This window comes from Alphaproteobacteria bacterium (assembly GCA_015231795.1).
In the GTDB taxonomy this organism is placed as follows: domain Bacteria; phylum Pseudomonadota; class Alphaproteobacteria; order Rhodospirillales; family WMHbin7; genus WMHbin7.
Window position 1 is genome coordinate 1 of sequence record JADGAX010000001.1, and the last position, 57671, is coordinate 57671.

Annotated in this window: 49 protein-coding genes and 1 tRNA gene (1 of these 50 running past the window's edge); 30 read left to right on the forward strand and 20 right to left on the reverse strand. The window is 60.0% G+C overall.

Annotated features, from left to right (window positions below; all coding sequences use genetic code 11):
- Nucleotides 1–49: 49 nt before the first annotated feature.
- Nucleotides 50–126: transfer RNA gene (locus HQL44_00005), tRNA-Arg, on the reverse strand.
- A gap of 137 nt (nucleotides 127–263) precedes the next feature.
- On the opposite strand from HQL44_00005, the gene HQL44_00010 reads away from it, so the two are divergent.
- Both HQL44_00010 and HQL44_00015 read left to right on the forward strand, forming a co-directional pair.
- The gene (locus HQL44_00010) at nucleotides 264–2654 is read left to right on the forward strand and encodes a DUF748 domain-containing protein (protein MBF0266950.1); all 2391 of its coding nucleotides are present in this window, start codon (nucleotides 264–266) and stop codon (nucleotides 2652–2654) included.
- 198 nt (nucleotides 2655–2852) lie between these two features.
- Nucleotides 2853–4727, forward strand: coding sequence for a diguanylate cyclase (locus HQL44_00015; GenBank protein ID MBF0266951.1), 1875 nt, complete (start codon nucleotides 2853–2855; stop codon nucleotides 4725–4727).
- A gap of 86 nt (nucleotides 4728–4813) precedes the next feature.
- Here HQL44_00015 and HQL44_00020 read toward each other — a convergent pair whose 3' ends face one another.
- From HQL44_00020 to cobB, 12 genes are all read right to left on the reverse strand, one after another.
- Nucleotides 4814–5437: an acyloxyacyl hydrolase gene (locus HQL44_00020; GenBank protein ID MBF0266952.1), complete on the reverse strand. Its 624-nt coding sequence runs from the start codon at nucleotides 5435–5437 to the stop codon at nucleotides 4814–4816.
- Nucleotides 5438–5545: 108 nt separating this feature from the next.
- Nucleotides 5546–6478: a prolyl aminopeptidase gene (gene pip, locus HQL44_00025; GenBank protein ID MBF0266953.1), complete on the reverse strand. Its 933-nt coding sequence runs from the start codon at nucleotides 6476–6478 to the stop codon at nucleotides 5546–5548.
- Nucleotides 6475–8244, reverse strand: a complete 1770-nt coding sequence (mutL, locus tag HQL44_00030; protein MBF0266954.1) for a DNA mismatch repair endonuclease MutL — start codon at nucleotides 8242–8244, stop codon at nucleotides 6475–6477. The genes pip and mutL overlap by 4 nt, the downstream gene beginning before the upstream one ends.
- Nucleotides 8245–8361: 117 nt before the next feature.
- The gene (pgi, locus tag HQL44_00035) at nucleotides 8362–9993 is read right to left on the reverse strand and encodes a glucose-6-phosphate isomerase (GenBank protein ID MBF0266955.1); all 1632 of its coding nucleotides are present in this window, start codon (nucleotides 9991–9993) and stop codon (nucleotides 8362–8364) included.
- 31 nt (nucleotides 9994–10024) lie between these two features.
- Nucleotides 10025–11335, reverse strand: a complete 1311-nt coding sequence (locus tag HQL44_00040) for an insulinase family protein (GenBank protein ID MBF0266956.1) — start codon at nucleotides 11333–11335, stop codon at nucleotides 10025–10027.
- Entirely contained in the window at nucleotides 11335–12663 is a 1329-nt protein-coding gene (locus tag HQL44_00045) for an insulinase family protein (protein MBF0266957.1), read from the reverse strand. Before HQL44_00045 ends, HQL44_00040 begins: the two co-directional genes overlap by 1 nt.
- A gap of 49 nt (nucleotides 12664–12712) precedes the next feature.
- Nucleotides 12713–13294, reverse strand: coding sequence for a DUF3035 domain-containing protein (locus HQL44_00050; protein ID MBF0266958.1), 582 nt, complete (start codon nucleotides 13292–13294; stop codon nucleotides 12713–12715).
- Complete coding sequence (lspA, locus tag HQL44_00055; protein ID MBF0266959.1) at nucleotides 13294–13788, reverse strand: signal peptidase II; 495 nt, start codon at nucleotides 13786–13788, stop codon at nucleotides 13294–13296. Before lspA ends, HQL44_00050 begins: the two co-directional genes overlap by 1 nt.
- Nucleotides 13785–16565 carry an isoleucine--tRNA ligase gene (locus tag HQL44_00060; GenBank protein ID MBF0266960.1) on the reverse strand — a complete coding sequence of 927 codons (2781 nt, stop codon included), beginning with the start codon at nucleotides 16563–16565 and terminating at the stop codon, nucleotides 13785–13787. The genes lspA and HQL44_00060 overlap by 4 nt, the downstream gene beginning before the upstream one ends.
- Nucleotides 16562–17554: a bifunctional riboflavin kinase/FAD synthetase gene (locus HQL44_00065; GenBank protein MBF0266961.1), complete on the reverse strand. Its 993-nt coding sequence runs from the start codon at nucleotides 17552–17554 to the stop codon at nucleotides 16562–16564. Before HQL44_00065 ends, HQL44_00060 begins: the two co-directional genes overlap by 4 nt.
- Before the next feature lie 94 nt (nucleotides 17555–17648).
- The gene (locus HQL44_00070) at nucleotides 17649–18092 is read right to left on the reverse strand and encodes a MaoC family dehydratase (GenBank protein MBF0266962.1); all 444 of its coding nucleotides are present in this window, start codon (nucleotides 18090–18092) and stop codon (nucleotides 17649–17651) included.
- On the reverse strand, nucleotides 18089–18814 hold the full coding sequence (gene cobB, locus HQL44_00075) for an NAD-dependent protein deacylase (protein MBF0266963.1): 726 nt from the start codon (nucleotides 18812–18814) through the stop codon (nucleotides 18089–18091). The genes HQL44_00070 and cobB overlap by 4 nt, the downstream gene beginning before the upstream one ends.
- Before the next feature lie 49 nt (nucleotides 18815–18863).
- Here cobB and HQL44_00080 point away from each other — a divergent pair, with 49 nt between their 5' ends.
- The 6 genes from HQL44_00080 to HQL44_00105 all read left to right on the forward strand — a co-directional run bounded on the left by HQL44_00080 (nucleotide 18864) and on the right by HQL44_00105 (nucleotide 27872).
- Nucleotides 18864–19352 (forward strand): low molecular weight phosphotyrosine protein phosphatase, encoded by a 489-nt coding sequence (locus HQL44_00080; GenBank protein MBF0266964.1) that lies wholly within the window; start codon nucleotides 18864–18866, stop codon nucleotides 19350–19352.
- Nucleotides 19327–20169, forward strand: coding sequence for a fructosamine kinase family protein (locus HQL44_00085; GenBank protein MBF0266965.1), 843 nt, complete (start codon nucleotides 19327–19329; stop codon nucleotides 20167–20169). The genes HQL44_00080 and HQL44_00085 overlap by 26 nt, the downstream gene beginning before the upstream one ends.
- 65 nt (nucleotides 20170–20234) lie before the next feature.
- Nucleotides 20235–23507, forward strand: coding sequence for a PAS domain S-box protein (locus HQL44_00090; protein MBF0266966.1), 3273 nt, complete (start codon nucleotides 20235–20237; stop codon nucleotides 23505–23507).
- Nucleotides 23508–23615: 108 nt separating this feature from the next.
- Complete coding sequence (locus HQL44_00095; GenBank protein MBF0266967.1) at nucleotides 23616–25715, forward strand: HAMP domain-containing protein; 2100 nt, start codon at nucleotides 23616–23618, stop codon at nucleotides 25713–25715.
- 350 nt (nucleotides 25716–26065) lie between these two features.
- Complete coding sequence (locus HQL44_00100; GenBank protein ID MBF0266968.1) at nucleotides 26066–26590, forward strand: PAS domain-containing protein; 525 nt, start codon at nucleotides 26066–26068, stop codon at nucleotides 26588–26590.
- Nucleotides 26565–27872 (forward strand): hypothetical protein, encoded by a 1308-nt coding sequence (locus tag HQL44_00105; protein ID MBF0266969.1) that lies wholly within the window; start codon nucleotides 26565–26567, stop codon nucleotides 27870–27872. Before HQL44_00100 ends, HQL44_00105 begins: the two co-directional genes overlap by 26 nt.
- A gap of 71 nt (nucleotides 27873–27943) precedes the next feature.
- Here HQL44_00105 and HQL44_00110 read toward each other — a convergent pair whose 3' ends face one another.
- The 4 genes from HQL44_00110 to HQL44_00125 form a co-directional block, all read right to left on the reverse strand.
- On the reverse strand, nucleotides 27944–29131 hold the full coding sequence (locus HQL44_00110; GenBank protein MBF0266970.1) for a fused response regulator/phosphatase: 1188 nt from the start codon (nucleotides 29129–29131) through the stop codon (nucleotides 27944–27946).
- Nucleotides 29128–29805, reverse strand: a complete 678-nt coding sequence (locus tag HQL44_00115; GenBank protein ID MBF0266971.1) for an ATP-binding protein — start codon at nucleotides 29803–29805, stop codon at nucleotides 29128–29130. The genes HQL44_00110 and HQL44_00115 overlap by 4 nt, the downstream gene beginning before the upstream one ends.
- Before the next feature lie 41 nt (nucleotides 29806–29846).
- On the reverse strand, nucleotides 29847–30152 hold the full coding sequence (locus tag HQL44_00120) for an STAS domain-containing protein (protein ID MBF0266972.1): 306 nt from the start codon (nucleotides 30150–30152) through the stop codon (nucleotides 29847–29849).
- 215 nt (nucleotides 30153–30367) lie between these two features.
- Complete coding sequence (locus HQL44_00125) at nucleotides 30368–31150, reverse strand: enoyl-CoA hydratase (protein ID MBF0266973.1); 783 nt, start codon at nucleotides 31148–31150, stop codon at nucleotides 30368–30370.
- Between the two features lie 118 nt (nucleotides 31151–31268).
- Here HQL44_00125 and HQL44_00130 point away from each other — a divergent pair, with 118 nt between their 5' ends.
- The 5 genes from HQL44_00130 (at nucleotide 31269) to HQL44_00150 (ending at nucleotide 35998) form a co-directional block, all read left to right on the forward strand.
- On the forward strand, nucleotides 31269–31691 hold the full coding sequence (locus HQL44_00130) for a PaaI family thioesterase (protein MBF0266974.1): 423 nt from the start codon (nucleotides 31269–31271) through the stop codon (nucleotides 31689–31691).
- A 71-nt stretch (nucleotides 31692–31762) separates the two neighbouring features.
- On the forward strand, nucleotides 31763–32185 hold the full coding sequence (locus HQL44_00135) for a hemerythrin family protein (protein MBF0266975.1): 423 nt from the start codon (nucleotides 31763–31765) through the stop codon (nucleotides 32183–32185).
- A 408-nt stretch (nucleotides 32186–32593) separates the two neighbouring features.
- The gene (locus tag HQL44_00140; protein ID MBF0266976.1) at nucleotides 32594–33256 is read left to right on the forward strand and encodes a molecular chaperone TorD family protein; all 663 of its coding nucleotides are present in this window, start codon (nucleotides 32594–32596) and stop codon (nucleotides 33254–33256) included.
- A gap of 32 nt (nucleotides 33257–33288) precedes the next feature.
- Nucleotides 33289–34605 carry a PAS domain-containing protein gene (locus HQL44_00145; protein ID MBF0266977.1) on the forward strand — a complete coding sequence of 439 codons (1317 nt, stop codon included), beginning with the start codon at nucleotides 33289–33291 and terminating at the stop codon, nucleotides 34603–34605.
- Between the two features lie 25 nt (nucleotides 34606–34630).
- Nucleotides 34631–35998, forward strand: a complete 1368-nt coding sequence (locus HQL44_00150) for a sigma-54-dependent Fis family transcriptional regulator (GenBank protein ID MBF0266978.1) — start codon at nucleotides 34631–34633, stop codon at nucleotides 35996–35998.
- A gap of 86 nt (nucleotides 35999–36084) precedes the next feature.
- Here the strand turns inward: HQL44_00150 and HQL44_00155 are convergent, their stop codons facing one another.
- On the reverse strand, nucleotides 36085–36924 hold the full coding sequence (locus HQL44_00155; protein MBF0266979.1) for a sigma-70 family RNA polymerase sigma factor: 840 nt from the start codon (nucleotides 36922–36924) through the stop codon (nucleotides 36085–36087).
- Between the two features lie 115 nt (nucleotides 36925–37039).
- Here HQL44_00155 and HQL44_00160 point away from each other — a divergent pair, with 115 nt between their 5' ends.
- From HQL44_00160 to HQL44_00170, 3 genes are all read left to right on the forward strand, one after another.
- A complete protein-coding gene (locus tag HQL44_00160) occupies nucleotides 37040–37954 on the forward strand; it encodes a LysR family transcriptional regulator (GenBank protein MBF0266980.1) in 915 nt (304 codons plus the stop codon).
- 489 nt (nucleotides 37955–38443) lie between these two features.
- Nucleotides 38444–38926 (forward strand): DUF192 domain-containing protein, encoded by a 483-nt coding sequence (locus HQL44_00165; protein ID MBF0266981.1) that lies wholly within the window; start codon nucleotides 38444–38446, stop codon nucleotides 38924–38926.
- A 72-nt stretch (nucleotides 38927–38998) separates the two neighbouring features.
- Nucleotides 38999–41548, forward strand: coding sequence for an MMPL family transporter (locus tag HQL44_00170; GenBank protein MBF0266982.1), 2550 nt, complete (start codon nucleotides 38999–39001; stop codon nucleotides 41546–41548).
- 8 nt (nucleotides 41549–41556) lie between these two features.
- On the opposite strand, the gene HQL44_00175 is transcribed toward HQL44_00170, so the two are convergent.
- Nucleotides 41557–42189 carry an ABC transporter substrate-binding protein gene (locus HQL44_00175; protein ID MBF0266983.1) on the reverse strand — a complete coding sequence of 211 codons (633 nt, stop codon included), beginning with the start codon at nucleotides 42187–42189 and terminating at the stop codon, nucleotides 41557–41559.
- 133 nt (nucleotides 42190–42322) lie between these two features.
- On the opposite strand from HQL44_00175, the gene erpA reads away from it, so the two are divergent.
- The 14 genes from erpA to HQL44_00245 all read left to right on the forward strand — a co-directional run bounded on the left by erpA (nucleotide 42323) and on the right by HQL44_00245 (nucleotide 57057).
- Nucleotides 42323–42667, forward strand: coding sequence for an iron-sulfur cluster insertion protein ErpA (erpA, locus tag HQL44_00180; protein ID MBF0266984.1), 345 nt, complete (start codon nucleotides 42323–42325; stop codon nucleotides 42665–42667).
- A gap of 36 nt (nucleotides 42668–42703) precedes the next feature.
- Nucleotides 42704–43486, forward strand: coding sequence for an exodeoxyribonuclease III (gene xth, locus HQL44_00185; GenBank protein ID MBF0266985.1), 783 nt, complete (start codon nucleotides 42704–42706; stop codon nucleotides 43484–43486).
- Entirely contained in the window at nucleotides 43483–45228 is a 1746-nt protein-coding gene (locus HQL44_00190; protein MBF0266986.1) for a PhnD/SsuA/transferrin family substrate-binding protein, read from the forward strand. The genes xth and HQL44_00190 overlap by 4 nt, the downstream gene beginning before the upstream one ends.
- A gap of 109 nt (nucleotides 45229–45337) precedes the next feature.
- Nucleotides 45338–47293 (forward strand): cytochrome C, encoded by a 1956-nt coding sequence (locus tag HQL44_00195; GenBank protein MBF0266987.1) that lies wholly within the window; start codon nucleotides 45338–45340, stop codon nucleotides 47291–47293.
- Nucleotides 47294–47304: 11 nt separating this feature from the next.
- The gene (locus tag HQL44_00200; protein MBF0266988.1) at nucleotides 47305–47874 is read left to right on the forward strand and encodes a c-type cytochrome; all 570 of its coding nucleotides are present in this window, start codon (nucleotides 47305–47307) and stop codon (nucleotides 47872–47874) included.
- Between the two features lie 9 nt (nucleotides 47875–47883).
- Nucleotides 47884–49230 carry an FAD-dependent oxidoreductase gene (locus HQL44_00205; GenBank protein MBF0266989.1) on the forward strand — a complete coding sequence of 449 codons (1347 nt, stop codon included), beginning with the start codon at nucleotides 47884–47886 and terminating at the stop codon, nucleotides 49228–49230.
- A 125-nt stretch (nucleotides 49231–49355) separates the two neighbouring features.
- Nucleotides 49356–51059, forward strand: a complete 1704-nt coding sequence (locus tag HQL44_00210; GenBank protein ID MBF0266990.1) for a methyl-accepting chemotaxis protein — start codon at nucleotides 49356–49358, stop codon at nucleotides 51057–51059.
- A gap of 45 nt (nucleotides 51060–51104) precedes the next feature.
- Nucleotides 51105–51857, forward strand: a complete 753-nt coding sequence (locus HQL44_00215) for a triose-phosphate isomerase (protein ID MBF0266991.1) — start codon at nucleotides 51105–51107, stop codon at nucleotides 51855–51857.
- A 72-nt stretch (nucleotides 51858–51929) separates the two neighbouring features.
- The gene (gene secG, locus HQL44_00220; GenBank protein MBF0266992.1) at nucleotides 51930–52259 is read left to right on the forward strand and encodes a preprotein translocase subunit SecG; all 330 of its coding nucleotides are present in this window, start codon (nucleotides 51930–51932) and stop codon (nucleotides 52257–52259) included.
- Nucleotides 52260–52266: 7 nt separating this feature from the next.
- Nucleotides 52267–53913, forward strand: a complete 1647-nt coding sequence (locus HQL44_00225; protein MBF0266993.1) for a CTP synthase — start codon at nucleotides 52267–52269, stop codon at nucleotides 53911–53913.
- Between the two features lie 2 nt (nucleotides 53914–53915).
- On the forward strand, nucleotides 53916–54749 hold the full coding sequence (gene kdsA, locus HQL44_00230) for a 3-deoxy-8-phosphooctulonate synthase (GenBank protein ID MBF0266994.1): 834 nt from the start codon (nucleotides 53916–53918) through the stop codon (nucleotides 54747–54749).
- The gene (gene eno, locus HQL44_00235) at nucleotides 54746–56023 is read left to right on the forward strand and encodes a phosphopyruvate hydratase (GenBank protein MBF0266995.1); all 1278 of its coding nucleotides are present in this window, start codon (nucleotides 54746–54748) and stop codon (nucleotides 56021–56023) included. The genes kdsA and eno overlap by 4 nt, the downstream gene beginning before the upstream one ends.
- Nucleotides 56024–56238: 215 nt before the next feature.
- Entirely contained in the window at nucleotides 56239–56553 is a 315-nt protein-coding gene (locus HQL44_00240) for a hypothetical protein (GenBank protein ID MBF0266996.1), read from the forward strand.
- Nucleotides 56554–56700: 147 nt separating this feature from the next.
- Nucleotides 56701–57057, forward strand: a complete 357-nt coding sequence (locus HQL44_00245; GenBank protein ID MBF0266997.1) for a septum formation initiator family protein — start codon at nucleotides 56701–56703, stop codon at nucleotides 57055–57057.
- A gap of 9 nt (nucleotides 57058–57066) precedes the next feature.
- On the opposite strand, the gene HQL44_00250 is transcribed toward HQL44_00245, so the two are convergent.
- Nucleotides 57067–57671: the 3' portion of a hypothetical protein gene (locus HQL44_00250; protein MBF0266998.1), read on the reverse strand. The gene runs 568 nt beyond the window's last position; 605 of the gene's 1173 nt are visible here — the last part of the coding sequence; its start codon lies beyond the right edge, outside the window; the stop codon is at nucleotides 57067–57069.

Consider the following 57671-nt stretch of genomic DNA (forward strand, 5'->3'; position numbering starts at 1 on the left):
TGCAGCCCCGCTGGGGGATGCACCCTTGGTGCCCAGTTTTGAACGGGAGTGGCGCGCCCGGCGGGATTCGAACCCACGGCCCCAGGATTAGGAATCCTGTGCTCTATCCTGCTGAGCTACGGGCGCGATCTCAAAATTCGAGGCCCAAACCTACCCTTAGACACTTGTCGATGCAACCGCCAACTCCTTCCTTCGCACGCCCCTTGCTGAATGGGACGCTTGCTTGGTAAGCTTGGCCAGATGTTTGAAATAGCGAGCTATTTGTGACCAGCATGTCAGAAACATTGAAAGCCGGATGGCAACGGCTTTCGCGCTCCGTCAAATTATCGCTGGGGTTGGCTTGCCTTGCCTTGCTGCTCGGCGTTCCGGCGACCTTATTGTTGCCCGAGGCCGGTCTGCGCTGGGGGCTTGCCCAAACGATGCATCGCCTGGGCATGGCCGAGGTCAGCATTGCCGATACAAGCGTCGAGCTTCTTGATGGCAGGCTGGTGATCAGCAGTTTCAAGGCCAGGCCCAAGATCGGCGAGGCGCTGGGCCTTAAATCGCTGGATTTCGCCTTCCGTTGGCTGCCCCTGCTGCGCCGGGAAATGTCGGTGCAAAGCCTGGATTTGTCCGGCCTGTCGATCAGCCTTCTTCGGGAAGGCGACAAATTGCTGGTCAATGGCGCGCCCATCGATCTGGGGGCTGGCGACGAAGGCGGGGCGTGGAGCATCGATGTTGATCGGCTGAAGCTGGCATCAAGCCGCGTCGATCTGGCTGCCGGGGAAAGAAAAATCACTATCGACGTCGATCTGCTGGAGTTGGAGGCGATCAGAAGTGCCAATCCCGCTGCACCGCTCAAATTTCATTTCAAGGGCAAGGTCGAAGGCAATCCGCTTGAGGTGACGGGGACGGCCACGCCATTCGCCGCCACCCCTGGATTCGATCTTGCCCTCTCGGCGCCCGCCGTTGATCTGGCTTTATTGGCGCCCTGGCTGGCGGAGACTGGCTTCGATGCCCTGACCGGGCAATTTGCAGCGAACCTAACCGTTTCGGGAACCGGACTGTCTTCCGCTCCCGAGGTCAAGGCGAATGGCAAACTTTCCTTTCGCGACCTGACGGCCCAGGCATCGGGGCATAACTTTGAAGCGAAAGGCATGGAAATTGCGGCCGATCACTTCGCCTGGAGCGCCTCGACCCGCCGGGTCAACTGGCAAGGGGCGTTGACGCTCGAGAACGTTGCAGCGACCGGGGCCGGCTTGGCCGCTCGCAGCCAGTCCCTTTCCTGGCTCGGCCTTGCCGATCTTGAAATGGGAAGCGATGGCGCCGCCACCGTATCGATGACGATGGCCATCGACGGCAACGGTCTCTCGCTGCGCGATCCGGGCGCCAAAGCCGACATTCTGTTGGCGGAACGGTTCCAGACGAAATCCGCAAAACTAGTCCGCGCCCAATTCGCAGCAGGCGGCGGCATGCAAGCCGATGGCCTGATTTTCGACGACCTGTCCTTGAAGATGATTCGCCCGACTAGCCCCGGTTTGGGCAATAGCGTTCCGGCCAAGGCGGACGGACTGAAACAGACGGATGCCGCTTCGCCGCCCAGCCAGCGCATCAAGCTGGGCCGCTTCGCCATTGCGGGCGACAGCCGGTTGGATTTTATCGACAACACGTTGAAGCAACCGGTCGGCATCACCTTCGACAGGGTGAAGCTGTCACTGGCTAATCTCGATTCATCAGAACCCGGGCATGAAAGCCCGTTCGAGTTGGAAGCCAGGGTAGGTGCCGCCTTGATTTCGGTTCGTGGCACGGCCAAGCCCTTCGCGACGGGGGTTTCCGCAAAGTTCAGCAGCCAGGTCAGGGCGTTTGAATTGCCGCCTCTGTCTCCCTATGCTTCCGAGACGCTGGGGGTCGAACTACAGACAGGGCATCTGGATGGCGAACTGACGGTCGCTCTGGACAATGGGGCGCTTTCCGGCAAGGCCGATCTTGCCCTGTCCAATTTGTTCGCGGCCCAACCCGATCCCAATGCCCCCATCGCCAAGCACACGTCGATGCCGGTTTCGATGGTGTTGGATCTGTTGCGTGACGGCGATGATCGCATCCGCTTGTCAATTCCGGTCAGCGGCGATTTGTCCGATCCGCAGTTCGATTTCAGCGACGCCATGTCGCAAGCCATCGGCGGCGCCTTGCGCTCGACGGCCTTGACCACGCTCAAAATCGTTTTTCCGGTGGTGGTGCTGATCGAGAAGATGACCGATCAACAGGCTCCGCTTCTGGCGCCGATCACCTTCAACCCCGGCGATGAACGGATGGACGATCAAGGAATTGCCAGATTGTCCATGGTTGGAGAGTTGATGAAGGGGCGCCCCAAGCTGAAATTGTCCCTGTGCCCTGTTTCAGCGCCAAGCGTCGATTGGCCCGTTCTTTTGGAGCGACGCAAGCGCGAGGAGTTGGGGCTTTTCTACTCGGTGCAGAAAATGGTCAATGCCGAGGCCAAGCCGGACAAGACGCCGCCCGACGCCAGCGCGCTGAAGGCATTGGCGGAACGTCGCGCCCACGAGGTGAAGACGGAACTGATGAACAGGGCAGGGGTCGAAGCCGGGCGGCTTTTCGCCTGTCTGCCTCAAATCGACGGTGGCCTAGATGCCGCCCCCAGGGTCGATCTGACGCTGTGATCGTTCTCAGGCAAAAACGGCCCCCTTCCGCAACATTATGACAAGGTTGAGGGTTTTTTTGCCGGTTGTACCGATTGCCTCAAGGATCGCAGATGGTTAAGATAAATGGTCAGGTCGTAAATTAGTAATCACGCATATTGGGTTGGCAGGCAAAGAACAGCCAAACCGTCTACGTGACTTGGGGGAGCATTAAGCAGAATGAGTTTGACCTCGAAGGTAACGATTTTCTTCGTTGCAATGGCGATTAGCTTGGTTGTGATGCTGGTGGCGATCAACCTGTACGCTTTTCGAACTTTTTCCATCGCTTCTTCGTCCGATCATATCCGCACGGCCGCCGAGATCGTGCGCGTGCACCTGACCGAATCGATGATCAACGGCGTAATCGACAAGCGCGAGAGCTTTCTGAATCGCTTAATGGAAGTTCAGGGGCTGGCGTCGGCCCAGGTGGTGCGCTCGCCGCTGGTCGAGCAGCAATTCGGCCAGGGCCTGGGCAGCGAATCCCCCAGCGACGACATCGAGAAAGAGGTGCTGGGCACCGGCAAAGCGCAGTACCGCGTCGAAGAGGGCGAGCACGGCACATTGTTCAGGGGGACCATTCCCTTCATCGCCTCGACTCGTGGTTCGCCCAACTGCCTGCAATGTCATCAGGTGAAGGAAGGCGACGTTCTGGGCGCCGTCACCATGACCATGTCGATCGAATCCCTGAAGAACAAGGCGTTGGTTACGGTGGCTGGCATCGTCGGCATCGTTTCCTTGTTCAGCGCCGTCACCTTCTGGCTGATCCGGCGCGTCATCAAACCCGTTTCGACGACGGCGCTTAATGTGGAACATGCCGTGCAGCGGGCCTTGAGGGGCGATTTCAAGGGAAAGGTCGAACAGCGCACGGAAGATGAAATCGGCCAGATCGCCGGCGACATGAACCGCCTGCTGGCCTTCTTGGACAATGGCCTGAACCGAATCGGCGACAGCGTTTCCCGTCTGACCAACCGCGTTCCCGCCGCCGACGAGAATTTGCTGAACGCCACCATCGAAATGGTGGATGGCTTGTCGCGCGCCGCCCGTTTCAAGCAGGCCATCGAGGAAGACGAAACCAAGTCGGAGATTCATCAGCGCATTGCGTTCATGCTCGAAGACGAGTTTTCGATCAAGACCTATTCGCTTTACGAAATCATCGCCAACAAGAACCAGATGGTGCCGCTTTACGTCGATGGCGAGGCGGGCGCCGCCTGCCGTTGGTGCGATCCGCAGATTCTGGTGCGCAGCGAAGCCTGCCGGGCTAGGCGAACCGGCCATCATGTCGATGGCGTGGCCAGCCCGGGCATCTGCTATTCGTTCCAGCCGATGGATGGCGAGGACAAAATCGAGACGGGCATGTGCCATATCTGCCTGCCGATTATCCAGTCGGGCATGGTTGGCAATGTCTTGCAGCTGGTCGCGTCGCAAGAGAACGCCAATTATTTGCAGGGTTTGATTCCCTTCATCAACGTCTATCTGCGCGAAGCTGCGCCTGTGCTGGAAACCAAGCGCCTGATGGAGACGTTGCGCGAATCCAGCCTCAACGATCCGATGACCGGCCTTAACAACCGGCGCTTCTTGGAAGAATATGTGGAAACCTTGGTTGCCAATATTCATCGTCGCAAGATCAGCATGACCGTGATGATGCTTGATCTCGATCATTTCAAGATGGTCAATGACACCTATGGCCATGACGCGGGCGACGCCGTTCTGAAAGCCTTGTCGAAGGTGTTGCGCCAGTCGGTGCGGGCGTCCGATCTGGTCATTCGTTACGGCGGCGAGGAATTCCTGATTCTGCTGGTCGATACGCCGTCCTCGCAGGGCGATCAGGTGGCCGAGAAGATTCGCGCCGCCGTGGAGGCGATGACGGTTCAATCTGGTTCAGCCGTGCTTAGAAAGACCATCTCGATCGGCTTGGCCGATTTCCCGACCGACAGCGACACTTTCTGGCAGGCGGTGAAGTTCGCCGACGTGGCGCTTTACCAAGCCAAAGAAACCGGGCGCAACCGGGTGGTGCGCTTTGAAGAGTCGATGTGGACGAACAAGAAGGAATATTAAGGCAAGCGCGGATTCATCACGCAGTAAAAAAGGAGCCTTAAGAAGGCTCCTTTTTTTGCGTCCGCGCCAACCGGTTGGCTTTCGGATCAGCGGGGCTTGGCGGGCTTTGCGGACGTTGTGGCTGCCGTCGCCGAAGCCGTCGCGGCCTTGGCCGCAGCCTGCGAAGCGGGCGAATTACCGCCCGGCGAACGCCAGCCCGAATAGAGTTTGCTGATCGGAATGTCGTAAGACAGCATCAGCGTCTCTTCGCCGGGATTGCGGTCGTCCCACAAGCCGGTATTCGAAATGTGATAAACGCCCAGACCCAGCCGTGAACGGTCATCGAAACGGTAGGCGAAATCGATGCCGGAGCGGAATTCGACGGGGCTGCCCAGGTTCGACTTCTTGTCGCCCTGCTTCCAATCGCCGCGATAGTAAAGGCCAACGGCGGTGCTGGGCGAAACGACGAAACGGTTGCCGAAATAGAAGTCCATATACAGGCCCCAATAGCCATAGGCCGAGCCGTCGGTCGTGCCAAGCACGCCGGCCTGATGCTTCAAGAACCACCATTTGTAGTCCGAGCGGTAGGCCAGATCGAATTCGGCGGCGTAATTGTCGGGGCGGTTGAAATCCCACCAACCAGCACCGATGCGCAGAAAGTCGGCATCGTCAGCAGCCTTGGCGCTTGGCGACAAAGACAGGGAAAACCCCGCCACGGCGGCCAGAGCCATCAATAATCGGCTAAATTTCACTGCACATTTCCCCCGCAAGGACTTGGTCGAGCCGATATCTTACGTACATAGGTAGGCTTGGCAAGGACGTTCTTATTGAAAGGGCAACTATTTCAGTGGGTCGCGCAATTTCTGCGCCGCCCCAACCAAGGCGCGGGTGATGGGTGGATCAAGCGCCGAATGCCCCCCATCAGGCACGATGATCAATTCGCCCATCGGCCAGGAAGCCTTTAATTCCCAAGCGCTACGCGGCGGACAGATCACGTCGTAGCGTCCCTGAACGATGTAGCCCGGCAGGTGCCTGATGCCGTTCATGCCGTCCAGGAGGGCGTTTTCGGCCATAAATCCCCGGTTGATCATGTAATGGGCTTCTATCCTGGACATGGACAGGCTGGCGTCGCCTCCCCCCGGCGGCAGGGGAATCAGGCGTGAACAGGCCTCTTCATAGGCGCACCAAGCCCTGGCGGCTGGCCGGTGCATGGCGCCATCCGGATGGGCTAGGCGACGGTAATATGAGGCCAGAGGGTCGGCGCGCTCGGGGGCGGGCAGGAACTTCAAGAAGGCCTGTTCGGCTTCTGGAAAGAAGCGGCCCATGCCCTCCATAAACCAATCCACCTCGCTTTGACGGAACAGAAAGACGCCGCGCAGCACGAATCCCAGCACGCGCAGAGGATGCGCCTGGGCATAGGCCAGGGCCAGGGTGCTGCCCCACGAGCCGCCGAACAAGGCCCAGCGTTCGATCCCCAGATGCTGACGCAGTTTCTCGATGTCCGAGATCAGGTCTTGGGTGGTGTTGTCCTCGATCTCGGCATAGGGGCGCGAACGACCCGATCCTCTTTGATCGAACAGAACGATGCGCCAGCGTTCGGGATCGAAGAAACAGCGGTGAATGTCGCCGCAGCCGCCGCCCGGCCCGCCATGCAAGAACAAGATGGCGGGTTGGTCTTGGCGTCCGCATTGTTCCCAATACAGGCTGTGGCGCGCATCCACTTTCAACAAGCCGCTGGCCCAGGGATCGATGGGGGGGAACAGGCTGTTCATCCGCGCCTGCCGAACAGCCGCTCGATGTCGGCGCGCTTCAATTCGACCCAGGTGGGACGCCCGTGGCCGCATTGGCCGGAATGCGGCGTGGCTTCCATGGCGCGCAGCAGGGCGTCCATTTCGCCAGTTGACAATTTACGTCCGGCCCGAACGCTGCCATGACAAGCCATGCGGGCCGCGATGTCGCCCAGGGCGGTTTCGAAGCTGCGCAGATCGCCCCATTCGGCCATGCCCTCGGCCAAGTCCCGCACCAGTTGGCGAATGTCGGTTTGTCCCAGGAAGGCGGGGGTTTCGCGCACCAGAACCGCGCCGTTGCCGAAGGCTTCCAACGCCAATCCCAGCTTGGCCAACTGCTGGGCCGCATCCAAAAGGCGCTGGCGGCTTGACGCATCCATTTCGATGACTTCCGGCACCAGCAAGATTTGGCGCTTCACCCCGCCCTCGGCCAGTTGCGTCTTCAATCGTTCGAAGACCAAACGTTCATGCGCCGCATGCTGATCGACCAGCACCAGCCCGTCCTCGGATTGCGCCACGATATAGGTTTCGAAAATCTGGGCGCGGGCAAAGCCCAGCGGGGGGATTTCGCCGGTTGCGCTCGTCGAGGCGTCTTGCAAGGGCAGGGCAGGCGTTTGCGCCATCGGCAGGCCAAGCCCCAGCGGGGCCTGCGCCGCCATGCCTTCCCGCAGCAAGGATGCGCCGTGCCGCTGGCCTTCGGGGCGGAAAGCGCCGAAGGCCTGTTGGCTGGCCGTGGTGGTGGTGCGGTGGCCGGATGCCGACAGGGCGGCTCTGACCGACGAGACGATCAGGCCGCGAGCGAAAGCGGGATCGCGAAAACGCACTTCGGCTTTGGCCGGATGCACGTTCACGTCCACTTCGGGGGATGGCATTTCCAGGAACAAGGCGGCGATGGGATGACGGTCATGGGCCATCAGGTCTTGATAGGCGCCCTTCAAGGCGCCCAGCAGCAACCGGTCGCGCACGGGCCTGCCGTTCACGAACAGATATTGGCCTTGCGAGGTGGCGCGCCCGAAGCTGGGCAGGCCCGCCAGCCCGGTGATCCGCCACCCATCCCGCTCTGCCTGCAAGGCCAGTACGTTCTCGATGGCGTCGCGGCCCAGGATGGCGCCCAGGCGCAGACGTCTGGCCTCGGTTTCGTCGCCGGGAAAGGGCGGCAGGTCGAACCCCTTGTGCCCACCTTCGACAACCAGCTTGAACCCCACCTTGGGATGGGCCAGCGCCAATCGTTCGATGACATCGACGATATGGTCGGTTTCGGTGTTGGATGATTTCAGGAATTTGAGGCGGGCGGGCGTTGCGTAGAACAAGTCGCGCACCTCGACCCTGGTGCCTTTGGACAGGGCCGACGGTTCTATCTGTCCCTTGGCGCCGCCCTCGACGGATATTTTCCAAGCCTCGTTCGATCCCTGGCGCCGACTTTGGATGCTCAAGCGCGCCACCGATCCGATGCTGGGCAATGCCTCGCCGCGAAAGCCAAGCGTGGCGATATGGGTCAGGTCGTCGCTAGGCAGCTTCGATGTGGCGTGACGCTCGACTGCCAGCGTCAATTCCTGGGGCGTCATGCCGAAACCGTCGTCTTGCACGGCGATCAAGGTGCGACCGCCATCGGCGACGGTGATCTCGATGCGCGCAGCCTTCGCATCCAGCGCGTTTTCCACCAATTCCTTGACCGCCGACGCCGGGCGCTCGACCACTTCGCCGGCGGCGATGCGGTTGACCAGGGTTGGCGGCAGCAGGCGAAGGGTCATCTTGTTAGCCATGAATGATTTCTTTGTCATGGCCGGGCTTGACCCGGCCATCCACGAAAATGGACCCCCGGATCAAGTCCGGGGGTGACGAAAAAAAGATGTCTTCACATAGGCCTGTCATACTTCCTTCCGCCAAGCCAGCAGGCGTTCCATCATGGCTTTGGTCGATGCGTCCTGACCGTCGCCGGGCTTGCCCGCCTTCAATTCCGCCAAGATCGGCTTGGCCAGTTGCTTGCCCAGTTCCACGCCCCATTGATCGAAGCTGTTCAGGCCCCAAATCACGCCCTGCACGAAAACCTTGTGTTCATACATGGCGATCAAGGCGCCCAAGGTGGCTGGGGTCAGTTTCTTCATGGCGATGATGGTGGTGGGGCGGTTGCCGGAAAACATCTTATGGGTAAGCAGACCCTCTTCGCCGGGCTTCAACTCGGCCCGCACTTCGGCTTCGTTCTTGCCCAGCATCAAGGCCTGGGCCTGGGCCAGCGCATTGGCCATCAGCATCAGGTGATGATCGCCCAGCGGATTGTGGCTGATGGCGGGCAGAATGAAATCGCACGAAATTTTGCGCGTGCCCTGATGGATCAACTGATGAAAGGAATGCTGGCCGTTGGTGCCCGGCTCTCCGAAAATAATGGGGCCGGTTTGCCAAGCGCAGGCCGTACCTTCGCGGGTGACGCCCTTGCCGTTGCTTTCCATGTCGAGTTGCTGAAGATAGGCGGGAAAACGGTGCAGATATTGATCATAGGGCAAGACGGCATGGGCTGTGCAGCCTTGGATGTTGGCGTTCCAGACGCCGACCAGGGCCAGCAGCACGGGCAGGTTTTGCTCAAGCGGGGACAGGCGGAAATGCTCGTCCATCTCGAAGGCGCCCTCAAGCAGATATTCGAAATCCTCGAAACCAATGGACAGCGCGATCGACAATCCGATGGCCGACCACAGGGAATAGCGCCCGCCCACCCAATCCCAGAATTCGAACATGTTATTGGTGTCGATGCCGAATTCCGCCACCGCCTTGGCGTTGGTGGACAAAGCCACGAAATGCTTGGCCACCGCTTGTTTGTTGGGGGCCTTGGCCAGGAACCAGTCGCGGGCTGCAACGGCGTTGGCGATGGTTTCTTGGGTAGTGAAGGTCTTCGAGGCGATGATGAACAGCGTGGTCGCCGGGTCCAGGGGCTTTAGCACCTCGGCGGCGTGGGTGCCGTCGACATTCGAGATGAAGTGGGTGGACAGCCGCTGGTGGGCGTAGGGTTTCAGGGCTTGCGTCACCATCATCGGACCAAGATCCGAGCCGCCGATGCCGATATTGACGATGTCGGTGATGGGACGTCCGGTATAGCCCTGCCAATCGCCCGAGCGAATTTGATGGCAGAAGGTCATCATTTTCTTGAGAACGGCGTCAACGCCGTCCATGACGTTCGCGCCATCGACGATGATCGGACGATCCTCGCAATTGCGCAGCGCGATATGCAGCACGGAACGGTTCTCGGTGGTGTTGATGCGCTCGCCCTTGAACATGCGGTCGCGCCAGTCCTCAACGCCGCGCGCGCGGGCCAGATCGCACAGAAGTTTCAGCGTCTCGTCGGTGATGCGGTTCTTGGACAGGTCGGCCAACAGGCCGACGCTTTCAAAGGTGAAGCGCTGGGCGCGGCCAGGATCGCGTTTGAATTCGTCGCGAAGATGCATCTGCTCGATGCGCCCGGCATGGGCGAACAAATCCTGCCAGGGTTTGGTGGTGTCGAGTGCGGTCATGGCTGAAACTCCCCCGATGTTTGGGACAAGTTTACAGCCCCTTGGGGTCTCCGGCTATGACCACGATCAGATTTTCTGGCTTGAAAAGGCGTTTGGCGACTCGGGCGACGTCGGCTTTGGTCACCTTCATGACAAGCTCGTTGCGCCGATCCAGATAATCGATGCCCAGATGATCCGCCTGCACGGCAACCAGCAATCCCGCGATGTTGGCGCTGGAATCGTAGCGCAGCGGGAATGAGCCGGTCAGATAGGTTTTGGCGTCTCGCAACTCTTCTGCCGAAACGCCTTGGGCATTGAGGCGGGACAACTCCTTGCGAACCAGCCGGATCGATTGCGCCACCTTGTCGTTGCGCGTGGCCACGCCTCCAACCCAAATGCCCGCATGGTCGTAAGGGTGCAGATAGCTGTAGGCGGAATAGGCCAGTCCGCGCTTTTCGCGGATTTCCATCATCAGGCGCGAGGAAAAACCGCCGCCGCCCAGAATATAGTTCAGCACATAGGCGGGAAACCAGTCGGGGTCGTCGCGCTTGACGCCCGCCAGTCCGAACTGGACCACACTTTGCGGTATGGCTTTTTTCAGCACCAGGGGTTTGATGCCTTGTGCTGGGATTCCCACATCGGCAGACGGCAATGGATGGGTGACCGGTTGGGCGGGCAGGGGGCTGAAGGTGGAATCCAGCAAAGGCGCCAGTTCGGCTGGCGTGATGTCGCCCACCACGCCGAGGATCAGATTGGCGCGCCCCAGCCTTTGCGTGGCCGCGACAAGGTCTTTCCTTGTCAGGGCGGCAATGCTGTCTGGGGTGCCGTCCGAGACGCGGCCATAGGGATGGGCGGGAAAGGCGGCGGCGTACCAGCCCCGACTGACCATGGTTTGCGGGTCTTCCGACGATCTGGCCAGCCCTGCCAGAATCTGGCCTTTGATGCGCAGGATGGCGTCTTGGTCGAAACGGGGCTGAACAAGCGACAGTCGCAGCATCTCGAAAGCCTGGGCGCGGTGGCGCGACAGCGTGATCAGGCTGCCTTGCATCATGTCCATGCCCGCATTGAAGGACAGCTTGATCGACAAGTCCTCCAGCCTGCGTTGAAAGGCTTGGGAATCGTAGGGGCCAGCCCCCTCATCCAGCGTGGCGGCCATCAGGCGGGCCAACCCTTCCTTGCCCCGAGCGTCATAGGCGGCGCCGCTGTCCCGCCAGGCCATCTCAAGACTTAGGATCGGGTTGGCATGATCCTCGATCAGCCAGGCTTCGATGCCGCCCGGGCTGATGACGCGAATGGGTGGCGCCGCCAGAGCTTGGGCGGCGCTGGCGGCCAACATAAGCAGGGCTAACAAAAGACGGCGCATCACATGCCCTCTCCCAGCAGGCGACCGGTAACCGCCGCCTTGGGCGTCAGCACGGCGCGCAGGGCGGCATTCACCTGATCGGCGGTGACTTCCGCTATCCGTTCGGGCCAGTTCTCGACTTGGTTGATGCTCTGGCCGGTGCCCAGCGCCCGGCCCAGCGCATAGGCGCCGCCAGAAAGGGAATCACGGGCATAGACGGCGGCATCGATCAGGCGGGTCTTGGCCCTGGCGACTTCCTGTTCGCTAACGCCGCCATCGATCAAGCGGGCGATTTCCGCTTCCATGGCCTCTTCCAGCCTTGCCATCGGGATGCCGGGATTGGGCGACGCGTAGAAGCCGAATTCGGAATAGTCGTATCGATCTGCGGAATAGGAGGCTCCCGCCGAGGCGGCCAGCTTCTGACGCACGACCAGACTTTCGTAGAAACGCGACGTGGCGCCGCCCGCCAGAATGGTTTCCAGAACTTCCAGCGCGTAGCTCTGGCGTTCGGGGTCCAGGCGGCGCGAGGGAGCGCGGTATTCGCGCAGCCACAGCGGCTGCTTGACGGATTTGTCGCGCAACTCGACGGTCTTGGGGCCGGTTGGAGGCGGCTCGACGGCCCGTTCGCGCTTGGGCAGGGGGCTGGCCGGGATGGGGGCGTAATAGGTTTCGGCCAAGCCCAGAACCTGCTGCGCCGTCACGTCGCCCGCCACGATCAGAATGGCGTTGTTGGGCGCGTACCAGCGTTGATAGAAGGCCTTCAGGTCCTTGGGCGTGATCGCCTTGATGTCGCGTTCCCAGCCGATGACCGGGTTGCGATAAGGATGAACGGCAAATTGTTCAGGCCCCATTTTCTCGCGAAGGCGCGAGGCGGGTTCATTGTCGGTGCGGGTGCGCCGCTCTTCCAGCACCACTTGGCGTTCGGTCTCGATCAGCTTGGGATCGAGCGTCAGATTCGCCATGCGGTCGGATTCCATCTTCATCACCAGCTCCAGCCGGTCGGCCGAAACATTCTGGTAATAGGCCGTGAAGTCGGAACCGGTGAAGGCGTTGTCGCGCCCGCCGTTCCTGGCCACGATTTTCGAGAACTGGCCCGGCTGCAAATTCTTGGTGCCCTTGAACATCAGATGCTCAAGCAGGTGCGGCATGCCCGACTGGCCATCCGGCGCATCGGCGTCGCCCACCTTGTACCAGACCATATGCGTCACGATGGGCGCGCGGCGATTCTGGATCACCACCACCTGAAGTCCGTTGGCCAGTTGAAAGCTTTCGGGATTGAAGACGGCGGCCCCAACAGGAACGGGCGCCAGGAGCAACGAGACCAGGATCAGGGCAAGACGGCGTTTCATGTCACAGGCTATATAGGCAAGGGCATGCCGCCAGCCAAGAGGCGCATCGTCAATCGAAGATGCCTTCGAGGATGGCCTTGTGCCTGCGCTTGATCAATGGCGTGCTGCCGTCGCCCATATCCTTGCCCAAGGCTTGGTTTTCGCGAATGCGCTGGCTTTCCTGCTTGGGGTCCAGGGCTTCGGAATATTCGTTGGGCTTGCCCCAGAACATCAGCTTGTCGGTGAAGGCCTTGTCGGCCTCGGCCAGATTCGAGCTTTCCTCGTTCACAAGCTGGCGGATGTTGGGCGTGATCTCCGCCGCACCGGCGCTTTTCAGCACCGTCATTTCGCCTTGGGTGCGCGCCCCAGTCAGCAAAGGCTGCGTGGCCTTCAACTGGGTGCGTCCGCCCAGAATGGCTTGGCGGGCCTGCTCGCTGGTCGAGCCTTCCTGCGGGCGCGTGGCACCCGGCTGCGGCGGGCGCAGCGAATAATCGGGCGGCATGCTGAGGGGCGCTCGGTTCAGCACGGCGAATTCGTCGGGCGGCGCCTTTTCAAGGCCGATCTGGCGGCGGGCTTCGCCGCAGCCGGAAAGGGCCACGGCAAAGGCGGCGGCCAGGAAGAGACGGGCGATGGGCAAACGGGTCTGGTTCATCATCCCTCTTTTTTAGGCGATTCCTGTCCAGCAAACAAGGAGTCCCATACAAGCATGATTGCCCCTACGGAAATTCCCGAATCGGCGACATTGAAGGCGGGCCAGTAGTAACTGTCTAGATGGAAATACAAAAAGTCGGCCACCGCCCCGAAGCGGATGCGGTCGATGACGTTGCCCAAGGCCCCCCCCACGATCAGTCCGATGGCCAGGGGAACCCAGCGTCCGTTCGATTTCCATAACCAATTCAACAGGAAAGCCGAGATGGCGAGGGCCAGAAGCGACAAGACGGGCGCGTTCCAGGGCGAGTCTTGGTTGAACATCCCGAAGCTGACGCCCTTGTTCCAAGCCATGACGATGTCAAGGAACGGCCCCAGCACGATCACCTGGGGCGGGTTCATCACATGTTCGACGATGGCCCATTTACTGGCCTGATCGAGGATCAGGACCAAAAGGGCGATCGCCAAGCCAAGGCGGACGGGGGGGCGGAACGTCATGCCAGCCGGTCCACCGCGCTGGCGCAGCGCCCGCACACCTCGTCATGGCCCGCATGGGCGCCGACGTCGGGCAATACTTTCCAGCAGCGCTGGCATTTCTTGCCCTCCGAGAGGGCGGGAATCACGCCAACGCCTTGCAGATCGGCAAGCGCGAAAGCGCCATCCGGCACGGCATCGACAACGATTTTGATGTCGGACGTGATCGACACCTCGGCCATATCCACGCCCTCGACGCTTTTCGCCAGTTCGGGCGTGAGATACAAGATGGGGGCGGCCTGAAGGCTGGAGCCGATGCGCTTGGCCGCGCGTTCCTGCTCAAGCGCGCCGGTCAGCACGCGGCGCAGATTGCGCACCGCATCCCAGCGCTTGGCCAGCGCCTCGTTTCGCCAGACATGGGGAATTTCCGGGAAGTTGCGCAGATGCACGCTCTCATCCTCGCCGGGATTGCGGGACAGCCAAGCTTCTTCCGCCGTAAAGCAGACGAAAGGAGCCAGCCAAGCCGTCAGGCAATCATACAGCGTTTCCAGCACGGTGCGGCAGGCGCGCCGCTTGGCGTCCGACGGATGATCGCAATAGAGCGAGTCTTTGCGAATGTCGAAATAGAAGGCCGACAGATCGACGGTGCAGAAATTATGCAGCTCGGTGAACATCGGATGGAAGACGAAACTGTCGCAAGCGCCGCGGACATGCTTGTCCATCTCGTAGATGCGATGCAGCACCCAACGTTCCAACTCGGGCATGGCGTCGGCTTCAACCCGTTCGGCGGGGGTGAAGCCGTCCAACGCGCCCAAGAGATAGCGCAGCGTGTTGCGCAGACGCCGGTAGACGTCCACCTGCTGCTTCAAGATTTCAGGCCCGATGCGCAGGTCCAGCGACGTGTCGGACGAGGCCACCCACAAGCGCAGAATGTCGGCCCCCGATTTGGCGACCACTTCTTGCGGGGCGACCACATTGCCCAGCGACTTGCTCATCTTGCGGCCCTGCTCGTCGAGTACGAAGCCATGGGTGAGAACCGCATCATAAGGGGCGCGGCCACGCGTGCCGCAGGCTTCCAGCAGCGATGAATGGAACCAGCCGCGATGCTGGTCAGACCCTTCCAGATACAGCGAGGCGGGCCATTGCAAGTCCCAAGGACCGTTCTCGCAGACGAAGGCGTGGGTGCTTCCAGAATCGAACCAGACATCCAGAATATCGCTGACGCGATCATAGTCGGCGGCGTCGTAGTCGGGGGCCAGGAAATAGCTGGGATCGCGGGCGAACCAAGCATCCGATCCTTCGGCCTTGAAGGTGTCGACGACGCGCTTCATCACCCGCTCGTCCTTCAGCAACTCGCCGGTTTTCTTGTTGGTGAAGACGGCGATGGGCACGCCCCAGGCGCGTTGGCGGGAAACGCACCAGTCGGGGCGCTGCTCGATCATGGCGCCGATGCGGTTGCGCCCGGCATCGGGCACGAAGCGGGTGGCGTCGATGGCGGCCAAGGCCTTCTTGCGCAGATCGTTCGTCTCCATCGAGATGAACCATTGCGGCGTGGTGCGGAAGATCAGCGGCGCTTTCGAACGCCAGGAATGCGGATAGGAATGGACCAGCTTGCCATGGGCCAGCAAAGCGCCAACCTTTTGCATGGCCTCGATCACCGGTCCATGCGCCTTGAAGACATGCAAGCCCGCGAACATCGGCACATGCTCGCGGTAAGTGCCGTCGTCAGCCACGGTTTCCGGCACTTCGATATGATGGGCGCGGCCCAGATGCCAGTCGTCCTCGCCGTGGCCGGGTGCTATATGCACAAAGCCTGTGCCCTGCTCGGTGGTGACGAAATCACCCGCCAGCAAAGGCACGTCGTAATCATAACCTTGGCCGCGCCAGGGATGGGCGCAGACGGTGCCCGCCATATCTGCCCCCTTGAATTCGCCGATTACCTTGTGGCTTTCCAGTTTGCAATCCTGGACCACTTGTTCCAACAGCTCCTTCGCCACCACGATCTTGGCGCTGCCGATATCGACCAGCACGTAATCGATCTCCGCCCCATAGGCGATGGCGCGGTTGCCGGGCATGGTCCAGGGCGTCGTCGTCCAGATGACGATCTTGGCCCCTTCCAATTCGGGACGGCTGGCTTTCACCACTGGGAACGCCACCCAGATAGTGTGGCTGGTATGGTCGTGATATTCGACTTCGGCCTCGGCCAGCGCGGTTTTTTCGACCACGCTCCACATGACGGGCTTGGCCCCCTTGTACAACCCGCCATTCAGCGCGAATTTCCAGATTTCGGCGGCGATGGCGGCTTCGGCTTCGAAGGACATGGTGGAATAGGGCCGGTCCCAGTCGCCTTCGCAGCCCAGTCGCTTGAATTCTTCCCGCTGCACGTCCAGCCAATGGGCCGCGAAGCTGCGGCATTCGGCGCGGAACTGCACGATGGGCACCTGATCCTTGTCCTTGCCCGCCTCGCGGTATTTTTCCTCGATCTTCCATTCGATGGGCAGGCCGTGGCAATCCCAGCCCGGCACGTAATTGGCATCCTTGCCCATCATCTGCTGGCCGCGATTGATGATGTCCTTCAGAATTTTGTTCAGCGCATGGCCGATATGCAGATGCCCGTTGGCATAGGGCGGGCCGTCATGCAGCACGAACTTTTCCCGGCCCTTCGATGTTTCTCGCAGACGCTTGAACAAGTCCATCTTCCGCCAGCGTTCCAGCAGGTCGGGTTCGCGTTCGGGCAGGCCAGCCTTCATCGGAAAGTCGGTCTTGGGCAGGAAAACAGTGCTTTTGTAGTCGCGGGTCATGTTGAACTCTTCAAGGAAGGGGACGGTGCGTGTTTGGGCGGCACGTCCGGTGTCTGTTCCAGAATGTTGCGGGCTTGGGCGACGTCTTGGGCGATCTGGGCCTTCAGGGCCTCCAGACTGTCGAAGCGCCGCTCGGGGCGCAAGTGGCCGATCAGGCGCACGCGCAAATGCTTGCCATACAGGTCTTGCTTGCAGTCGAACAGGTGGACTTCGAACACCTGCTCGTCCTTGTCGGTGACGGTGGGGCGCTTGCCGAAGTTGGCGACGCCGTTCACCCAGCGGGTGGCGTCGCCCATGTCGATGCCCGCCCGGACGGCGTAAGCGCCGGTGGCGGGAGCCAGAACGCCCTGCGGCTTCAGATTGGCCGTGGGAAAACCCATGCCGCTGCCCTTGGCCTGTCCATGCTCGATACGGCCCTCGATTTCCCACCAATGGCCCAACAGGGCGGCGGCATCGCCGGGGCGGCCCTCGGACAGGGCGGCCCGCACGGCGGTCGACGAATAAAGCCCGCTCTCGCCGCTGACCGGCTGCACGCTGGTGACGGCAAAGCCGAATTGCCCTCCCAATTTTTGCAACAAGGCGACATTGCCTTCCCGGTTCTTTCCAAATTCGAAATCATAGCCCACCACGACATGGCGCGCCTTCAGGCCATCGACCAAGGTTTTCAGGACGAATTCCTGCGGGGTGAGTTGGGCGAAGTCGCGGTCGAAATGCTGAACAAACAGGAAATCGACGTCCAGCGCCTCGATCAGGCGGGCCTTGATGCGCAGCGGCGTTAAGCGGAAGGGATTGGAGTGAGTGCCGAACACTTCCCTGGGATGCGGCTCGAAGGTCAGAACGCCCAGGGGCGTTTCATCGGCCATGGCCAGCCCGCAGGCGGCGCCGATCACCGCCTGATGCCCCCGATGCACCCCATCGAAATTGCCAATCGCCACCACGGCGCCTTTGGCGTCGTCGGGCAGATCGGCTGAATGGCGGTACAGGCGCATTGTTCGTCCAGGCTTTGCGGGAAAAAACGGGAAGAGAAGGGTTATCCGATGCCAAGCCGGGACGCAACGGGATTTGAAAGATTATTACCTGAAATCACCCTCTTTTGGGGATCAGGACCTCGGCTTCGCCATCGATGACCACCGTATCGCCGCAATGGCAGGTGGTTTTCAGCTTCAAACGGCGCTTCTCGGGGATCAGTTCCGTCACTTCGACCCTGGCGGTCACCGTGTCGCCGATGCGCACCGGAGCCTTGAAACGCAAAGATTGGCTGACATAGATGCAACCCGGGCCGGGCAATTTGGTGCCGATGACGGTGGATATGAATCCGGCCGACAGCATGCCGTGGGCGATGCGGGTCTTGAACATGGTGGGTTTGGCGAAATCCTCGTTCAGGTGAACGGGGTTGGTGTCGCCCGAGACGGCGGCGAAAGTCAGGATGTCGGCCTCGGTCACGGTCTTGCCGAAGATAGCCGTTTGGCCCGGCTTGATCTCGTCGAAGTCGAATCCTTGCAGGTCCTTGATGTCGATGGCGCTCATGTTGCGGTCTCCTTCTCTTGTTTTGTGAGCAGTCGATTGACGTAGTCGGGCACGATCCGGCTGGCCGGGCCGTGGATGCGTTCGGCAAAACGGCTGGCCCCTTCGGAAGGTTCCAGATTCAATTCAACCGTATGGGCTTGGCCGAATCTGCGCACCTCGGCCACGAAACCGGCGGCGGGGTAGACATTGCCCGATGTGCCGATCGAGACGAACAGGTCGCAGGCCGCCAGTTCGGCGTAGATGCGCTCCATCTCAAGCGGCATTTCGCCGAACCACACGACATGGGGCCTAAGGCCGCCCTCGCGGGCGCAGGCCGGGCAGGGGGTGCGGGTTTCGATGTCTTGCGTCCATCCCAGAACCGACCCACACATGCCGCAACGCGTCTTCAGCATTTCACCATGCATGTGAATCACGTTTTTCGAGCCTGCCCGCTCGTGCAGATCGTCGATATTCTGGGTCACCGTCAGAACCCTGAAGTCGTCATGCCGTTCCAGCCGGGCCAGCGCCTCATGCGCCGGATTGGGCTTGATGGCCGGGTCTTGCAACTGGCGGCGACGAGCATTGTAGAAGTCATGGACCAGCTTGGGATTGGCGGCAAACCCCTCGGGCGTCGCCACGTCCTCCAGGCGCACCTTCGACCAGATGCCGTCCGCGTCACGGAAGGTATCCAACCCGGATTCCTTGGAAATCCCCGCGCCGGTCAGGATGACGATGCGTTTCATTGCCGGGCATGATACCGTCCGGGCGCGTTTGACGTAAAGGGAAAGCGGCATGGCCAAATCCAGCTTTGGGGTTTTGTTCGTTTGCACGGGAAACATCTGCCGCTCGCCGACCGCCGACGGCGTTTTCAGGCGTCTGGTGGCGAAGGCGGGCTTGGCCGACCGGGTACGGGTTGATTCTGCTGGCATATCGGGCTTTCACGCGGGCGAGGCGCCTGACCGGCGCAGCCAGGAAACGGCCAAAAAGCGAGGCTACGACCTGGCCAATTTGCGGGCCAGGGCGGTTAGCGCCTCTGATTTCGCTGATTTTGACCTGTTGCTGGCCATGGACCGCGAGCATGAAAGGTCGCTGCTGCAAGCCGCCCCCGATTCCACGAAAAATCGTATCCGCATGTTCATGAGCTTCGCCCCTCAGATGGACGTCATCGACGTGCCCGATCCCTATTACGGCGGCGCTGGCGGTTTCGATCATGTGCTCGATCTGATCGAGGCGGCCTGCCATGGCTTGTTGGCGCATGTCCAATCCGAACTTGCGGATTGAAAGCGCGCTGGGCGCGCGCGTTGTTTCCACGCGGCCGCTTGCGGGCGGTTGCGTCGCCAAGGTCGCGCGCTTTGAGCTGTCCGATGGGCGAAGCGTGGTGGTCAAGCAAGGTGGAGATGGCTTGGCTGCCGAAGGTTGGATGCTTTCCTTCCTGAAGGGAAAACTGCCGGTGCCCGACGTTCTGCTGGCGGAACCGGATTTGCTGGTCATGACATGCCTTGAGGCTGAATCCAACGGCATGGACGAAAGCGCCGAGACGCATTGCGCCGAACTGGTGGCGACGCTGCATGATTTTACGGCACCGGAATTCGGTCTGGAGCGCGATACGCCGATTGGCGGGCTTGCCCAGCCCAATCAACCTTGCGAGCGCTGGCTTGATTTCTTCCGCGACCAGCGATTGCTGCATATGGCGCGTCTGGCGCACCAAGAAGGCGCTTTGCCGGGGGCGATGTTGGGCCGTCTTGAAAGACTGGCGGCTAATCTCGATCATTGGATCGAAGAACCCAGGCGGCCTTCGCTGATCCATGGCGATTTGTGGGGCGGCAATATTTTGGCGGCGTCAGGCCGGGTATGCGGCTTTGTCGATCCGGCCATCTATTTTGCCCATCCCGAAATCGAACTGGCCTTCGGCACATTGTTCGGCACCTTTGGCCCTACTTTTTTTAGGAGATACGGCGAAATCCGTTCCATCTCCCCCGACTTCTTTGAAATCAGGCGTGATCTATACAATCTGTATCCGCTATTGGTGCATGTGCGCTTGTTTGGAGCGGGCTATCTGGGACAGGTCGAGAGGAATCTGGATCGTTTCGACGTATAACTTTTGGCCGGTTGCTCCTTTTGTCTCAATGCCTTACTCTGGCACGGCTGTCGAGCGAAGGGGTCATGACAGAAGCACGAACCGGCATGGCGCCGGAAAGCCTGTCCAGACACGGCAAATTGTGGCTGTTCGCGATCGGCTTTCTGGCATTGGGAATGACGGCGCTCCTGTGGGTTCACGAACTCCACGAGGAGGAGCGGCGCGCCAAGTCTTTGTTTCGCATGCAGTCGGAAATCGTCGCGGGCGAGATCGAAGCGCAATTCAATCTGTATGCGCAACTGCTGCGCTCGGCGGCGGGCATTCACAGACATTCCAATCAATTGTTGCGTGACGAATGGCGGCGCTATGTCGAGGCGCTGGACCTTGACAACAACTTCCCCGGCGTTTCCGGCATTGCCCTGGTCAAGCGCGTCTCCCTTTCAGAAAAGGCCGATTTTTTGGCCATGGCGCGGCGCGAATGGCCCGAGTTCAAGATTTATCCCGAACGCGAGAAAGAGGAATATTACGTCAATTACATGGTCGAACCCGAGCGTGTTTACCGGGCCGTCGGCTTTGACGTTTCTTCCCGCGAAGACCGCAAGACGGCAGCCGACATAGCGCGCGACAGCGGCGAAATCGCCGTCACGGCAAAGACGACATTGATCACGCCTGGGGCCAGCGGTTCCGACTTGCTGATGTACCTGCCGCTTTACCGGTCGGCGGAATTGCCCAAAACGGTCGATCTGCGGCGCAGCCAGTTGTGGGGATGGGTGGCGGCGGGCATTTCAATTCCGCAACTGATGTGGTCGGTTCACGTCAGGGTCAAGGGCATGGCTGACATCGCCATCTATGACGGCTTGGAGAAAGCTCCGGAAACGCTGTTGTTCAAGGCGGCTACGCAACATCATCTTCAGAAGTCGGAACATTACCAGCATGATGTTTTGCGGACCATCGGCGGCAGGACTTGGCTGTTCTCCTTTACCTCGCATCCGGAATTTGAAGACACCATCCGCACGGGCCGCGCCGTCGTCATTCTGGCGGCGGGCGTCGCTGCAACCTTTCTGATGGCCCTGACGGCCTGGTTCTTGCTGGCGTCCAGGGCCAGGGCGGCTGAAGAAGCCAAGTTGCGCAGTGAGGAGCTTGAGCGCGAGCGCGATTACGCAACCGCCCTGCTGACCGCCAGCCCCGCCGCCATTCTGACTCTGGATTGCGACGGGGTGGTCGTGCGTTCGAATCCGGCAGCCGGTTTTCTTGCCGGGTTGAATCCAGACGATCTGGTGAACAGAACCTTCGCCGGGCTGTTCCTGCCCCCGCTTGAACGCTCGGCCTTCGCCTGGAGCCTGTCCTCCTTAAAAACGGGCGGCGGACCGCTGGTTCTGGAAGCTGAACATGTCAGAGGCGACGAGCGGCGCATCATCAACTGGACCCTTTCCGCCGTGCGGGAAACCAACAAGCCCTTGCGCTATCTGGTGGCGGTCGGCATTGACGTTACCCCCCACCGTCAAGCCGAGGATACGTTGAAGGCCGAGCGCGCCCTGTTCGTGGCCGGACCCGTCGTGGTGTTTCGCTGGCGGGCCGAAATGGGATGGCCGGTCGAATATGTCTCGCCCAACGTGTCACAATTCGGTTGCCAGCCCGGCGCCTTGCTTTCCGGTGATCTGCCCTTCATGAATCTGATTCATCCCGATGATTTGGGTCGTGTGGCTTCGGAAGTCTCGCGCTTCGCGGCCCAGGGCCAGGATATGTTCGAACAGCGCTATCGTTTGGTCAGGCCCAGCGACGGCGAGGAACGCTGGGTCGACGACCGCACGCTGGTCGAGCGCGACGCCCAGGGCAGGGTGGTTTCCTATCTGGGCTATCTGATCGACGTGACGGAACGCGAACGCGCCGAGGAAGCCAGACGCAACACTGAAGCGCGCATCGCGCGCGTTTTGTCCATGTCGTCCGAAGGCTATTGGGAACTTGACGCCAGCGAACGCACGATCGCCGTCAATCCCGCCTTGCTGTCCATGCTTGACGTGGACGAAGCGTCGATCATGGGGCGAACGCCGCGCGACTTCATGGCGCCCGGTTGGGAAGGCCGCATGTTGAACGTCATGGTCGAGCGTCGTTCGGTGGCAGATCGTCGTTTTGAAATGGCCTATCTTTCCGCCGCGGGGCGCGTTGTCCACACCCGCGTCAATGCAACTTCCATCTTCGACCAAAAGGGCCATTTCATCGGCTCATACGGCTTGCTGACCGACATCACGGCGGAAAAAATGGCCGAAGACGCGATGCGCAACGAACAGGGGCGCTTGCGCCTGATCGTCGATTCCGTTCCTCTGGCCCTGGTGATCAGCCGTTTGGACGAAGCCGTGGTGGTGAACGCCAATCTAACGGCGCATCTGCTGTTTGGCCTGGGCGGCAGGGACATGACCGGCCAGTCGTCTTACGATTTTTACGCCGATCCGCAAGACCGCAGGGCGTTCATCGAGCAGTTGCGCCGCGATGGCATGGCGACGGGGATCGAGGCTAGAATGCGGCGTGGCGACGGCAGCGTCTTCTGGGGGTTGTTGTCGGGTCGGCTGATTCAATTCGATGGCGCCGAATGCGCCTTGATCAGCACACAAGACATTTCAAGCCGCAAACAGGCAGAGACGCGCCTGAACGACATGGCGCATGAATTGGCGCGCTCGAACGCCGAGTTGGAGCAATTCGCCTATGTCGCCTCGCACGATCTGCAAGAACCTTTGCGCATGATCGCCAGCTACGTTCAGCTTCTTGATCGGCGTTATGGCGAAAAGTTGGATCAGGACGCCAAGGAATACATCGCCTACGCCGTCGAGGGCGCCAAACGCATGCAGGCGCTGATCACGGATCTGCTGGAATTCTCCAGGGTCAATCAGAAGAACGATCCCTTCATCGCTGTCGATTTGAATCGCGTCGTCGAGGACGCCTTGAAGAATCTGTCCGTGATCAAGCGCGAAAGCGGTGCGACGATCACCGTCGAACCTTTGCCGGAAGTGGTTGGCGACCCCGCTCAATTGGTCCGCTTGTTTCAGAATCTGATCGGCAACGCCGTCAAATATCGTCATCCCGACCGCAAGCCCGAAGTCAGCGTCACGGTCAAGGAAACGGGCGAGGGATGGGAGATTCGCATCGCGGACAACGGCATCGGCATTGCCGAGGCCTATTACGAGCGCATCTTCATCATCTTTCAGCGGTTGCATACCAGAGGCGATTATCCCGGCACCGGGATCGGCTTGGCCTTGTGCAAGAAAATCGTCGAGCGACATGGCGGACATATCCGCGTTGAGTCCATAGAAGGTCAGGGGGCATCGTTCATATTCAACTTGCCGTTGGGTTTGGCGAACGCATGACTGTCATGTGAGATTCGCAAAATACGCCTTGGTTATGTATTTCCGCAGTTGATCCTGCTATAATCCTTCCATGCCTGATAACAAAAATCCTAGAGAGAGGAGGAGGTCATGAACCTTCGTCTGAAGCCGAAACTGATCGCCGCGTTCCTTCTGGTCGGCCTTCTTCCTTTCGCAATCGTGGGCGGTCTGGCGCTGAACAGCAGCAGCACCGCGCTTGAGGGACAAGCCTATTCCAGCCTGGACGCCATCAATCAATTCAAGAAGGGTCAGGCCGAGCGCATTTTGGCCCGGACGCGCAAGGATGCCGAGAATCTGGCGGATGCCGAATTCGTCTACACCGCCTACGAGGCCTTCCGTCAATATCATGTGAAGATCGAAACGCCGCCCGACGGCCCCTATGACGTCGCCAAGGACGAATATAAACAGATATGGGACAAGTTCGGCGCCCCGTTGGCGAAATACGCCAAGGCCAACGGCTATGACGAACTGTACATGATCTGTTTGGCGCACGGCCATGTCATGTATACGTCGCAGAAGGGGGCTGATCTTGGTCAGAATATCGGCCTTGACGCCAGCAATCCGCTGCGCGAATCGCCTTTGGCATCGCTTTGGAAGAAGGTGCGGGAGTCAAAGAAATTCGAGGTCGTCGATTTCCAGCCCTACGCCCCCAACGACAACAAGTACACCGGCTTCATGGGCGCTCCGATTCACGATCCGTCCGGCCAAGCGATCGGCATGGTCGCCTTTCGCATCCCCGTGGTTCAACTGGAAGCCATGGCCAATGAGCGAACCGGCATGGGCGAGACGGGAAGTTCCTACCTGATCGGCAAGTCAGCGGGCAAGACGACCTTACGCTCGACGATAGCGGGCCTGCTGAAGGAAGACCCGACGTTGGTCTTGGGGCATGAAATTTCCCTTCCCTATACAGACAAGGCACTGGCCGGCGAGCAGGGCAAAGGCGTGCATCTTGACATCACCGGCGACCATGCCCTGGTCAGCTACGCCCCTGTGAAGTTCGATGGTCTGACTTGGGGCGTCGTGTCGCAGATCGACGAGGACGAGGCTTTTGCTGCAATCATCCACCTTCAATGGGTGATCATGATCGTCGCTCTGGTGGGCATTCCCCTGATCGCTGGGGGTGGTTTCATGATCGCGCGCGGCATATCGAATCCCATCGGGGCGATTACCGGCGTCATGACCCTATTGAAGGATGGGCAGCGTACCGTCGATGTCCCCTATACCGCCAATCATGACGAAGTGGGCGAAATGGCCCGCGCCGTCGAAGTGTTCAAACAGAACCTGATCAAGGTCGAGCAGATGCAGGCCGAGCAGGAGCGGCTGAAACATCAAGCCGAAGAGGACCATCGCAAGACCCTGATCGACATGGCCAACAATTTCGAAGAAAGCGTCATGGGCATCGTCAACGCGGTTTCAAGCTCGGCGACCGAGTTGCATTCTTCGGCCCAGTCCCTGGCAGCCATGTCCGAGCAGACGCAGCGCCAAGCCACCGCCGTGGCGGCGGCTTCCGACGAAGCCTCGACCAATGTGCAAACCGTGGCGGCGGCGGCCGAGGAACTGTCCAGTTCGATCAGCGAGATCGGCCGTCAGGTCGAGGAATCGGCCAAGGTCACGGCAAACGCGGTGGATGAAGCCAACCGCGTCAATGGCATGGTGCAGGGTTTGGCCCTCGCCGCCAGCAAGATCGGCGAAGTGGTGAACCTGATCACCGACATCGCCAGCCAGACCAATTTGCTCGCCTTGAACGCGACGATTGAGGCGGCCAGGGCGGGCGACGCGGGCAAGGGATTCGCCGTGGTCGCCAACGAGGTCAAAAGCCTCGCCAACCAAACTGCCAAGGCGACCGATGAAATCGCCGCCCAGATCACGTCGGTTCAGTCCGCGACCCAGACGGCGGTTCAGGGCATCGAGGGAATCACCACCACCATTGGGCGGATCAGTGAAATCTCGTCGGCGATCGCTTCGGCAGTGGAAGAGCAAGGCGCTGCGACCGGCGAGATCAGCCGCAACGTGCAGCAGGCGGCGGCGGGCACCAACGAAGTGTCGTCGAACATTTCCGGCGTCACCCAGGCATCGACCGAAACCGGCCATGCCGCTTCGCAGGTGCTGGAGGCGGCTGGCGGATTGTCCGAACAGTCTGAGCATCTGCGCGCCGACGTTGGCCGCTTCATCGCCCATTTGAAAGAATGAGGACAACTGCTAAGAATGATCACGGCTGAAGGCGACCTTTAAGGTTCCTTCAGCCGTTTTTTTGCGTCCCGCGCCAAGTCGAGTCGCTTCACATTAGCTCCCGCCCGCCACATGCAGTTGCGCTAATAAACAACCTAACGGTTTATTTTACATGATGTTTCCGCCTTCAAGGCGGTTGTCGTTGGTCGCATCATGTCGCAATTAAAGACATCTTTAACCAATCCCCCTTAGCCTCGACAAAGTTGCTCGAATATTCTCGTCTTCTTGATTAGGTCGATTGCGTTGCGCTGCAAAATGACCCATCATCTTGTGGGTTCAGTCCGGCCGGTCCGGAGTGATGGAGGGAAGTTATGGCGAGTTTGAAAATTCCGCCTTCAGGGATCGAACGCACATTCCCTGAAGATGAATTCATTGTGAGCAAGACGGACCTGAAGGGCCGCATCACCTACGTCAACGAGGTGTTTTGCAAGGTTGCCCGTTACACTGAGCAAGAGGCGCTTGGAAAGCCACACTCTCTGGTCAGGCATCCCGACATGCCGCGCTGCGTCTTCAAGCTCCTGTGGGATACGGTGGAGAGCGGCAACGAGATTTTCGCCTATGTGGTCAATCTGGCCAAGGACGGGGCGCATTATTGGGTGTTTGCCCATGTCACCCCGACCTTCGACAATAACGGCGCCATCATCGGCTATCATTCGAACCGCCGCAAAGCGCGTCAGGAAGCGGTCAATGCCGTTTCCGGCCTGTACCGGACGCTGATCGAGATCGAGAACAAGCATTCCGATCGCAAGGAAGGCATGAACGCGGCCTTGAATACGGTGGTAAATCTTCTGAAAGACAAGGGGACGACCTATGAAGAATTTGTCCTCACTCTCTAAATCGCTGTTCGCGGGCGCGGCGGCGGTTGTCTTGATCGCGCTGGACGCGCTTTACAGTCTGGCGATCAAGCAGGAGATCGAGTTCAGCCTGCTTCTCGAGCTGGGCGCGATTGCGCTTGGCATTCCGGCCATGATTTGGCTGCGTCGCGCCGACAAGATGGTGCGCTGGACGGCCAAGGTCTGCGACGAGGCCGCGAAGGGCAATATGGAATCGCGCATCATCGACATTCGCGAGGCGGGCGAGTTCGGCCACATGCTGCACAGCATCAACAATGTCTTGGACATCGTTGACGCCTATTTGCGCGAGGCGGCGGCCTCGATGATGTATGTCAGCCAAGACAAGCTGTTCCGCAAGATCATCCCCACCGGCTTGCGCGGCGCTTATCTTCATGCCGCCAATCTGATCAATTCGGCCATTGATCACATGCACGGCAAGCTGGAAGCCTCGCAGAAACTGGCTGACAGTTTCGAGGGCAGCGTTCGCACCGTGGTGCAGGGCGTCGGCGTCGATGTGCAGGGCATGCTGGAACAGGCAAGTTCCATGAGCCGCAATCTTGAAGACACCAGCCGCAGTTCGTCGGTGGTTGCCCAGGCCGCCGATTCCGCCGCTGGCAATGTGCAAACCGTGGCGGCGGCCGCCGAAGAATTGGCGGCTTCGATTTCCGAAGTGCGCCGCCAGGTGGCGCAATCGACGGCGATCGCCCAGGCCGCCGTGGCCGAGGCCAGCAAGGCCAACGACATGATCGGCGGCCTTTCCAGCGCAGCGGGGCGCATCGGCGAAGTGGTGCAATTGATCAACGACATCGCCAGCCAGACCAATCTTCTTGCCTTGAACGCGACGATTGAGGCGGCCAGGGCGGGCGAGGCGGGCAAGGGATTCGCCGTGGTCGCCAACGAGGTCAAGCATCTGGCCAACCAGACTGCCAAGGCGGCCGAGGAAATCGTGCAACTGATCGGCAGCGTGCAGGGCGCTACGACCGACGCCGTGACTGGCATTCAGCGCATCGGCTCGACCATCGGCGAGATTCACGATTTGTCGAACGGCATCGAGGAAGCGGTCGAACAGCAGTCGCTGGCGACCGGCGAAATCGCGCGCAGCGTCGAACAGGCGGCGGCGGGAACCCGCGATGTGTCCAGCCATATCGCCGACATTACGCGGGCGACGTCGGACAACCAGATGGCGGCCAACGACCTGTTCGTCGCCGCCAAGAACCTGCATGGCAAAACCGACGATCTGGCGGGCAGCGTCGATCAGTTCATGGAAAGAATGCACAAGTTGTAACCTGCGTTCGTATCCCGACGGCAAGACAAAAGGCGGAGCAATCAACTGCTCCGCCTTTTCGTTTTCTAAAATCAAGCGTTCTTGCGACCGGAATGGCGAATCCAGATGGCGGTCAGATCATCGGTCCAAGGCGGCGGGAAGCGGCTCTCGAAGCGGCTCATCAGATACTCTAGCGGCATGGCTTCGCCCTGGCTTGCCTTGGCCAGTTCCATCAAACCGCTTTCCTCCAGCATCAACTCGTCCTTGTCCAGGTCTTCCGTCAGGGCGTCGCTGTAAAGAAGGATCTGCGCGCCTTCTGGGAAATCAATGGACATGTTCTCATAATCGGCATCCAGCATGGCGCCCAGGAAAATGCCGCTGGCATCCATCAAGACAGGTTCTTGCCCGGGCATCATCAGAATGGGCGAGGGCGCTCCGCCAGCCGCGTAATCGATGCGATTGTTCTTCATATCGAAAATGGCGTAAAGAACGGTGGCGAACTGGCCAACGGGAAGCAGAGGCTTCAAGGCGTTGTTCAATTCGGCCATCCATTTCGCGGGATCAAGTCCCGGCGGATGCTGGTCGAACAGGGTGTGCAGACGAAAGGCGTTCAAGGCGGCCGAGATTCCGTGGCCCGAGAAATCGGCCAGCACAAGACCAAGACGACCGTCTTCCAGCGAACGCAGATGCCAGAAATCGCCGCCCAGCTCGCTCGACGTTTCAAAGCGCGATTCGACGGTTAGCCCCAGCGTGGCGGGCAGGGTGGCAAGCCATGTCGGGTCGGGCAGCAACGAGCGCTGCATCTGGCTGGCCATCGCCAATTCCTGGGCGACCCGTTCGTGATACTGGCGAAGCGTGCCCACCAACAGGCGGTTTTCAAGGTGAATGCGCACGCGGGCCAGGACTTCCGGCGCATTGATGGGCTTGACCACCATGTCGGTGGCCCCGGCTTCGAAACATTCCACCCGTTCCCTGGGTTCGGAAAGCGCCGTATTGACCAGAACCGGCATGTCGCGCCATTCGGGGTTCTTGCGCAACAGGCGGCACATTTCGAAACCGTCCATGTTGGGCATCATGATGTCGAGCAAAATAAGGTCGGGCTTGAAACTCTCGACCTTGGCCAGTCCTTCAACGCCGTCCTTGGCGTGTTCGATGAACCCAACCCCCATCGACGTGACCAGGGCGGCCAGCAATTTGCGGTTCGGCTCCTGGTCGTCGATGATCAGAACACGGGTGTTTTTCAGGTCGGTCTTGCTGGAAACGGCGTTTAAAGCTGTCATGGAGCGAAGCTCATGGTCAGGCTGCGCCCGTGCTCGGCGATGGTGACGTTGCTGGCCAAGCTGCGGATCAGAGTGAAACCCCGACCACACTTGGCTTCCAATTGCGGAGGAGCGCTAAAATTGCTGATGTCGTAGCCGCGCCCTTCGTCATGCACTTCAATATCCAGGCTCTCCTGAGTCCAAGTCGCCAAAATTTCAATCCGCCGGTTGGCGTAAAGCGGCGTCACCAGACGTTCATTGACCAAATCGCAATATAGCTCGAAGTCGGCGGGGTCGTTGCGCAGCACGCTGGCGATATCCAGGTTGCCGTGCACCATGGCATTGGAAAGCGCCTCGTCGACCGCCGTTTCGATATCGTAGCGCCGCTCCTCGCTTAGAGGCAGGCGATGGCTGCAAATGGAGCAAAGCACGCTTGTCAGATCAACCTGAAAGGCGGTGGCGGTGCTCAAAGACATGTAAAGCCCGCGCATCTCAATCGCGCGCGAAAGCCGCAGACTGAATGCGCTTTGGGGAACGGGCGTTTCGATCAGCGCGTAGGGCGGCTCTGTCGCCATCAAGCGCAGCATGTCTTCCCGGCTGGGGGAGGCGGCCGCCACGACGAGGGCGTCTTCCAGATTGTCCGTCAGCGCATAACCGTTGCGAACAGCGATTTCTTCAACATCGCTCCGTCCCACGCCCGCTATCGCTAGGAGTGGTCTTGTCATCACGCTAGGGGTCAATCTTCCATTGCAAAGAGTTTGTTGAACTTCGCCACTTCCATGATGCGCTTCACCTGCCCCTTGGCGCCCTTCAGAATCAGGCTGACGCCCTTGCTGATCGCAGTGTCGCGGGCCAGCAGAACCATGCCCAGGGCGGCGGAGTCGATGAATTCCACGCCGGAAAGATCAAGGACGAAGCGCTTGTTTCCCGGTTCCTGGAACATGGCGATGATCGACCTGAATCCATTGTGATCGGCGAAAGTCAGGCGGCCGGTCAGAACGACTTCCTTTCCTTCGGCTACGGACCGCACGGTATGTTCCATTTCAAACGCTCCCTCTTGAAACCGGTTCGCGCTCCGGCACGACCGGAACGCAGGCGACTTGGGATATCAGACGATCAGCTTCATCCCCTGTCAAGATTTTACGGCGTATCAAGGCCAAGTAAACAAAAAGAAATGGCGACAATTTGACTAAAATCGGCCCTTATCTGCACGCCAAGGGAAGCATAACACATGAAGCAAGATTGCGGTCACCGAAATCAGCATCCTTGCCAGACGGGGGGGCGTTTTTCGATGAAAGCGTCGATTCCTTCGCAGGCGTCGCGCGTTTCCAGGTTGCGGACCATGACCTGCCCGGCATAGGCGTAGGCTTGGTCGTAATCCATCTCGATCTGGCGGTAGAAGGCCTCTTTGCCGATGGCCAGGGTCGAGGGCGATTTGGCCTTGATGGATTGGGCCAGTTCGTTCACGGCCTCGTCCAGGCGGTCTTCGGGCACCACGCGATTGATCAACCCCATGGACAGGGCCTGCTGGGCCGGAATGGGATTGCCGGTCAGCAGCATTTCCATGGCTTGCTTGCGTGGCACGTTGCGAGATAGGGCGACCATGGGCGTTGAACAAAACAGGCCGATATTCACCCCGGGAGTGGCGAATTTGGCGTGATCGACGGCCACGGCCAGGTCGCAAGAGGCCACCAACTGACATCCGGCGGCGGTCGCCATGGCATGGACGCGCGCGATCACGGGTTGGGGAAGGCGAATGATCGACAGCATCACCGCCGAGCAACGGTCGAACAAGTCCTGATAGGCGGCCTTGGTGGGGGTGGCGCGCACTTCCTTCAGGTCGTGGCCCGCGCAGTAGGCCGGACCATTGGCGCCCAGCACCACGACGCGGATCGATTTGTCCTTGGCGATGGCCTCCATCTCCTTTTGCAAGGCGTCGATCAGGGCCAGCGACAGGGCGTTGCGGGCCTGGGGGCGGTTCAAGGTCAGGCGGGCGATGCCGTCATTGTCTTCACGTAGCAGGATCGGTGCGTCGGTCATGGCGTTTCCTTTTCTCCATCTTGGGGCTGTGCGCCGTTTCCACCAATGTGCCTCTTGCCCTGGCCCGCTTCAAGGAGCAATCCTTGCGCGGTCAGTTTGAAACAAAAGCGAGGAATGCATGTCCCGAATCGCATTGGACGAGTTCCAGGCCCTGTTGGATGCCGAACTGCCCCTGGTCGAGATTTTCCGTATGAAGGCCCTGTCTCTCGGCCCAGGCAATTGCCATATGCGCATGGCCTATAGTCCCGAGCTGATCCGCCCTGGCGGCACAATCGCGGGACCAGCCTTGATGGCGCTGGCCGATGCCTGCATGTATGGCGTGGTGCTAAGCCAGATCGGACGCGTGGCTTTGGCGGTCACGACCAATTTCAACATCAATTTCCTCAGGAAACCCGCCAATACCGGGATTCTTGCCGTGGGCAGCAGCATCAAGCTTGGCAAGCGTCTGGCCGTCATGGAGGTCAGCCTGTTTTCCGAAGACGACAATGAATTGGTGGCTCATGCCACGGGAACCTATTCCATTCCGCCCAATCGGGACTGAAGATGGCTTGCCCTGAACTGGAATGGCGGCTAACCTATTGAACATTCGTAAAATGCGGGACGTGCAAGACAGTGTCCTATTTCACCTGGCAAGATAAGTTCGATACGGGCATCGAGGATGTCGACCGGGATCATCGGATTCTTGCCGACTTGATCAGCCAGCTTCACGATGCTTTCGCGTCCGGCAAGGGCGACATGTCGATCGGTCCGGTGCTGGCCGTACTGGTCGATTACACCGATTACCATTTCAAGCGCGAAGAAGCGCTGATGAACCAGTATGGCTATCCCGAGACGCCAGCCCATAAGGCCGAACACGATTCCCTGAAAACAAAAGTTTACGACATCCGCAAGCGCTTCGAAGCGGGCGAGGGTGCCGCCATCGGCAACGAACTGTTGGCCTTTCTTCATTTCTGGCTGTATTTCCACATCCTGGATGTCGATATGGCCTTCCGCGACTTCTTCATCGAGAAGGGCGTCGCCAAGCCTCACCTTTGAGGTTATCGGATCAGACAAAATGGCACGACATTTTTGACAGTCTGGCGATATCTGTCAGCTTGTCATGGTCGTCTTTGGCTGTATTTGTTCATATCTCATTGATTCTATACATCTTGTGATTCGTGGGTGCTGGTGGCACATGATTTGCTATGTACAAAGTAATTGAGGTCATTGGCTTCGGGAGCCGCAGTCCTCAAAGAAGGGAAAAGGAACGGCTACGCGACAGCGTTGCCGGTTCGAGTTGCTCCCCTGTGGGGGATTGTGGGCAAGGGATTGCTTCGCGACCGGAACGGGGCGTCATGTGCGAGTGGATGATGGGAGTCACGACCCATACTTCGTTCGCCGTGCGCCCCGCCATCGCAAAAGGGGCTGGTTGCTTGCCTAATGCCGCAAAGGCAGGAGACTTGTTTGAACAACAAAAAAGCCTTTAATGACTTTCGCCGGGTTGCTGTTGAAGATCTGGCTCTTTTCTCTCGCCTGATGGCCGCCGAACTTGATCGCCCCCTGTTGGAGTGGCTGCGCGTCAGCCGCTACCCCCAAGGACTCGGGCTTTCTTTGCAAGATGCGGCCTCTGATCGTGGGATCCAGCTTTTATCGATGGCCGTCAACGCCTTGCCCGATGTGGGCGCGCGCCAGGGCCGCGATGAACTGGCTTTGGATTACACAAACATCTTCATGTCACGCGAACGCAAAGATTTCGCCACGGAAAGCTATTGGTTTACTGAAAGCGGTTTTCAGCGCCGGGAAATGGTTGAGGCGTTTTATGAGCGCCACGGCTACTCAATTGCCGACCGGCTGCAGCGTCCGCCCGATACACTGGCCTTCGAGCTTGGCTTTCTCGCCCATCTGCTGGACGACGAGAAGCAGCCACCAGCGCAAATGCTGGGATCGTCCCGGCGGTTCCTGACGACGCATTTGATTGCCTGGGTTCCGCAGTTTTCCTCAGCCATGCTCGAGATGAGCGCCACGCCATTTTACCAGGGGCTGGCGCATCTGCTGGGTGCCTATCTTCCCGCCTTGGAGGATGCGCTGGGGAAAGTCGAGGGTGACATTTTGTCAGTTCCGGCCTAAGCTCAAGGCCAATCACAAGGAATTGACGATCAATGGCGCCAGTCTGGTTGATTCCCCTTAGCGCTTTCATTGCGGCGGCCATTGCCTTCGCCGTCGCTTGGCGTTTGTCCCGCAGGCAAGCCTTGCAGCCTCTGAGAGACATCGATGCGGCCAGCCGGGCCATCCTGGGCGGCGATTTGTCGGCACGCGTCAGGCCTGCGGGAACCGGTGAGTTGGAACTTCTGGGCCAATCCTTCGACGCGATGGCGGATCACCTGAAGGGCACGCTCGAGCGGCTGAAGGAACAAGAGGGATTTCTGCAAGCGCTGATCGATGCCGATCCAGACGGCGTTCGCGTTCTGGCCTCGGACGGCACGATTCTGATGGCCAACAAGGCCTATGCGCGCATGTTGGGAATCGAACCCGGCAACGAGCTGGGAAAACGTTGCTACGAGTCCAGCCACGGGCGCAGCGAACCTTGCGCGCCAACATTGATCACCTGTCCCCTGCATGAAATCGCGGTCAATGGATTGCCGGTGAAGACCGTGCAAGTGATTCGCCTGAAGGGAGGCCAGGACCGCCATGTCGAGGTGCATGCGGCCCCCCTGGTCGCCTCGGATGGCCGTTTGTTGGTGGTGGAATCGATTCGCGATCTGGCTAGCGACATCCGATTCTCGCACGAGCAGAAATTGTCGGCGATCGGCCAGTTGGCCGCCGGCGTCGCCCATGAAATCCGCAATCCCCTGGCATCGGTGCGCCTAGCCCTGCAAAGCCTGATCAAGCAGGGCGAGGCGGGGCGGGTCAATATCGACAGTCTGATGGATTATCTAAGGTTGGTCGATAGCCAGGTGGACAAATGCATAGACGTCACCACCCGGCTTTTGAAACTCTCGGTCAATCAAAGTGGGCAGTTGCAAATCGTTCCCTTGCGCACCGCCATCGAGGAAACCGTGTCGCTTCTGTCATTCGAGGCGGAGAAAAACAATATCGAGGTCTCGTTGAATCTGCCCGCCAAGGAATTGTCGGTCATGGCCGCCGATGGCGATTTCAGGATGGTCATGCTCAACCTGTTTCAGAATGCGTTTCACGCCATGCCGGATGGCGGCAAACTGTCCGTCTCGGCCAGCGCCGACGACAAATGGGTGGATATCGAGGTGGCCGACAACGGAATCGGCATCAAGCCCGAGATGATGAGCCGCATCTTTCAGCCCTTCTTTTCATCACGGGCCGATGGCGTCTCTGGTTCCGGAATCGGCCTGACCATCTGCAAGGGCATCGTCGAGCGGTCCGGCGGCGCCATTCACGCCGTCAGTTGGCCGGGCGGCGGGGCCAAGTTCATCGTGCGCCTGCCCAGACCGGGCTTGCTGTGAAAATCCATCATCATTGGGGATGCCGATGCGTCAGCGCATTCTGGTTCTAGAAGACGACAAGATTTTAAACCGCCTGCTGGTCGATCAGCTTGAGCGCTTCGGCTATGACGTGGCGGGGCGCACGCGCTGGAGCGAGGCGGAAATCTTCATCGATGAGAATGAGCCGGATCTGTTGATCCTGGATTGCAGGCTTCCCGACGCGGACGGGATCGAGCTTCTGGCGCGCCTCAACAACCAATTCCCCATCGTGATGCTGACCGCTTTCGCTTCGGTCGAGAATGCGGTCAGCGCGATCAAGAACGGAGCCGCGGAATATCTGGTCAAGCCAGTCAATATCGACGAGTTGGAAGTGGTGGTGAAGCGAGCGCTTGAGAACGCCGCGATCCGTCGCGAACATCGCTTCTTGAAAAGCCGGATGTCGCACGCGACCCCCATGGTCGGCAACTCGCCCGCCTTATCGGACGTCAACCGCTTGATCGACGCCGTGGCCGCCAGCGACATGACCGTGCTGATTCAGGGCGAAAGCGGCGTCGGCAAGGAGCTGGTGGCCAATGCTATCCATGAAAGATCCAGCCGGTCTTCGCGCAACTTCGTCGCCGTCGATTGCTGCACGCTGCAAAAGCACCTTTTCGAATCGGAATTGTTTGGCCATGAAAAGGGATCATTCACCAGTGCTGACCGTCAGAAGAACGGCCTGATCGAGGGCGCCATCGAAGGTACGCTGTTTCTGGACGAGATCGGTGAAATCGAAGGCGCCGTGCAGGCCAAATTGCTGCGCGTTCTGGAAACCGGACGTTTCAGACGCGTCGGCGGTACCCGCGACCATGTCGCCAATGTGCGAATCGTCGCCGCCACCAATCGCGACCTGTCCCAGATGGCGACCAGCGGTCAGTTCAGATCCGACTTGTTCTATCGCCTGAACGCCTTCGTCATTACGGTGCCGCCCCTGCGCGACAGACAGGGCGACATCGCTTTGCTGGCGGCGCATTTCATCAGCAATCACGATTTCTCGCGCCGGGTCGAGAAAGTGCTGGCGCCGACGGCGCTTTCCCGCCTTGAGGCCTATTCCTGGCCGGGCAACATCCGCGAGCTGAAGAACGTGGTCGAGCGCGCCATCATCCTGTCGGGAAATTCGCCTGAGATCGACGAGCGGCATCTGGCCCTGCCCAGCGATCTTGGATCAATTCCCTCGCCATCCAGCCAGCCCACGTCGAATGGTTTTTTCCTGAGCCTTGGACAAGAACCGACGTTGGAAGACATCAAAAGAGCCTATCTGGCCGATTTGCTCGAGCGCCATGCCGGGCATCGCGCCCGCGTGGCCAGGGTGCTGGGCATCAGCGAGCGCAACACCTACCGTTTGATCCAGAAATTCGGCCTCGAGCAGATCGTCTGAAATCGAATGAGCCGCTTCCCCTAAAAAATGGGGCGGCAGTTGCCTGCCGCCCCAAAGTGGAGGGAGCTAACGTACTCACTGCTAAATCAAGTTCCTTGCAGGGCCGCCGGGCGCGGTTTGCGGGCAGCCGCCGTGATCAGTTTGCGCAGCTTGGCGAGGGCGGCATTTTCGATCTGACGCACGCGTTCGCGCGAAATGCCGTAGAAGCGGGCGAAGGCCTCCAGCTTTTGCGGCTGGTCGCTCAAATGGCGTCCGGCCACGATATGGCGCTCGCGTTCGGACAAAGTGGCCAGGGCCTCTTTGAGCAATTGGCGACGCTGTTCGCTTTCCTGCCCCGCCATCGCCAGCGCCTCGGGATCAAGGCCTGGGTCGGCCATCAGATCGCCAAGGCTGGCGCTGTCTTCTTCATGGCCCACCGGCTCGTCAAGCGAGCGCATGGGCCTGGACAGCAGCGAGTCGACTTCCTCCAGCGTTTCCAGGGACACATCCAGGCGCTTGGCCGCTTCGATCGCCAGTTCGCGCGGCAGCGGGCCAGAGCGTCCGGGCATCAGTTCGGCCTTCAAGCCGCCCAGTTTGAAGAACAGCCGCTTATGGACCTCGCTGGCGGAAATGGACAGGGCCGAGAAATTCTTCAGCACATGGTCGAGCAGGGCGGCGCGGACCCACCAAGTGGCGTAGGTGGCGAAACGCACGCCGCGCTCGGGGTCGAACTTGTCCAAGGCGCGCATCAAGCCCAGATTGCCTTCGCCGACCAGATCGTCGAGCAGCAGCGCGTTGTTTTGGAACCGGCGCGCCTGGGCGCGCACCAAGGGCTGAAAAGCCTTCACGATGCGCTCGGCAGCCTTAGGGTCTCGGCAAGACAGCCAGCGACGGGACAGAAGCGTTTCTTCTTCCGCGGTCAACGAGGCCTCATAGGGATAGGACATCACAATCTCCTAGCTCAGTTCCTTGCTGGGAACGGATGAAAGGATGGCTTGGATACTGTGATTGGTCCAATTAATTTATATTGATGTATTAATAAGAAAATAGTATCAATACGACATGCTCAGCATCAGACAGTTGCGGGCCTTGGTGGCCCTGGCCGATACGGAACATTTTCGCAAGGCGGCTGAACGCGTGCACGTCACGCAGCCGGCGTTGAGCACGCAAATTCAATCGCTTGAGGCGCATCTCGGCATCATGCTGGTCGAACGGACCAAGCGCCGGGTGGTGTTCACCGCCGCCGGTCGCGCCTTGGCCGAGCGGGCCAGGGCCATTTTGGCCGGAGTGACCGATTTCGAGGCTTCGGCCCGCGCCTTCGCGTCACCGTTGGAGGGGCTGCTCAGAATTGGCGTGGCGCCGACCCTGGGTCCGTATCTGCTGCCCCACGTCTTGCCGAACTTGAAAGCCAGATATCAAAGCCTGCGCCTTTATCTGCGAGAAGAGCGGCTTGAGCGGCACTTGGCCGAACTGGCCAGCGGTGAGATGGATCTGGTCATGGGGCTGGGACCCTTGGACGGAGAGGGGCGCATCTCGACTCCCTTGTTCAACGAGCCGCTCTGGCTGGCCTTGCCAGCCGATCATCCCCTGGGCGCCAAAGAGAAGGTGCGTCCATCGGATCTGGCCGGTTTGTCGTTGGTCTTGTTCGAGCGCGATGGCGACGGGTTGCGCGATATCGGGTTGGGGCTTTGCCGCGCCAACGGCGCCAAGGAACATCCAGATTTCAAGGCGACCAGCTTGGATACTTTGCGCCAGATGGTGGCCTCGGGCCTGGGGCCTTGCCTGCTTCCCGCCCTTTATGTGACGGCCGAGGCGTTGGACGATCCGCAGATCGCCATGCGCCCATTTATGGCTCCAGCCCCCTGCCGCAGAATCGATCTGGCTTGGCGGCGCACCGATCCCAGGGCCGAGACGTTCATGGAACTGGCGGAACTCTTGCGTCAGGTGCTTCCCACTTCGGTTCAGGCCGTATCTTAAGCCGCCTAAAAAGCGGAACGCCGCGTCGGGGGCGCGGCGTTCCTTGGGACGGTGACGGATGGGGGGTGGGGGGTTACCCGTCTACCGTCTTCTCTGTGTGGGTTGGGGCGCGCCAACAGCGCTTGGTCCGATCCTTTTCCCCACCACCACGGCACCTTGTGCCGACATCTCGCAATGACTTCGTTGGCTGATTTTGATTTGGACTTAGTACAAATCAGAGGAATACCAACTGCCATCTTCTGGTTTAAAAAATACTTCAAATTTTGATTTGTGGAAACAGGCAAATCATCCTTTAGTGATTTGAAACAATAACATTATTATTTAATAATGCATTTTCATAAAATTCGATGCAAATCCGACCGGTGGCGGTTCTGTGCGTTTTTTCATGCTCTCGGCGGGTTGGAATGGTAATGTCCTCAAACATTATGTTGTTGTTTGGGGAAATTCTAAGAAGACGGACCTTCTGCGGATGAGAAGAGATTTTTCCTAATGCCGAGCTGGCTAAAAAAAATTTCCCTCCTGACCCGGCTGGCGCATGCTGGGCTTGTCGCTCTTTTTCTTCTGGCGCCCTTTCCCTCCGTTTCGCAGGACCTGCCGGTTCGTGAATTGGTGATCCGAAGCAAGGATGGAACGGAGCATCGTTTCATGGTCGAAGTCGCCGCCAGCACGGCAAGCCGCGCCAAGGGGCTGATGTATCGGCGAGAACTGGCGCCCGACGCCGGCATGCTGTTCGATTTCGAAGTGACGTTGCAGATATCCATGTGGATGAAGAATACGTTGTTGCCGCTAGACATGTTCTTCGTGGTTGAAAGTGGGCGTATCGTCAACATCGCGGAGCGGACGGTGCCGGGTTCCCTGCTTGCCATTCCGGCTGACGAGCCGGTTCGCTATGTAATTGAACTGGTCGGCGGAACGGCCTCGCGGCTTCGCTTGAAAGCCGGTGACAAGGTGATCAAGGGCCTTGGTCCGTGATCTGGCATTGTCCGTCATGCCGTCAGATGTTATGACGCTCGCGCCATGACATCCGCCATCTTCGAAAAATCAATGAACGCGCTTGCCTCGCTTGTGGGCTTGGTTCTTCGCCACGCCCTGGCTGTCGGCCTGGGTTACGCCCTTCTGGTGGGAGTGGGCGGCTACTGGGCGGCCACGCACATCAAGATACGCACCGACACAAGCGGCATGTTGTCGCCCGATCTGCCGTTCCAGCGCCTGTCTGCGGATATCTCGAAGGCCTTCCCCCATCTGAACGACACGCTTCTGGTGGTGGTGGATGCCGACACGCCCGATTTGGCCGACGATGCCGCCTTGCTGCTGGCCAGCGCCTTGCGCAAGCACAGCGACCTGTTTCCCGGCGTCCAAGACATTGAAGGCGAGGCGTTTTTTCGCACCAATGGATTGCTTTACGAGGATGCAGGACAGCTAGAGCAACTTAGCGACCGGCTGGCCCAGGCGCAGCCTTTTCTTGCCAGCCTGTGGCGCGATCCCAGCCTGCGTGGGCTTTTCCATATCCTGGGGCTGTCCGTCGAAGCCGAGCGCAAAGGGCAAGTTGGTCCCGGCTTGTCGGCAAGACCCGTCTTGGAATCCTTAGCCGAAATCGCCGAGGCGCAGGCGCAGGGGGACTTCAAAACCTTGTCCTGGCGCAACATGATGAGCGGCCAGTCCTCCGGCAAGCCGGGGCGCCGCTTCATTTTGTTGGCGCCAAAACTGGACAATGGCTCGCTGGCTCCCGGCAAGGCGGCGATGGACAGGGTGCGCGACTTGGCGCGCAGCCTGATGCTGGTGCCGGAGCGCGGTGTTCGCGTGCGCCTGACCGGTTCGGTCGCTTTGGCCGACGAGGAATTGAAAAGCGTTGCCGAGGGGATGGGCTGGGCGAATGGGGCCGCCTTGCTTCTTGTCGTTGGTCTGCTGGTCGTGGGGCTGCGCAATATGCGACTTGTTGCATCCGTGCTGGTCACGCTGCTGGCGGGATTGGTTCTTTCGACGGCCTTTGCAACCCTGGCGGTCGCCAAGCTCAATCTGATTTCCGTGGCTTTCGCCGTTCTGTTCATCGGCCTTGGCGTCGATTTCGGCATTCACTTCGCGCTGCGCTTCCGTGAGGCCCGCGAGCGCGGCGACGATCCCCAATCTTCCGTGCTGTGGGCCGCTAGAACGGTCGGCGGGCCGCTGACTTTGTGTGCTGTGACGGCGGCCATTGGCTTCTTTTCCTTCCTGCCGACCGATTATATCGGCCTGGCCGAGTTGGGACTGATCGCAGGGGCAAGCATGTTCATCGCCCTGATCTGCAATCTGACCTTGCTGCCCGCCTTGCTGATCTTGTGGCCGCCCCGTTTGAGGCCCGCTGCGCCCCGAGAGGTGGGTGGACGGGGCTTGCTGTTGCGCCATCCTAAAAGCGTGGTGGCCGTGGCGAGCCTGCTGGCGCTGGCGGGGGCGGCCTTTTTGCCGCAGACGCGTTTCGATTTCGATCCCTTGCGCTTGAAGGATCCAAGGACGGAATCGGTGTCCACCTTGTTCGACATTGCCGACAAGCCGCGTTCGGGTCCCTATGGCATCACGATTCTGGCGGCCAATCTGGCCGAGGCGAAGGAGCTGACCAGACGCTTGCGCGACTTGCCAGAAGTGGCGGAGGCCTCGTCGATCGGCGATTACGTACCCAAGGACCAGGAGATCAAGCTGGAAATTTTGTCGGTGACGGGCATGTTCCTGACCCCGCTGCTGGGCAATGAACGGCTCGAGCCGCCGACGGATGTCGGGCAACGACAGGCTTTTCAGGATTTCATCGACCTCTTGGGGCAATCTCAAGACCCGGTGTCGGTCAGGCTTTATTCTGCCTTGAACCGTCTTCCCGACACGCATGAGGCCAGGGCGGAGTTCGAACGGCGCGTGGTGGGCGGGGCGCATAAGCGTCTGCTGGATTTGCGCCAGACGATGAATGCGGCTCCTTTCGGCATCGACGATCTTCCCGAAGACTTGCGCCGCAACGAAATTGCCGCCGACGGTCGGGTGAAGGTCAAGGCCTATCCCAAGGGCGACATGCGCGACCAAAAGGTGTTGGCCAAATTCGTTGAAGCGGTGCGTTCGGTCTCGCCCGAAGCCTCTGGCGGCCCCGTCACCATCTATGAGGCGTCGCTGGCTGTTCTGGGCGCTTTCGCCCAGGCCTTGTTGACGACGCTGTCGCTGCTATTGGTCCTGATGGTTCTCTTGCTTCGGCGCAGGCGCGATGTAGCGCTGGTCTTCGCCCCCTTGCTGCTGGCGGCTTTGCTGCTGCTGCCGATCAGCGTGCTGGGCGATCTTCCCTTCAATTTCGCCAATGTGATCGTGCTGCCGCTTTTGTTCGGGCTTGGCATCGCCAATGGCATTCAGTTCGTCTACCGCGAAAAACTCGAGAAGGACACGGCCCGCGTGCTGGCTTCCACCACGCCCAGGGCCGTTGTCTTCTCGGCGCTGACAACCATGGTCTCGTTCGGAAGCCTGGCGGTTTCAAGCCATCCCGGAACGTCGAACATGGGAATCCTGCTGGCCGTGGCGCTTACGCTGGTGCTGACGGCCACGTTGTTCTTCCTGCCCGCCTTGATGCAGGTGTGGAAGCGCAGGTGAAAGGGACGCTACTTGCCAGCGGCCTTGCCGGCGGCCAGTTGGTTCGACAATTCATCAAGACGGGCGAGAAGTCCGGCCGATCCCTTGTCGCGCAGGATCGACAGATATTGCGAACGCTGGGTGGCTAATTCGCTGACCGAGCCTTCGTAATAGACATCGACGATGCGAAATCCGTCGGCCGAGGGCTGGACGCGATAGGAAATGGAGACCGGTTTGTCCGAAGTGCGAACGATCTGGCTGCTGATCATGACGCCCTGGGCGGGCGGCGGCAGCGCCTCGGCGCCCAGCGTCTCGAAGCGCTCGCCTGAAAACCCCGTTAGGCGCGCCGCATAGGTCGAAGCCGACATGCGGCTGTAGGCTTTGACGATTTTCGCTTTCTCGTCATCGGAGAAAGAACCCCAATGGCTTCCCGAAGCGATGCGGGCCATTTCGGAGAAGGCGTAATTCTTCTCCAATGCGGGCGCCAGCTTGGCGTAACGGGCCTGGAAATCCTGACCGGCCTGGGCGGCCTTCATCGCTTCCAGCATGGTCTGATGGAGGGCTTCGACCACAGCCTTGGCCTGGTCCAGGGACTGGGCGAAAGCCGGTGTGAGGGGAGCCAGGAGAAAGGACAGAAGGGCCAGAACAAGAATGCGTTTCATTGAGTTTTGCCTCCAGAAAGAAACTTTGAGCTTCATAGCACGCTCCCCAGTGCTGACAAAAGCCTCCCTGTGTACCATATTATCGTGGTAATATCGCTTTTTAATCCAAGAACCCCGACGGAGTAGGTAATCTATGGTTGATACTGGGCTGGCTGACATTGTGCTCACCGAGAGCGCCGCCGAGCGCGTCCGCATCCTGATCGAAGGCGAGGGCAATCCGGCTCTCAAATTGCGCCTTTCGGTGCAGGGTGGCGGCTGTTCTGGATTTTCCTACGGCATAACCTTGGATGCCGAAACCCAGCAAGGCGATTCGGTGCTCGAAAGCCACGGCGTCCAGATCGTGATCGACGACGCATCGCTTGACCTGTTGCGGGGGACCGAGGTCGATTTCGTCGAAGACCTGTCCGGTTCGTCTTTCGTGCTTCGCAATCCCAACGCATCCTCGACCTGCGGTTGCGGGAATTCCTTTTCCGTTTAGGTCGTTCTAGAATAATTGATCAAGGGGAGGGGGGCCGTGCCCGTGCTGGCCACCTGGAACGTCAATTCCATTCGCGCCCGCTTGCCATTGGTTCTTGAATGGACCGGGCGGGTGCGTCCGGATGTGCTTTTGTTTCAGGAAATCAAGACGGAGGCCTCCGGTTTTCCGGAAATGGAATTCCGCTCGCTGGGCTATCAGTCGCTGGTGGTGGGGCAGAAAAGCTATAACGGCGTGGCTCTGTTGTCGCGTTTGCCGATTCACCCCGTCATGACCAGCCTGCCGGGCGACGAGGCCGACGCCCAGGCCCGCTACGTTGAAGCGGACGTGGCGGGGATTCGGGTGATTGGGCTTTACCTTCCCAATGGCAATCCAATCGGCGCCGAGAAATTCGCCTATAAGCTGGCTTGGATGGATCGTTTGATCGCCAGGGCCAAGGCGCTGCTGGCCGAGGGCGTTCCCTTCCTGATGGCGGGCGATTTCAACGTCATTCCCACGGATGACGACGTTTACGATCCCAAGGCTTTTGCCAACGATGCGCTGACGCAGCCAGAAACGCGGCGCAAATGGCGCACCTTGTTGAATCTGGGGCTGTACGACGCGTTCTCCCTCAGCCATCCCGACGCCAGACGGGCCTGGACTTTCTGGGATTATCAAGCCGGGGCTTGGCCGCGCGATCTGGGCTTGCGCATCGACTTCTTCTTGCTGTCGCCACGGCTGGTCGACAAGCTGCAAGGCTGCGGCATCGACCGCGAACCCAGGGCGTTGGAAAAGGCATCCGACCATACGCCGGTTTGGTGCCGCCTGGAGGATGGGCCATGATCGCTCGCCTTCGGATGTTGTCGTTGCTGCTTTTCCTGCCGCTGGTGGCCATTCCAAGCCGAGCCGACGAGAATGTTCCCCCCCAGTCCGTGCGCATCGGCGTTGCGGCCATCAATGGCAACGAGGACGCCTTGCGGACTTGGTCGCCGCTGGCGGCTGAACTGGAAACCGCGTTGGCGGGCACGAAATTCTCCATCGTCCCCTTAAGCTACGGCGACGTGGAAAAGGAATTGCAAGACAACAAGGTCGATTTTCTTCTTCTGGGGCCTGCCTATTACGTCGATCTGGAAGTGCGCCGGGGCATCAGCCGCCTAGCCACCCTGGTGCGCTCGACGAAATCCGGCCCCTTGCACAGCTTGGGTGGCGTGGTTTTGACGCGCGCCGACAGAAAGGACATAACGACCCCCCTGGATTTGAAGGGCAGGACCGTCTCGGCGACGGGTGAACTGGCGCTGGGTGGTTGGCTGTCGGTCATGCAGGAATTCAGGCAACTGGGTCTTGATCGAAAGTTCTTCAAGAAGGTCTTGCAGGCTCCGACCTATGAAGATGCCGTGATGGACGTGCAGGAAGGCAATGCCGATGCCGCTTTCGTGCGTACTGGCACTTTGGAACAATTGATTGAAGACGGGCGGATCGCGCCGTCTGAAATGCGAGTATTGCGCTTCGCCTCGACGCCGACAGGTTTTCCCTTGGCGATCAGCACGCGCGCCTATCCGGAATGGGCGTTCGCCAAAGCCTTGAACACATCGGATCTATTGGCCAAGCGGGTTGCCGTGGCCCTGCTGTCTTTGCCCCCTCGGGCGCGACTGAAAAAGACTGCGGGTATCGAGGGCTTTACCGTGCCGCTTGATTACGCGCCGGTGCATGATCTGTTGCGCGCCCACAAACTGGGGCCTTATGCGCTAAACAAGAACCAGACCATGTTGGAACTGCTGGAAGAACATGCCGTCTGGGTCATGGGCGGCGGTTTGCTGTTGCTGGTTTTCAGCGCCGCCGCCATGGGCATGGCGATGATCAACCGCCGCTTGGCGCAATCGCGCCTCGATATGCTAAGACTGCGAGATCAGTTGGAACATACGGTTTCGGAGCGCACGCGCGACCTTGAAGCCGAGGTCGAACGGCGCAAGCAGGCCGAGTTGGACCGCAAGGAAGAAGCCCAAAGAGTCAAGGTTTCCCTGGTCCAGACCGTAAAGGCCGTCGCCTTGACCGTGGAAATGCGCGATCCCTACATGTCGGGCCATCAGCAGCGCGTGGCCGTTCTGGCAAAGGCCATCGCCCAGGAAATGAAACTGGCTCCGGATGTCGTGGAATGCATCTATTTGGCGGGGCTGGTGCATGACATCGGCATGATTTACGTTCCTAGCGAAATCACCAACCGGCCAGGTCCATTAAGCGATCTCGAATTCGAAATCGTCAAAAGCCACCCCCTTATCGGTTTTGACATCATGTCGACGGTCGATTTGCCCTGGCCGATTGCCCAAGCCGTGCTCAATCATCATCGTTTCTTGGATGGCGAGGGCTATCCGCAAAAGCCTGGCGAGGACATCCCGCTGGAATCCCGCGTCTTGTGCGTTGCCGATATCGTCGAGGCCATGTGTTCGCACAGACCCTATCGGCCCCCGCTGCCCCTGGAAAAAGCCTTGGCCTTCATCGATGAGGGGCGGGGCGTTCGCTTTGATGCCGAGGTCGTCGATGCCTGCAAGCGCGTGATGGAGACCCATGGGGTCCTGATCTGGCAGTAACAAATTACATTCTTAGGCTGTTCAACCTCCTTCCATTAGGCTATATGCATAAAAAAACAGGCGGCGCAAAAAGCCGCCTGGGATGGAAAGAGCGAGAGGAGACGGCGAAATGACGTGGAATGCCAGGGTGTTGCTGGCTGCGTTGGCGTGGGCTGGGCTGTTTTTGGGCAGTGCCGTCGCCTCCGAGACGTCTGTTGGGCAGGCTATCGACAAGGCCGCGACGGAAATTCGGCCCGCCATTGAGAACAGTCGCTGCCTGCGCTGCCATGGCGACCATGAAGACAAGTTCACCCTCCGTCCGGACGGGACCCAACAGAACATCTTCATAGAAAACAGCGTTCTGGAACTGAGCGTGCATGGCAAGGTGGCCTGCACCGGCTGCCATAGCGATGTCGTGAAGCTGCCGCACGCCAAACCCCTGGCTAAAAGCATTTCCTGCGTTTCTTGCCACAAGCAGGAGTGGGACAAGGTCAAGGACTCGCCTGATCCCAAGCATGAGCGTTTGGGGCTGGTTATGCGCCAGACCGAGGATTATCTGCATTCGGCCCATGCCAAACCCAGGGGACAAGACCAGTCCAGGGTCAACGCCTCTTGCTACGATTGCCACGACGCCCACGCCATCGGCGCTCCCGGCGAGGCCCAGCGGGTCTTGCACCGTCTGAAGAATCCCGAAGTTTGTGGGCGATGCCATGTGAAGGAAAAAACCGACTATCTGGCATCCGTTCATGGCAAGGCGATCACCGAGAAGAAAGACGACAAGTCGGCCGTCTGTTCCGATTGCCACACCATGCACGCCATCGGCTCGCCCAAGAACGATCCGGTCAAGCTGGCGATCACGCAAAATTGCGGCGATTGCCATAAAGAGGCGCAGAAAACTTATCTGGCCTCCTATCACGGTCAGGTCAACCGGCTGGGATACACCAACACCGCCAAATGCTTCGATTGTCACGGCGGGCACGGCATTCAGAAAAGTGACGATCCCACCTCGCGCCTGCATGCCGACAACCGTCTGAAGATCTGCGAAACCTGCCACAAGAACGTCACGCCCGGTTTCGCCAGTTTCCAGGCCCATGGCAATCCCCAGGACCCCAAGAAATATCCCGCCCTTTACTGGGCCAATCTGTTCATGCAGACCCTGATCATCAGCGTCATGGCGTTCTTCTGGGGCCATGTTCTGTTGTGGCTGTATCGCGAGTTGATGGACAGGCGCAAGGGGATCGGCTACGTCGAGAATCTGGATCAGCCTGAAACCGTCTATTTCCGCCGTTACAGCGCGACTTGGCGTTGGATACACCTGCTTTTCGCCGTCGCCACCATGGTGCTGGCGCTGACGGGCACCACGCTGCTTTTCTCGCATACGGATTGGGCTAAGACCATCGTCGCCTTCATTGGCGGCCCCAAGGCGGAAGCCATCATCCACCGCACCGCGGCCACGATCTGGATCTCTATTTTCCTGGTCCATCTCGCCATCGCTTGCGTCAACATCTGGCGCAACCGCAAAACCTTCAAGTGGTTCGGCTATTCGTCGATGCTGCCCAACATGAAGGACGTGCATGACGTGCTGAACATGTTCCGCTGGTTCTTCGGTCTGGGGCCGCGCCCGGAATTCGACCGCTGGACCTATTGGCAGAAGTTCGACTACTGGGCGCCGTTCTGGGGTGCCGCCATCATCGGCGTTTCCGGCATGGTGTTGTTCCTGCCCACCTTGACGGCTTCCTTCCTGCCGGGCTGGGTGTTCAACATCGCCACTCTGGTTCATGCCGAGGAAGCGCTTCTGGCGACGGTGTTCCTGAACACGGTGCATTTCTTCAACGTGCATTTCAGGCCCAGCCGTTTCCCGATGAGCACGACCATTTTCACCGGCGCCATTCCGCTCGACGAATTCAAGCACGATCACAGGATCGAGTATGAACGTCTGAAAGCCAGTGGCGAGTTGGAAAAGCATCTGGTCAAGCGCATCTCGCGTCGCGTGGACATGGCCTCGACTTTCGCGGCCAGCGTCCTGATCGTGGCGGGGTTGACGCTTCTGACCCTGGTGCTTATCGGCCGCGTTACCATGCCTTGATGGAGAGAGCGATGCGTAGGATTTTCCTGGTTCTTGCTCTGGCCTGCCTTTCCGGCGCGGCACAGGCGCGCACGGACGTCAACATCCTGGCCCGCACCTGCAACAACTGCCATGGCGTGGGAGGGGTCAGCGCCGGCGCCTCCATGCCCTCCATCGGCGGGCTGCAGCGCGATTACCTGCGGCGCGTCATGAAACAGTGGAAATACGACGAGCGCAGCGCCATCACCATGAGTCGCATCGTCAAAGGCTTCAGCGACGACGAAATCGACGCGCTGGCCGATTATTTCGCGAAACAGCCTTGGACGCCGGTCGTGCAAAAGACGTCGCCCGAAGCGATGGACAAGGGTTTGGCGACGGTTTCCAAAATCTGCACCGACTGCCACGGCAAGGCCGGATCGGACCCCGACGTGGATGCGCCCAATCTGAACGGCCAATGGGCGAGATATATGGAACTCGAGCTGGAAAAATACCGTAGCGGCGAGTTCAAGATGCCGCATCGCAAGATGAAAAAGGCGATCCATGAAGCGACCCCGGCGGATGCCGCCGCCGCCGCTCGCTATTTCGGCGCTCAGAGCAAGTAAGGAAAGCCCATGTCCTCGATCGATCGCCGCAATTTCCTAAAGACCTTGACCGCCGCAGCGGGCGCTTCCGTTCTTAGCGTACCCAAGGCTTGGTCCGCATCAGCCGTCAAAGCTCGGGTCGTGGTTATCGGCGGCGGCTTCGGCGGCGCCACGGCAGCCCGCTATCTGCGCATGCTCGATCCTGGCATCGAGGTGACGTTGATCGAGCGGGGAACGCGCTATACCTCGTGCCCCTTGTCCAACGAAGTCCTTTCCGGGTCGCGCGACATCAAAAGCCTGCAGGCAGGTTATCAGGGGTTGGCGCGTCGCGGCGTTCAGGTCGTGCACAATGAGGTGACCCAGGTCGATCCCGTCGGCAAGAAGGTGAGCACGGCGGAAGGCAACAGCTTTTCCTATGACGCCCTGGTGATGGCCCCCGGCGTCGATTTCGACTATGGCGCCTTCAAGGGGCTGACCGCCGAGATTTCGGAAACGCGCTTGCCGCACGCTTGGAAGGCCGGACCGCAAACTTTGCTGTTGAAGCAGCAGCTTGAGGCCATGCCCGATGGCGGCCGTTTCATCATCGTCGTGCCCAAGGGGCCGTTTCGCTGCCCGCCCGGCCCTTACGAGCGCGCCGCCCAGGTGGCGATGTATTGCCAGCATCACGGCAAGAAAAAGTCCAAAATCCTGATTCTCGATTCCAACGATAGCTTCTCCAAGCGCCCCCTGTTCGAAGAAGCCTGGAAGGCGCTTTACGGTTATGGCCAGGGCGGCATGATCGAATGGGTGGCGGCGGCCAATGGCGGCAAGGTTGAACAGGTCGATCCCGGCGCCATGGTCTGCCTGAACGGTTTCGACGAGTTCAAAGGCAATGTCATCAATGTCATTCCGCCGCATCGCGCAGGCAAGATTGCCCGCGACGCGGGACTGGCCAATTTCAAGGACGCCTGGTGCGCCGTTAAGCCCGAGAATATGGAATCGACGGCCCACAAGGATGTCTATGTCATCGGCGACGCCTGCGTGGGCGGCGACTTGGCCGGCAACAACGCTTTTCCGAAATCGGCGCATATGGCCAATTCCCAGGCCAAGATCGTGGCCGCCAGCCTTGTGGCGAAGATCAACGGCCAACCGGCGCCGACGCCCATCTATACCAACACCTGCTACAGCGTGGTGGCCCATGATTGGGGTTTCTCGGTCGTGCATCTGTTCCGGGTTGAGAACGGGCAGTGGGTCTATATCAAGGAAGGCAGCGGCATATCGCCGGTGACTTTCGGCACCAAGGAAGCGCCGCGCCCGGTCCCACGTATCTACCGCAAGATGGAAGTGGATTATGCCGACGGCTGGTTGCGCAACATCCTGTCCGACGGCTTTTCATGATCAATGAATCAGGGTTGATGCGTTCGTTCTAATTTTCATTGTCTTGACCGTCATCAAAGATGACGGGGTCTTCCGAGTATAGTTTTTACACTCAATAAAAACTGTGCCAGGAAAAGGATACGGCAATGAATTTTGGGATCGGGAAGCGTTTGTGGATCGGTTTCGGCGTCTTATGCCTTCTCTTGGGCTTGGTCACCGGCTTTGTCGTCTATGAGGTCCGCCAGATCGATACAGCCAGCGAACGCATGTACACATTGCGCATGCCGGTCGCCGAGACCAGTTCCTCGATCAAGACGCAGCTTTACGTTTCCTTGGCCGCTTTGCGTGGCTATATGCTGACCGGCAACCAGCAGTTCAAGGATGGACGCGCCGAAGCCTGGGCGACGATGACGGTTCTTAGCGGCGAGATGGACAAGCTGGCCGTTCGCTTCACCAACAAGAAAAACGCCGAGATGTGGGCTTCGGCCAAGTCCTTGTTGGCCGATCTGCGCCAGGCGCAGGACGATGCCGAGGCCTTGTCGGCGACCGATCCCAAGGGGGCGCTTGGCGTATTGACCGAACGCGCCCTGCCCAGGGTGGCCAAGCTGGTCGATCTGATCGACGGAGAAAGGGATAGCGGCGGGAAAAGGACAGGCGGCATCGTTGCCGACCAGCGCAGGCTGCTGGAAGCCGATACCGGGGCGGTGGCTTCCATGGTCTCGCAGTTGAACTGGGTTGCCTGGATATCGCTGCTGCTGGGGCTGGGCCTGGCGGGCGTCATCGCCTGGATCACCTCGCGTTCCATCGTGCCACCCTTGGTGCAGATGACCTCCGCCATGGATCAGTTGGCGGGCGGCAATCTGTCCGTCACCATTCCGGACAGCCAGCGCCAGGATGAAATCGGCGCCATGGCCAAGGCCATGCATATTTTCCGTTCGAATCTGGCGCGCCAGCGCGAGCTTGAAGCCGAGCAGGAAACCCAACGGGCCGCCAGAGAACAGCGCGCCAAACATATCGAGACCATCACCGCCGGTTTCGATCAAGAGGCCACGGGACGCGTGCAGGCGGTGTCGGGTGCGGCCCGGCAGATGAATGTGACGGCGCAGGGACTGTCGGCGACCGCCGATCAAACCAGCCGTCAGGCGACGGCGGTTTCGGCGGCGGCCGAGGAGGCCAGCACGAATGTGCAGACCGTGGCGGCGGCGGCCGAGGAATTGTCCAGTTCGATCGACGAAATCACCCGTCAGGTGACGACCAGTTCGCGCATTTCCGCCCAGGCCATGGAAGAGGCGGGCAAGACGCAGGAAATCATGAACGGCCTTACGGAAGCCGCCAGCCGCATCGGCGAAGTGGTGCATCTGATCAACGACATCGCCAGCCAGACCAATTTGCTGGCCTTGAACGCGACGATTGAGGCGGCCAGGGCGGGCGAGGCGGGCAAGGGATTCGCCGTGGTCGCCAACGAGGTCAAAAGCCTGGCCAATCAAACCGCCAAGGCGACCGACGAAATCACGTTGCAGATCGCTTCCGTGCAACAGCAGACCCAGCAGGCGGCTCAGGCCATTCAGGGGATCGTCGGCGTCATCAATCAGATCGGCGAGATCGCCTCTGGCATCGCCAGCGCCATGGAGGAGCAATCGGCGGCCACCAATGAAATCGCCCGCAATGTCGAGCAGGCGGCGGCGGGAACCCGCGAAGTGACCGACAATGTGACCGGCGTTCAGGAGGCGGCGGGGCAGACCGGCGAGGCCGCATCGTCGGTTCTGACGGCGGCTCGTGACCTGTCCGAACAGTCCGACCATCTGAGCCAAGCGGTACGCCACTTCCTGGATGCGGTGAAAAGCGCCTGATCTCCTGGAAAACGGCGGCCAGACGTGCTATCCAGCCTTTGCAACATGAGCGAGGGATGGACCATGCGCCGCAAGCTGATCGCCGGAAACTGGAAGATGAACGGCCTGTTGGCCGATGGCGTGGCCCTGGCCGCCGGCGTGGCCGAATTGGCCAAGCCTCGCAGCCACAAGTGCGACATCCTGATCTGCCCCCCTTTCACGCTGCTGGTCGAGGCTGTGCGCGCCGTGGCCGGTTCGCCGGTCGCCGTGGGCGGTCAGGATTGCCACCCCAAGGTTTCAGGCGCCCATACTGGCGACGTGTCGGCCCAGATGCTGACCGATCTGGGGTGCCGTTACGTTATCCTGGGCCATTCCGAGCGCCGCGCCGATCATGGCGAATCGGACGCTCTGGTCAAGGCCAAGGCCCAGGCGGCCCTTGTCGCCAATCTGACGCCCATCGTCTGCGTGGGAGAGACCGAGGCCCAGCGCGATTCGGGCAAAACGCTCGAGATCGTGGCCGGTCAGTTGAAAGGCTCGCTGCCCGATGGCGGCGCGGCTGAAAAGGTCGTCATCGCCTATGAACCCGTCTGGGCCATCGGCACCGGTCGCACGCCGACCCTGGAGGAGGTTCAGGAGGTCCATGCCATGATCCGGCGCGAGTCGGGCCTGGGCCAAGGGGTGCGAATCCTGTATGGCGGCTCGATGAAGCCCTCGAACGCCAAGGAATTGCTGGCTTTGCCCGACGTGGACGGCGGTTTGATCGGCGGCGCCAGCCTGAAAGTCGAAGATTTCTGGGCTATCGCAACGGCTTGTCCCTGAATTCGCACAAACCCCTAGCCAAAGCCGGATCGGGGTATTAAAACGGCACAACTCAAGGCTTTCGGTGTCGTCATGGAAAACGTTCTTCTGGTCATTCATCTGTTGCTTGCCATCGGTTTGGTTGGCGTCATCCTTTTGCAAAAAAGCGAGGGCGGCGTGCTGGGCATGGGTGGCGGCGGCGGCGGGTTCATGACTGGCCGCTCGGCAGGCAACTTGCTGACCCGCACCACGGCGATTCTGGCTACCGGCTTCATCCTGACCAGCCTGGGACTGGCCCTGATCGCCAACAGCAAACGGGTCGACCGTTCGATCATGGATCAGCCTGCCGCCACGCAGGAAGCTCCGGCGGCTTTGCCCGCACCGGCCAAGCCGGTGGAACCTTCCGCTCCCGTCGCGCGCTGAGGGCTTCATGACGGAGCCCAAAAAACCCCGCTTCATCTTCATCACGGGCGGGGTCGTCTCCTCGCTTGGCAAGGGTCTGGCTTCAGCGGCGCTGGGCGCGCTGTTGCAGGCCAGGGGGCTTAAGGTCCGCCTGCGCAAGCTGGACCCTTATCTCAATGTCGATCCGGGGACCATGAGTCCCTATCAGCATGGCGAGGTCTACGTTACCGACGACGGCGCCGAGACCGATCTCGACCTTGGCCATTACGAGCGCTTCACCGGCGTCTCGTCGCGCCAAAGCGACAACATCACCACCGGGCGCATCTATTCCACCGTGATCGCCAAGGAACGGCGCGGCGACTATCTGGGCGCCACCGTGCAGGTGATTCCGCACGTCACCGACGCCATCAAGGAATTCGTGCTGTCCGACACCGGCGACGCCGATTTCATCTTGTGCGAAATCGGCGGCACGGTCGGCGATATCGAAGGATTGCCTTTCCTGGAAGCCATCCGCCAGTTGGGCAACGAGTTGGGGCGCGAGCGGACCATGTTCGTGCATCTGACCTTGCTGCCCTATATCCCCACGGCGGGCGAGTTGAAGACAAAGCCGACACAGCATTCCGTCAAGGAACTGCTTTCTGTGGGCATTCAGCCCGACATGCTGATGTGCCGCGCCGACCGTCCCATTCCGGCGGGCGAGAAGCGCAAGATAGCACTTTTTTGCAACGTGCGCCCCGAAGCGGTGGTGCCTGCGCTCGATGTCGACAATATCTATCAGGTGCCGATCAGCTATCACGAAGAAGGCATGGACCGCGCTGTGCTGCAGCATTTCGGCATGGACGACGGCAAGGAGCCGGACTTGTCCCGCTGGTGCGGCATCACCAATATCGTTCGCCATCCAGAGGGCGAGGTCACCATCGCCGTCGTCGGCAAATACACCGTGCTGCTCGATGCCTATAAGTCGCTCTCCGAAGCGCTGACCCATGGCGGCATCGCCAACAATGTGAAGGTGAAGCTGGATTGGCTGGATGCCTCGATCTTCGAGACCGAGGAAGGGGCGCTTCAGCGCCTGGAAGGCGTTCATGGCATTCTGGTGCCGGGCGGCTTTGGCGAGCGCGGCACCGAAGGCAAGATCGCGGCGGCGCAATTCGCCCGCGAGCACAATGTTCCCTATTTCGGCATCTGTTTCGGCATGCAGATGGCGGTGATCGAGGCGGCGCGCCATCTGGCTGGCCATCCCGACGCCTCCTCGACCGAGTTCGGCCCAGCCAGCGAGCCGGTGGTCGGTCTGATGACCGAATGGATGAAGGGCAACCAGTTGGAAGTGCGCCGTCTGGGCGGCGACCTGGGCGGCACCATGCGCCTGGGCGCTTTCGAATGCCATCTGAAGCCGGGATCGAAAGCGCGCGAAATTTACGGCGCCGACGTGATCTTCGAGCGCCATCGTCACCGCTATGAAGTGAACCTGAACTACAAGGACGATCTTGAGAAGGCGGGATTGTTGTTCTCGGGCATGTCGCCCGACGGCCTGCTGCCCGAGATCGTGGAGATCCCCAACCATCCCTGGTTCGTCGGCGTGCAGTTCCATCCCGAACTGAAAAGCCGCCCGTTCGAGCCGCATCCCTTGTTCACCTCGTTCATCGCGGCCGCCGTGGCGCAAAGCCGATTGGTGTAATCATGATCCGTCACGTCGCTGTCGGGAACGTGACCTTCGGCAACGATTTGCCGCTGGCCCTGATCGCCGGTCCCTGCCAGATGGAAAGCCGCGATCACGCCATGGAATGCGCCGAGGCGTTGGCGGGCATGACGGCTGACTTGGGCATCGGCCTGATCTTCAAGGCGTCCTATGACAAGGCCAACCGCACATCAGTGTCGGGGCAACGCGGCATGGGCATGGACAAAGCGCTGCCGGTCTTCGCCGAGATCAAGCAGAAGTTCGGCTGCCCCGTGCTGACTGACATTCACGAAACCATTCACGCGGCCCCGGTGGCCGAAGTGGTGGATGTGCTGCAAATCCCCGCCTTTCTGTGCCGCCAGACCGATCTGTTGCTGGCAGCGGGCCAAACCGGGCGCGTGGTCAATGTGAAGAAGGGCCAGTTTCTGGCGCCTTGGGACATGGCCAATGTGGCGGCCAAGGTGGCCAGCACCGGCAACGGCAACATTCTTTTAACGGAACGCGGCGCCAGCTTCGGCTATAACACGCTTGTGGTCGATTTTCGCGGCATTCCCATCATGGAGCGCACCGGTTATCCGGTCGTTTTCGACGCCACTCACGCCGTGCAATCGCCGGGCGGGCAGGGCAACGCCTCGGGCGGCGACCGCAGCATGGTGCCGCCGCTGGCCCGCGCCGCCGTCGCCATCGGCGTGGCCGGACTGTTCATCGAATGCCATCCCGATCCCGATCATGCGCCCAGCGATGGCCCCAACATGATCGCGCTTAGGGATATGCCCAAGCTGCTTTCGAATTTGCTAGCCTTCGACAGAATCGCCAAACAAGGAGATGCGTCATGACCGCCATTATCGATATTCACGCCCGCGAGATTCTTGATTCGCGCGGCAATCCCACCGTCGAGGTGGATGTCATTCTGGAGTCCGGCGCTTTCGGGCGCGCCGCCGTTCCCTCGGGCGCGTCGACCGGCGCTCACGAGGCTTGCGAGTTGCGCGACGGCAACAAGAAGCGCTATGGCGGCAAGGGCGTGTTGAAGGCCGTGGAATCCGTGAATGGCGAAATCTACGACGCGCTGTCGGGCATGGACGGCGAAGATCAGGTCGCCATCGACCGCACGATGATCGAGCTGGACGGCACCAAGAACAAGAAGCGTCTGGGCGCCAACGCCATTCTGGGCGTGTCGCTGGCGGTGGCCAAGGCGGCGGCCGAAGAGGCCGGATTGCCGCTGTACCGCTATGTCGGCGGCACGTTCGCCCGCACGCTGCCGGTGCCGATGATGAACATCATCAATGGCGGCGCGCATGCCGATAACCCCATCGACATTCAGGAATTCATGATCCTGCCGGTGGGCGCCCCCACTTGCGCCGAGGCCATCCGCTATGGCGCCGAAGTGTTCCATGCCCTGAAGGGCGAGTTGAAGAAAGCTGGCCACAGCACCAATGTCGGCGACGAGGGCGGCTTTGCGCCCAATCTGAAAAGCGCCGAGGAAGCGCTCGACTTCATCATGAAGGCGATAGCCACGGCTGGCTTCAAGCCCGGCAAGGATGTGGTGCTGGGTCTCGACTGCGCTTCCAGCGAGTTCTTCAAGAACGGCAAATATGAAATGGTAGGCGCCAAGAAAAGCTATGACGCCAAAGGGCTGGTCGGCTTCTATGAAAAGCTGGTCAAAGCCTATCCCATCGTCTCCATCGAGGACGGCTGCGCCGAAGACGATTGGGCGGGGTGGAAACTCTTGACCGAGAAGCTGGGCGGCATGGTTCAGCTGGTGGGCGACGATTTGTTCGTGACCAACCCCGAGCGTCTGGGCGAGGGGATCAAGAAGGGGATCGGCAATTCGATCCTGGTCAAGGTCAACCAAATCGGTTCGCTGTCGGAAACCTTGGAAGCTGTCGAGATGGCCCACAAGGCGGGCTATACGGCGGTGATGAGCCATCGTTCCGGCGAGACCGAAGATTCCACCATCGCTGATTTGGCCGTGGCCACCAATTGCGGACAGATCAAAACTGGTTCGCTGTCGCGTTCGGATCGCATGGCGAAATACAATCAGCTGATCCGCATCGAGGAAGAGTTGGGTGGTGCCGCCAAATATCCCGGTATCGGCGCTTTCAAGCGCTAAGAATTTTACGTATTCGCATGAAGGGGAGCGTTATCGGCGCTCCCCTTTTTCGTTCAGACAGAATTCATTTTGGGTTCAGCCCTCATTCAGCGTCGGTCAGGCATCTTCATGCGTGTGATGAAGGTCACAATAGTCGTGTGACGTTCGACACTGTGCGGCTTTGATGGTTCAGACAATCTTCGCCACGCAAGTTCACCACTCAATGGAGATATCTCATGATGAAAATTTCCACCCTGGCTTTGGCCATCGCTCTGTCGCCTGCCATTGCCCTGGCTGCCAACGCCAATGACGCCATGAAGACGACAGCCCCGGCCAGCGAAGCCGCAGCTTCGCAGAACCTGCTTTCGCCCGAGCGTATCCGTGAATTGCTGGTGGCCCAGGGCGCTTTGCATGTGTCGCCTTTGAAGCGCGTCAGTTCGAACGAGTACGAAGCCAAGATTCTGACCGCCGCCAAGGGCTGGAACAAAGTCTTCATCGATGCCAGGACGGGTCAGGTGATCGACGACCCGATGCGGGCCTTCCGCCACTAAGCCAGGGGTTGGGCGCTAGGTTTGTATCTATATGTTGACTATGCAGAACATATCGAGTTGAGAACGATCCGAGTCGCGGAACAAGAATCCAAATACAGAACATTTGCGAACACACTGAATCCAAATAACTTTTTTATAAATAGGCTCTTGACGCCGCGACTCGGGCGTGATTCCGTGGATGGCATGAACACGATGCAAGAACTGCGTCGGCGGCTGAAAGCCATCCTGCCATCCCTGCTGGGGCTTTGTGTGTGCGCCTATTTCGGATTCCACGCCATCCAAGGCGATCGGGGTGTGGTCCGGCTCCTTCATTTGAAGCAAGAGCTGAAGCAGGCGGAAGAGACCTTCGTCGTCGTCCATTCAGAAAGAACTGCTTGGGATTCCCGGGTCTCTGGCCTGAAGCCCGGTTCGCTTGATCCCGACCTGATCGAGGAACGCGCCCGCGTCGAATTGGGCATGGGCCGCAAGGGTGAGCGCGTTATCTTCCTGAATGGAAATCCGTAGGTCGAAGGCTTACAGTTTCGGCAGCAATCCGCCAGCCTTCTTGCCGTTCAGCATAATCTGTCCATCGGCTGCTATGTCGATTTTGTAATCGAGTTGCCCTTTGCCGTCCGGGATGCCGGTGGCGCTCAGGATTCCCAAAACCGCCATTGACGACAGCAGGCCTGCCGAGCCGCCTTGGCTCAGTCCTTTCAGCCTCTCCTGGACGCCCGATAGTTTCGCCGTAAAGGCGCCGGTGGTGGGGGCCTTGGGCGGGAAACGGGCATCGCCCACCAGCTTGGCGGTCAGATGCGCCGAACGGGCTTGCCCATCGGTCAGCGTCAGTTTCGCGTTGTGTCGGTGCAAGATGGGTTCGATCCGCGACCACAGCGCCTTGCCGAACGGGTTCGAACCGTCGGCGGCGGCGGGCACTAGCTGGGCCAGGGCTTCGCGCCAGTCGAACGGATCGACGATTCCCTTCAGGCTTAGTTGGGTTGGGTTGATTTCCTGCGGCGCGCCCGGCGTGCTGGGGGCGGGCGACTGGTGGCGCCAGGCGAAATTCAGCCGCCCGGTTTCCTTCAACGGCTTTTGCGCCAGTTCCAGGCGTCCTTGATCGATTTTGATCACGGTGCGGTCGG

Excerpts from the sequence above, each read along its gene's own strand:
- HQL44_00050 (MBF0266958.1), bottom strand. The coding sequence starts at position 13,294 with ATGAACCAGACCCGTTTGCCCATCGCCCGTCTCTTCCTGGCCGCCGCC.
- secG (MBF0266992.1), top strand. The coding sequence starts at position 51,930 with ATGGAAAACGTTCTTCTGGTCATTCATCTGTTGCTTGCCATCGGTTTG.
- pgi (MBF0266955.1), bottom strand. The coding sequence starts at position 9,993 with ATGACCGCACTCGACACCACCAAACCCTGGCAGGATTTGTTCGCCCAT.
- HQL44_00195 (MBF0266987.1), top strand. The coding sequence starts at position 45,338 with ATGACGTGGAATGCCAGGGTGTTGCTGGCTGCGTTGGCGTGGGCTGGG.
- HQL44_00065 (MBF0266961.1), bottom strand. The coding sequence starts at position 17,554 with ATGCGCCTGTACCGCCATTCAGCCGATCTGCCCGACGACGCCAAAGGC.
- HQL44_00145 (MBF0266977.1), top strand. The coding sequence starts at position 33,289 with ATGGCGCCAGTCTGGTTGATTCCCCTTAGCGCTTTCATTGCGGCGGCC.
- HQL44_00095 (MBF0266967.1), top strand. The coding sequence starts at position 23,616 with ATGAACCTTCGTCTGAAGCCGAAACTGATCGCCGCGTTCCTTCTGGTC.
- HQL44_00110 (MBF0266970.1), bottom strand. The coding sequence starts at position 29,131 with ATGACAGCTTTAAACGCCGTTTCCAGCAAGACCGACCTGAAAAACACC.
- HQL44_00170 (MBF0266982.1), top strand. The coding sequence starts at position 38,999 with ATGAACGCGCTTGCCTCGCTTGTGGGCTTGGTTCTTCGCCACGCCCTG.
- HQL44_00150 (MBF0266978.1), top strand. The coding sequence starts at position 34,631 with ATGCGTCAGCGCATTCTGGTTCTAGAAGACGACAAGATTTTAAACCGC.
- HQL44_00130 (MBF0266974.1), top strand. The coding sequence starts at position 31,269 with ATGTCCCGAATCGCATTGGACGAGTTCCAGGCCCTGTTGGATGCCGAA.
- HQL44_00070 (MBF0266962.1), bottom strand. The coding sequence starts at position 18,092 with ATGAGCGCCATCGACATCAAGGACCTGCAAGGATTCGACTTCGACGAG.
- HQL44_00120 (MBF0266972.1), bottom strand. The coding sequence starts at position 30,152 with ATGGAACATACCGTGCGGTCCGTAGCCGAAGGAAAGGAAGTCGTTCTG.
- HQL44_00165 (MBF0266981.1), top strand. The coding sequence starts at position 38,444 with ATGCCGAGCTGGCTAAAAAAAATTTCCCTCCTGACCCGGCTGGCGCAT.
- HQL44_00155 (MBF0266979.1), bottom strand. The coding sequence starts at position 36,924 with ATGTCCTATCCCTATGAGGCCTCGTTGACCGCGGAAGAAGAAACGCTT.
- cobB (MBF0266963.1), bottom strand. The coding sequence starts at position 18,814 with ATGAAACGCATCGTCATCCTGACCGGCGCGGGGATTTCCAAGGAATCC.
- HQL44_00080 (MBF0266964.1), top strand. The coding sequence starts at position 18,864 with ATGGCCAAATCCAGCTTTGGGGTTTTGTTCGTTTGCACGGGAAACATC.
- lspA (MBF0266959.1), bottom strand. The coding sequence starts at position 13,788 with ATGACGTTCCGCCCCCCCGTCCGCCTTGGCTTGGCGATCGCCCTTTTG.
- HQL44_00090 (MBF0266966.1), top strand. The coding sequence starts at position 20,235 with ATGACAGAAGCACGAACCGGCATGGCGCCGGAAAGCCTGTCCAGACAC.
- HQL44_00215 (MBF0266991.1), top strand. The coding sequence starts at position 51,105 with ATGAGCGAGGGATGGACCATGCGCCGCAAGCTGATCGCCGGAAACTGG.
- HQL44_00210 (MBF0266990.1), top strand. The coding sequence starts at position 49,356 with ATGAATTTTGGGATCGGGAAGCGTTTGTGGATCGGTTTCGGCGTCTTA.
- HQL44_00045 (MBF0266957.1), bottom strand. The coding sequence starts at position 12,663 with ATGAAACGCCGTCTTGCCCTGATCCTGGTCTCGTTGCTCCTGGCGCCC.
- HQL44_00105 (MBF0266969.1), top strand. The coding sequence starts at position 26,565 with ATGAAGAATTTGTCCTCACTCTCTAAATCGCTGTTCGCGGGCGCGGCG.
- kdsA (MBF0266994.1), top strand. The coding sequence starts at position 53,916 with ATGATCCGTCACGTCGCTGTCGGGAACGTGACCTTCGGCAACGATTTG.
- HQL44_00225 (MBF0266993.1), top strand. The coding sequence starts at position 52,267 with ATGACGGAGCCCAAAAAACCCCGCTTCATCTTCATCACGGGCGGGGTC.
- HQL44_00040 (MBF0266956.1), bottom strand. The coding sequence starts at position 11,335 with ATGCGCCGTCTTTTGTTAGCCCTGCTTATGTTGGCCGCCAGCGCCGCC.
- HQL44_00020 (MBF0266952.1), bottom strand. The coding sequence starts at position 5,437 with ATGGCTCTGGCCGCCGTGGCGGGGTTTTCCCTGTCTTTGTCGCCAAGC.
- erpA (MBF0266984.1), top strand. The coding sequence starts at position 42,323 with ATGGTTGATACTGGGCTGGCTGACATTGTGCTCACCGAGAGCGCCGCC.
- HQL44_00175 (MBF0266983.1), bottom strand. The coding sequence starts at position 42,189 with ATGAAACGCATTCTTGTTCTGGCCCTTCTGTCCTTTCTCCTGGCTCCC.
- HQL44_00160 (MBF0266980.1), top strand. The coding sequence starts at position 37,040 with ATGCTCAGCATCAGACAGTTGCGGGCCTTGGTGGCCCTGGCCGATACG.
- HQL44_00240 (MBF0266996.1), top strand. The coding sequence starts at position 56,239 with ATGATGAAAATTTCCACCCTGGCTTTGGCCATCGCTCTGTCGCCTGCC.
- HQL44_00100 (MBF0266968.1), top strand. The coding sequence starts at position 26,066 with ATGGCGAGTTTGAAAATTCCGCCTTCAGGGATCGAACGCACATTCCCT.
- HQL44_00015 (MBF0266951.1), top strand. The coding sequence starts at position 2,853 with ATGAGTTTGACCTCGAAGGTAACGATTTTCTTCGTTGCAATGGCGATT.
- pip (MBF0266953.1), bottom strand. The coding sequence starts at position 6,478 with ATGAACAGCCTGTTCCCCCCCATCGATCCCTGGGCCAGCGGCTTGTTG.
- HQL44_00190 (MBF0266986.1), top strand. The coding sequence starts at position 43,483 with ATGATCGCTCGCCTTCGGATGTTGTCGTTGCTGCTTTTCCTGCCGCTG.
- eno (MBF0266995.1), top strand. The coding sequence starts at position 54,746 with ATGACCGCCATTATCGATATTCACGCCCGCGAGATTCTTGATTCGCGC.
- HQL44_00060 (MBF0266960.1), bottom strand. The coding sequence starts at position 16,565 with ATGACCCGCGACTACAAAAGCACTGTTTTCCTGCCCAAGACCGACTTT.
- HQL44_00200 (MBF0266988.1), top strand. The coding sequence starts at position 47,305 with ATGCGTAGGATTTTCCTGGTTCTTGCTCTGGCCTGCCTTTCCGGCGCG.
- HQL44_00205 (MBF0266989.1), top strand. The coding sequence starts at position 47,884 with ATGTCCTCGATCGATCGCCGCAATTTCCTAAAGACCTTGACCGCCGCA.
- HQL44_00125 (MBF0266973.1), bottom strand. The coding sequence starts at position 31,150 with ATGACCGACGCACCGATCCTGCTACGTGAAGACAATGACGGCATCGCC.
- HQL44_00085 (MBF0266965.1), top strand. The coding sequence starts at position 19,327 with ATGTCCAATCCGAACTTGCGGATTGAAAGCGCGCTGGGCGCGCGCGTT.
- mutL (MBF0266954.1), bottom strand. The coding sequence starts at position 8,244 with ATGACCCTTCGCCTGCTGCCGCCAACCCTGGTCAACCGCATCGCCGCC.